The 57,671-nt window shown below is 72.2% G+C and carries 42 protein-coding genes and 1 pseudogene (1 of these 43 running past the window's edge); 17 read left to right on the top strand and 26 right to left on the bottom strand.

Annotation, left to right across the window (positions count from 1 at the left end; all coding sequences use genetic code 11):
* Nucleotides 1–103: the start of a YitT family protein gene (locus tag ACIBBH_RS20545; RefSeq protein WP_399406541.1), read on the bottom strand. It extends 611 nt beyond the left edge of the window; 103 of the gene's 714 nt are visible here — the first part of the coding sequence; the start codon lies at nucleotides 101–103; its stop codon lies off the left edge, out of view.
* Nucleotides 104–167: 64 nt separating this feature from the next.
* Between ACIBBH_RS20545 and ACIBBH_RS20540 the strand changes: the two genes are divergently transcribed.
* Complete coding sequence (locus ACIBBH_RS20540) at nucleotides 168–1,676, top strand: PLP-dependent aminotransferase family protein (protein WP_399406539.1); 1,509 nt, start codon at nucleotides 168–170, stop codon at nucleotides 1,674–1,676.
* 251 nt (nucleotides 1,677–1,927) lie between these two features.
* Here the strand turns inward: ACIBBH_RS20540 and ACIBBH_RS20535 are convergent, their stop codons facing one another.
* Nucleotides 1,928–3,514 carry a hypothetical protein gene (locus tag ACIBBH_RS20535; RefSeq protein ID WP_399406537.1) on the bottom strand — a complete coding sequence of 529 codons (1,587 nt, stop codon included), beginning with the start codon at nucleotides 3,512–3,514 and terminating at the stop codon, nucleotides 1,928–1,930.
* A gap of 49 nt (nucleotides 3,515–3,563) precedes the next feature.
* Entirely contained in the window at nucleotides 3,564–3,758 is a 195-nt protein-coding gene (locus tag ACIBBH_RS20530) for a hypothetical protein (RefSeq protein ID WP_399406535.1), read from the bottom strand.
* Nucleotides 3,759–4,033: 275 nt separating this feature from the next.
* Between ACIBBH_RS20530 and ACIBBH_RS20525 the strand changes: the two genes are divergently transcribed.
* Nucleotides 4,034–4,426 carry an ankyrin repeat domain-containing protein gene (locus tag ACIBBH_RS20525; protein ID WP_399406533.1) on the top strand — a complete coding sequence of 131 codons (393 nt, stop codon included), beginning with the start codon at nucleotides 4,034–4,036 and terminating at the stop codon, nucleotides 4,424–4,426.
* Nucleotides 4,427–4,727: 301 nt separating this feature from the next.
* A complete protein-coding gene (locus ACIBBH_RS20520) occupies nucleotides 4,728–6,146 on the top strand; it encodes a HEAT repeat domain-containing protein (protein WP_399406531.1) in 1,419 nt (472 codons plus the stop codon).
* A 154-nt stretch (nucleotides 6,147–6,300) separates the two neighbouring features.
* Here ACIBBH_RS20520 and ACIBBH_RS20515 read toward each other — a convergent pair whose 3' ends face one another.
* From ACIBBH_RS20515 to ACIBBH_RS20495, 5 genes are read right to left on the bottom strand one after another with little or no spacing between them, the layout of a single operon-like run.
* The gene (locus tag ACIBBH_RS20515) at nucleotides 6,301–7,170 is read right to left on the bottom strand and encodes a biotin-dependent carboxyltransferase family protein (RefSeq protein WP_399406529.1); all 870 of its coding nucleotides are present in this window, start codon (nucleotides 7,168–7,170) and stop codon (nucleotides 6,301–6,303) included.
* Entirely contained in the window at nucleotides 7,167–7,793 is a 627-nt protein-coding gene (locus ACIBBH_RS20510; protein WP_399406527.1) for an allophanate hydrolase subunit 1, read from the bottom strand. The genes ACIBBH_RS20515 and ACIBBH_RS20510 overlap by 4 nt, the downstream gene beginning before the upstream one ends.
* Nucleotides 7,790–8,548, bottom strand: coding sequence for a LamB/YcsF family protein (locus ACIBBH_RS20505; RefSeq protein ID WP_399406525.1), 759 nt, complete (start codon nucleotides 8,546–8,548; stop codon nucleotides 7,790–7,792). Before ACIBBH_RS20505 ends, ACIBBH_RS20510 begins: the two co-directional genes overlap by 4 nt.
* A 34-nt stretch (nucleotides 8,549–8,582) precedes the next feature.
* Complete coding sequence (locus tag ACIBBH_RS20500) at nucleotides 8,583–9,413, bottom strand: putative hydro-lyase (RefSeq protein WP_399406523.1); 831 nt, start codon at nucleotides 9,411–9,413, stop codon at nucleotides 8,583–8,585.
* Complete coding sequence (locus tag ACIBBH_RS20495) at nucleotides 9,410–10,729, bottom strand: MFS transporter (protein ID WP_399406521.1); 1,320 nt, start codon at nucleotides 10,727–10,729, stop codon at nucleotides 9,410–9,412. Before ACIBBH_RS20495 ends, ACIBBH_RS20500 begins: the two co-directional genes overlap by 4 nt.
* 127 nt (nucleotides 10,730–10,856) lie before the next feature.
* Here ACIBBH_RS20495 and ACIBBH_RS20490 point away from each other — a divergent pair, with 127 nt between their 5' ends.
* The 4 genes from ACIBBH_RS20490 (at nucleotide 10,857) to ACIBBH_RS20475 (ending at nucleotide 18,777) form a co-directional block, all read left to right on the top strand.
* Nucleotides 10,857–11,564 (top strand): GntR family transcriptional regulator, encoded by a 708-nt coding sequence (locus tag ACIBBH_RS20490; RefSeq protein ID WP_399406520.1) that lies wholly within the window; start codon nucleotides 10,857–10,859, stop codon nucleotides 11,562–11,564.
* Between the two features lie 80 nt (nucleotides 11,565–11,644).
* Nucleotides 11,645–13,171, top strand: a complete 1,527-nt coding sequence (locus tag ACIBBH_RS20485; RefSeq protein WP_399406518.1) for a hypothetical protein — start codon at nucleotides 11,645–11,647, stop codon at nucleotides 13,169–13,171.
* A gap of 52 nt (nucleotides 13,172–13,223) precedes the next feature.
* Nucleotides 13,224–14,102, top strand: coding sequence for a hypothetical protein (locus ACIBBH_RS20480; RefSeq protein ID WP_399406516.1), 879 nt, complete (start codon nucleotides 13,224–13,226; stop codon nucleotides 14,100–14,102).
* A 37-nt stretch (nucleotides 14,103–14,139) separates the two neighbouring features.
* On the top strand, nucleotides 14,140–18,777 hold the full coding sequence (locus ACIBBH_RS20475) for a hypothetical protein (RefSeq protein WP_399406514.1): 4,638 nt from the start codon (nucleotides 14,140–14,142) through the stop codon (nucleotides 18,775–18,777).
* 3 nt (nucleotides 18,778–18,780) lie between these two features.
* Here the strand turns inward: ACIBBH_RS20475 and ACIBBH_RS20470 are convergent, their stop codons facing one another.
* From ACIBBH_RS20470 to ACIBBH_RS20430, 9 genes are all read right to left on the bottom strand, one after another.
* Complete coding sequence (locus ACIBBH_RS20470; protein WP_399406512.1) at nucleotides 18,781–20,331, bottom strand: GMC family oxidoreductase; 1,551 nt, start codon at nucleotides 20,329–20,331, stop codon at nucleotides 18,781–18,783.
* 15 nt (nucleotides 20,332–20,346) lie between these two features.
* Nucleotides 20,347–21,921, bottom strand: a complete 1,575-nt coding sequence (locus tag ACIBBH_RS20465; RefSeq protein ID WP_399406510.1) for an APC family permease — start codon at nucleotides 21,919–21,921, stop codon at nucleotides 20,347–20,349.
* A gap of 81 nt (nucleotides 21,922–22,002) precedes the next feature.
* The gene (locus tag ACIBBH_RS20460) at nucleotides 22,003–23,469 is read right to left on the bottom strand and encodes an aldehyde dehydrogenase family protein (RefSeq protein WP_399406508.1); all 1,467 of its coding nucleotides are present in this window, start codon (nucleotides 23,467–23,469) and stop codon (nucleotides 22,003–22,005) included.
* The gene (locus ACIBBH_RS20455; protein WP_399406506.1) at nucleotides 23,450–24,592 is read right to left on the bottom strand and encodes an aromatic ring-hydroxylating dioxygenase subunit alpha; all 1,143 of its coding nucleotides are present in this window, start codon (nucleotides 24,590–24,592) and stop codon (nucleotides 23,450–23,452) included. Before ACIBBH_RS20455 ends, ACIBBH_RS20460 begins: the two co-directional genes overlap by 20 nt.
* 11 nt (nucleotides 24,593–24,603) lie before the next feature.
* On the bottom strand, nucleotides 24,604–25,758 hold the full coding sequence (solA, locus tag ACIBBH_RS20450) for an N-methyl-L-tryptophan oxidase (RefSeq protein ID WP_399406504.1): 1,155 nt from the start codon (nucleotides 25,756–25,758) through the stop codon (nucleotides 24,604–24,606).
* A gap of 9 nt (nucleotides 25,759–25,767) precedes the next feature.
* A complete protein-coding gene (locus ACIBBH_RS20445; protein WP_399406502.1) occupies nucleotides 25,768–28,230 on the bottom strand; it encodes an FAD-dependent oxidoreductase in 2,463 nt (820 codons plus the stop codon).
* 41 nt (nucleotides 28,231–28,271) lie between these two features.
* A complete protein-coding gene (locus ACIBBH_RS20440) occupies nucleotides 28,272–28,898 on the bottom strand; it encodes an MBL fold metallo-hydrolase (protein ID WP_399406500.1) in 627 nt (208 codons plus the stop codon).
* Nucleotides 28,895–29,980: an S-(hydroxymethyl)mycothiol dehydrogenase gene (locus ACIBBH_RS20435; RefSeq protein ID WP_399406498.1), complete on the bottom strand. Its 1,086-nt coding sequence runs from the start codon at nucleotides 29,978–29,980 to the stop codon at nucleotides 28,895–28,897. Before ACIBBH_RS20435 ends, ACIBBH_RS20440 begins: the two co-directional genes overlap by 4 nt.
* A gap of 238 nt (nucleotides 29,981–30,218) precedes the next feature.
* The gene (locus ACIBBH_RS20430) at nucleotides 30,219–31,049 is read right to left on the bottom strand and encodes an IclR family transcriptional regulator (protein ID WP_399406496.1); all 831 of its coding nucleotides are present in this window, start codon (nucleotides 31,047–31,049) and stop codon (nucleotides 30,219–30,221) included.
* A gap of 453 nt (nucleotides 31,050–31,502) precedes the next feature.
* On the opposite strand from ACIBBH_RS20430, the gene ACIBBH_RS20425 reads away from it, so the two are divergent.
* Together ACIBBH_RS20425 and ACIBBH_RS20420 are read left to right on the top strand one after the other, a co-directional pair.
* Nucleotides 31,503–31,826 carry a bifunctional 3-phenylpropionate/cinnamic acid dioxygenase ferredoxin subunit gene (locus tag ACIBBH_RS20425; RefSeq protein ID WP_399406494.1) on the top strand — a complete coding sequence of 108 codons (324 nt, stop codon included), beginning with the start codon at nucleotides 31,503–31,505 and terminating at the stop codon, nucleotides 31,824–31,826.
* A gap of 100 nt (nucleotides 31,827–31,926) precedes the next feature.
* Complete coding sequence (locus ACIBBH_RS20420; RefSeq protein ID WP_399406492.1) at nucleotides 31,927–33,120, top strand: NAD(P)/FAD-dependent oxidoreductase; 1,194 nt, start codon at nucleotides 31,927–31,929, stop codon at nucleotides 33,118–33,120.
* A gap of 207 nt (nucleotides 33,121–33,327) precedes the next feature.
* Here the strand turns inward: ACIBBH_RS20420 and ACIBBH_RS20415 are convergent, their stop codons facing one another.
* Nucleotides 33,328–33,861 carry a hypothetical protein gene (locus ACIBBH_RS20415; RefSeq protein ID WP_399406840.1) on the bottom strand — a complete coding sequence of 178 codons (534 nt, stop codon included), beginning with the start codon at nucleotides 33,859–33,861 and terminating at the stop codon, nucleotides 33,328–33,330.
* Nucleotides 33,862–34,282: 421 nt separating this feature from the next.
* On the opposite strand from ACIBBH_RS20415, the gene ACIBBH_RS20410 reads away from it, so the two are divergent.
* The 5 genes and pseudogenes from ACIBBH_RS20410 (at nucleotide 34,283) to ACIBBH_RS20390 (ending at nucleotide 42,202) form a co-directional block, all read left to right on the top strand.
* Nucleotides 34,283–37,117, top strand: coding sequence for a nitrate- and nitrite sensing domain-containing protein (locus ACIBBH_RS20410; protein ID WP_399406490.1), 2,835 nt, complete (start codon nucleotides 34,283–34,285; stop codon nucleotides 37,115–37,117).
* Nucleotides 37,114–37,548, top strand: a complete 435-nt coding sequence (locus tag ACIBBH_RS20405; protein ID WP_399406488.1) for a roadblock/LC7 domain-containing protein — start codon at nucleotides 37,114–37,116, stop codon at nucleotides 37,546–37,548. Before ACIBBH_RS20410 ends, ACIBBH_RS20405 begins: the two co-directional genes overlap by 4 nt.
* A gap of 9 nt (nucleotides 37,549–37,557) precedes the next feature.
* Entirely contained in the window at nucleotides 37,558–37,953 is a 396-nt protein-coding gene (locus ACIBBH_RS20400) for a DUF742 domain-containing protein (protein ID WP_399406486.1), read from the top strand.
* Nucleotides 37,954–37,976: 23 nt separating this feature from the next.
* Nucleotides 37,977–41,616 (top strand): annotated as a pseudogene (locus tag ACIBBH_RS20395) (hydantoinase B/oxoprolinase family protein).
* Entirely contained in the window at nucleotides 41,597–42,202 is a 606-nt protein-coding gene (locus ACIBBH_RS20390; RefSeq protein WP_399406484.1) for a GTP-binding protein, read from the top strand. Before ACIBBH_RS20395 ends, ACIBBH_RS20390 begins: the two are co-directional and overlap by 20 nt.
* A 156-nt stretch (nucleotides 42,203–42,358) precedes the next feature.
* Here the strand turns inward: ACIBBH_RS20390 and glpK are convergent, their stop codons facing one another.
* The 5 genes from glpK to ACIBBH_RS20365 all read right to left on the bottom strand — a co-directional run bounded on the left by glpK (nucleotide 42,359) and on the right by ACIBBH_RS20365 (nucleotide 48,679).
* Nucleotides 42,359–43,879: a glycerol kinase GlpK gene (gene glpK, locus ACIBBH_RS20385; RefSeq protein WP_399406482.1), complete on the bottom strand. Its 1,521-nt coding sequence runs from the start codon at nucleotides 43,877–43,879 to the stop codon at nucleotides 42,359–42,361.
* A gap of 21 nt (nucleotides 43,880–43,900) precedes the next feature.
* On the bottom strand, nucleotides 43,901–44,650 hold the full coding sequence (locus ACIBBH_RS20380; RefSeq protein WP_399406480.1) for an MIP/aquaporin family protein: 750 nt from the start codon (nucleotides 44,648–44,650) through the stop codon (nucleotides 43,901–43,903).
* Between the two features lie 598 nt (nucleotides 44,651–45,248).
* Complete coding sequence (locus ACIBBH_RS20375) at nucleotides 45,249–46,898, bottom strand: GGDEF domain-containing protein (RefSeq protein WP_399406478.1); 1,650 nt, start codon at nucleotides 46,896–46,898, stop codon at nucleotides 45,249–45,251.
* Between the two features lie 147 nt (nucleotides 46,899–47,045).
* Nucleotides 47,046–48,236: a lipid-transfer protein gene (locus tag ACIBBH_RS20370; protein WP_399406476.1), complete on the bottom strand. Its 1,191-nt coding sequence runs from the start codon at nucleotides 48,234–48,236 to the stop codon at nucleotides 47,046–47,048.
* Nucleotides 48,233–48,679: a Zn-ribbon domain-containing OB-fold protein gene (locus ACIBBH_RS20365; protein ID WP_399406475.1), complete on the bottom strand. Its 447-nt coding sequence runs from the start codon at nucleotides 48,677–48,679 to the stop codon at nucleotides 48,233–48,235. Before ACIBBH_RS20365 ends, ACIBBH_RS20370 begins: the two co-directional genes overlap by 4 nt.
* 225 nt (nucleotides 48,680–48,904) lie before the next feature.
* On the opposite strand from ACIBBH_RS20365, the gene ACIBBH_RS20360 reads away from it, so the two are divergent.
* Nucleotides 48,905–49,441: an NUDIX domain-containing protein gene (locus tag ACIBBH_RS20360; protein ID WP_399406473.1), complete on the top strand. Its 537-nt coding sequence runs from the start codon at nucleotides 48,905–48,907 to the stop codon at nucleotides 49,439–49,441.
* Nucleotides 49,442–49,448: 7 nt separating this feature from the next.
* On the opposite strand, the gene ACIBBH_RS20355 is transcribed toward ACIBBH_RS20360, so the two are convergent.
* Nucleotides 49,449–51,809 (bottom strand): TIM-barrel domain-containing protein, encoded by a 2,361-nt coding sequence (locus ACIBBH_RS20355; protein WP_399406471.1) that lies wholly within the window; start codon nucleotides 51,807–51,809, stop codon nucleotides 49,449–49,451.
* A 211-nt stretch (nucleotides 51,810–52,020) separates the two neighbouring features.
* On the opposite strand from ACIBBH_RS20355, the gene ACIBBH_RS20350 reads away from it, so the two are divergent.
* Both ACIBBH_RS20350 and ACIBBH_RS20345 read left to right on the top strand, forming a co-directional pair.
* Entirely contained in the window at nucleotides 52,021–53,988 is a 1,968-nt protein-coding gene (locus ACIBBH_RS20350; RefSeq protein ID WP_399406469.1) for an acetoacetate--CoA ligase, read from the top strand.
* Nucleotides 53,989–54,096: 108 nt separating this feature from the next.
* Nucleotides 54,097–54,990, top strand: a complete 894-nt coding sequence (locus ACIBBH_RS20345; RefSeq protein WP_399406467.1) for a hypothetical protein — start codon at nucleotides 54,097–54,099, stop codon at nucleotides 54,988–54,990.
* 69 nt (nucleotides 54,991–55,059) lie between these two features.
* Here ACIBBH_RS20345 and ptsP read toward each other — a convergent pair whose 3' ends face one another.
* Together ptsP and ACIBBH_RS20335 are read right to left on the bottom strand one after the other, a co-directional pair.
* A complete protein-coding gene (ptsP, locus tag ACIBBH_RS20340) occupies nucleotides 55,060–56,730 on the bottom strand; it encodes a phosphoenolpyruvate--protein phosphotransferase (protein WP_399406465.1) in 1,671 nt (556 codons plus the stop codon).
* A 79-nt stretch (nucleotides 56,731–56,809) separates the two neighbouring features.
* A complete protein-coding gene (locus tag ACIBBH_RS20335; protein ID WP_399406463.1) occupies nucleotides 56,810–57,259 on the bottom strand; it encodes a PTS glucose transporter subunit IIA in 450 nt (149 codons plus the stop codon).
* Nucleotides 57,260–57,671 lie beyond the last annotated feature (412 nt).

Below are 57,671 nucleotides of genomic sequence, written 5' to 3'. Positions count from 1 at the left end.
ACAACTGGATCAACCGCCTCGCCACGTGCTGCTTCGCGGACGACTTCACGGACGACTTCACGGACAAAGGGTCCCCCCCGGTGGTGGTAGTGGCCTGGCGCATGCCACTCTGTGGCTTGGAAAGAGAAGCCATCCATGGCCAATTCGGAGAAGGTGGACTGATCGTCATGGCGCAGTGGACCTCATCGGTGGGCGCCGCGCAGCTCGCCCGCCTGCTCAACTCCCAGCAGGACCGCCCCGCCGGTCCCGGCACGCGCCGTCCGCCCGCCTACCGGGCGCTCGCCGACGGCATCCGGCTGCTGGTCCTCGAGGGCCGGGTGCCGGTGGCCGCCAGGCTGCCCGCCGAGCGCGAACTGGCGCTCGCCCTCTCCGTCAGCCGCACCACGGTCGCGGCCGCCTACGAGGCGCTGCGCACCGAGGGCTTCCTGGAGTCCCGGCGCGGTGCGGGCAGCTGGACGGCGGTCCCGGCGGGCAACCCCCTGCCCGCACGAGGTCTGGAGCCCCTGCCCCCCGAGGCGCTGGGCTCGATCATCGACCTGGGCTGCGCGGCCCTGCCCGCCCCCGAACCGTGGCTCACGCGCGCGGTGCAGGGCGCCCTGGAGGAACTGCCGCCGTACGCCCACACGCACGGCGACTACCCCGCCGGCCTCCCGGCGCTGCGCTCCATGATCGCCGAGCGGTACAGCGCGCGCGGGATACCGACCATGCCCGAGCAGATCATGGTCACCACGGGGGCCATGGGCGCCATCGACGCCATCTGCCACCTCTTCGCGGGCCGCGGCGAGCGCATCGCCGTCGAGTCGCCGTCGTACGCCAACATCCTCCAGTTGATGCGGGAGGCGGGCGCCCGGCTCGTGCCGGTCGCGATGGGCGAGGGGCTCAGCGGGTGGGACATGGACCGCTGGCGCCAGGTGCTGCGGGACGCCGCCCCCCGGCTCGCGTACGTCGTCGCCGACTTCCACAACCCCACCGGCGCCCTCGCCGACGAGGACCAGCGGCGCCGGCTGGTGGACGCGGCGCGATCGGCGGGCACGGTGCTCGTCGCCGACGAGACGATGAGCGATCTGTGGCTGGACGAGGACCTCGACGGCGCCGCGATGCCGCGCCCGGTGTGCGGCTTCGACCCGGCCGGCTCCACGGTGATCACGGTCGGCTCGGCGAGCAAGGCCTTCTGGGCCGGAATGCGCATCGGCTGGGTACGCGCGGCCCCGGACGTGATCCGCAGCCTGGTCGCCGCGCGCGCCTACGCCGACCTGGGCACCCCCGTCCTGGAGCAGCTCGCCGTCAACTGGCTCTTCAGCACCGGCGGCTGGGAACAGGCGGTGGAACTCCGCCGCACCCAGGCCCGCGAGAACCGCGACGCCCTGGTCACCGCCGTCCGCCGCGAGCTGCCCACCTGGGAATTCCAGGTCCCCAAGGGCGGCCTCACCCTGTGGGTCCGCGCGGGAGGCCTCTCCGGCTCACGCCTCGCGGAAGCGGGCGAGCGCGTCGGCGTACGCGTCCCGTCCGGCCCCCGCTTCGGCGTCGACGGCGCCTTCGAGGGCTACGTGCGGCTGCCCTTCACCGTCGGCGGAGCCCTGGCGGAAGAGGCGGCGGCCCGGCTGGCCGCCGCCGCACAGCTGGTGGAGACGGGCGCGAGCGGAGGGACGGAGTCCCCGCGGACGTTCGTGGCGTAGGGGCTGAGCACAGGAGCGGCCCCTGCGGTTCCGCGTCGCCGCGGGGCCAGCTCAGCAGCGGACGCGTGGCTGCGTGCTGTCGTGGCGCTGGGGCCGGATCGCCTCGATGGCGACCGGCGGGAGCCCACCCGCAGCGGTTGGCCGACAGGCCATGTAGCTGCGGGTGGTCGTGCCGCTTGGGGCGGCACGGGTGGGCGCGGCGGCCTCTTCGCCGGCGCGGGCGAGTTCCCCTGCCGCAGCTCACGGCAAGCTCACGAACTCTCCGCCACCACAGCCTCCGCGGGCACCGTCTCCGCCGTCTCCGCCGGCACCGCCTCCCCGTCCGCCGGCGTCGTCCGCGGCGGCAGCAACGCCATCACGGCCTGCCGCTCGGCATCGCTGGTCGCGTCGTCGTAGGGATCGGGAGTCGAGGGCACCTGCAGCCGATGGACCGGCCCATGGCCCAGCCGCGCGTACCCCCGCCCCGGCGGGACCTCGGCCGGCGGCGTCGTGTGCGGCGGCACGCCCAGCACATCGACCAGTTGCTCCACCGCCGCGGCCCCGAGCACGACACGCGCGCGCGTGTGCTGCCGTACCGCCTCGCTCAACGCCTCCGCGCTGTCGAACTGCTCGGCCACGGCCACGGTCACATTGGCCGCCCGGCCGTGCCGCAGCGGCACCTGGAGCAGCGCCTGCGGATCCTTGCGCCCGTCCGCCGCGGCCACGTGGGCGAGGGCGCTCGGCCGGTCCAGCAGGATCCACAGTGGCCGCTTGGTGTCGTCCGGCGGCGGTTGCCCCGCCTGCCGCGCCCGGTTGACCGCGATGATGCGCCGTTCCGTCTCGTGCGCCGCCCACTCGAGGCTGGCCAGCGCCCCGGCCAGCCCGCACTCCACCGCGAGCACCCCGTCCCGCCCCGTCAGGCAGGCGTAGTCGCCGGTGCCACCGCCGTCGACGATGAGCACGTCACCGCATTGGAGGGCCTGGAGCGCGATGGACCGCAGCAGGGTCGAGGTGCCGCTGCCCGGCCGGCCCATGACCAGCAGGTGCGGCTCGGTCGAGCGCAGGCCGGTGCGCCACACGACCGGAGGCACGTCCCGCTGTTCCTCGCCGTAGGAGAGGGGCAGCGTGCGCTGGACCTCGGTCGGGTCGGTGAAGCCGAGGACCGTCTCGCCGGGCGCGGTGACGAACCGCTGGGCGGCGATGTCGGTGGGCAGCGGCGGGAGGACGGTGACCGTGAGTTCGTTGGCCTCCTCGTGCCACGTGAAGTGGTACTCGCGGCCCCGCCCGGCCTTCGCGGCGAGCAACTGCTCGATCCGCGCGCGGGCCTCGGGCTCGCCGTCCGGGAAGTACGCCGGGTACCGGATCACCAGGTGTCCGACCCGCCCCGCGTCGTCGAACTCGTGGGCGACGAAAGCCTTCTCCCAGTCCCCGGCGTGCGCGTACAGCGGAGCAGGGTCCTCGGCCGTCGAGAAGTACGGCACGAGGGCCTCGTACAGCGACTGAAGGCGCTGCGTCCGGGACTCCTCGGATCTGTCGGGCCCGGGCGGTGTGCGGTCCCGGCCGTGCCACGCCGCCGCCGCCATCAGGGTGATGGCGGCGAGCAGCGGTCCGTACGGCACCAGAGCCACCACCATGACCGCCGAGGCGGCCAGGAACAGCAGCGGTCCGCGCCGGTCCTTGGGCGTCTCCGCCCACCTGCGCAGGCCGGCCGAGACCAGCCGGCGCAGCCCGCGCGTGATGGTGATCAGCGGGTGGAGGACGTCGGTGGCGCTGTCGGCCGCCGTCCGGGCCAGCTCCCGGCTCCTGGCGATCTGTGCGCTGCCGTTGCTCAGAATGCGGGGGAGAGGGCGCCGGGCCACTGCTGTCTCCTCAGGGTGGATGCGGACGGGACGGGCGGCGTCAGGGCGTTCAGAACTTGATGCCGCCCAGGAGGCTCGCCAGGCTCTCGCCCCCGGCCTTGATGCTCGGGGCGATGGCCGTGCTCGCCAGGTAGAAGCCGAACAGGGCCGAGATGCATGCGTGCGATCCCTTGAGTCCGTCCTTCCGGAAGAAGAGGAAGACGACGATGCCGAGCAGGACGACGCCTGAGATGGAGAGGATCATTTGAGGTCTCCTGGTGTCGAGGGGGACAGTCACCCTGAGTCCTTCCAGGATCACAGCATGTATCCATACGATAAAAGGTGCAACTGGGTGAATTGCTGCCGATTTCCTCCGGTCGGTGGCGGGGTGTTGGCCCGGTTGAGCGGGACTCCTGTGCCGGACGGGGCCTGGGGTGATCTCCTGGCGATCCTTACCTCGGGCAGATCGGGTCATGTGCGGCCGGAGCCAGTACCCTTGCGATTCACCTGAACGGTTGCAACGAGAGGCGGTGCCGGCCGATGAGTGAAGCCCCCGACCCCGAGGTCGTGGAGCTGGCGACCAAGATCTTCGATCTGGCCCGGCAGGGGCGCACCGAGGCGCTCGCGGCGTACGTCGACGCGGGAGTTCCGGCCGGCCTCACCAACGACCGCGGTGACTCGCTGGTCATGCTCGCCGCGTACCACGGCCACGCCGACGCGGTGCGCGAGCTGCTCGCCCGGGGCGCCGCGGCCGACCAGGTGAACGACCGGGGCCAGACCCCGCTCGCGGGGGCCGTCTTCAAGGGCGAGACGGACGTGATCAAAGCTCTTCTGGAAGGTGGCGCCGATCCCGGAGCGGGGACACCGTCGGCCGTCGACACCGCCCGGATGTTCGGCAAGACGGAACTCCTGGAATTGTTCGCCGCACACTGATACGAACGTCCTGACCAGGTACGACACGGAAAACGGGGGAGGCGGTAAAGGGCCGCCGGAAATACGGTCGCGGCAGGAGAAACCCGCGGGTCATCATGACGTCGTGATTCACGGACGCGATGGCTGGGCAGGTGTTGCCGCACCACGCGGGCCGTGATGCGGTCCGCATGGGCCACAGACGAGAGGCAGAGAGAGATGGTCTACAGCAAGCAAGAGACGGCGGGCGCCCCGACGTTGTGTCACGCGGCCAGGTAATGCGTGTTCCCCGGTTGCATCGACGCTTGATGTGAGGCTGTTTCCCATGTTCGATCCGGTCATAGCGCCCAGCGGTACGCTGCTCGGTCTGCTCCAGCGGGGCCGCGGCGACGGCACGCTGCACGCGCTCACCGCCCCGCGCGCCGAAGCGCTCGCGGCCCTGAACCACTGCGTGCTGCGCGACCCCCGCCACGACTGGCAGGTGGAGAACCGCTCCCTCTACTACGCCCGCCTGTACCTCGACCTGAACGGCGAACTCGACGCCATCGAGGCACACCTCTTCGACCCCGAGGACGTCCTCGACACCGAGGAGTCCCGCACGGGTCTCGCGCTCGCCGTCCTCGGCCACCTCGCCTCGTACGGCAGGCGGGACGCGCTCGAACTGCTGCGCAGGTACGCCGCCCACGGCTCCAACTGGGCCTGGGCCCTCGACGAACTGGCTCTCAGGGACGACGACGCGGGCCTGCGGGCCCTCGCCGCGCCCGTCCTGGCGCGCTTCCCCGCCGATCCCGAGGGCGAGGCCGAGCTGGCCGCCACCGTGCGCGACGCCTTCGAGCCCCGGCCGTGGCGGCTGTGGGCCGAGGATCCGCGCGAATCGATCGCCACACGCGTGCGTGCCGCCCAGGAGACGGGCTGTTTCGACCGCTGGCAGCGGCAGCTGCGGCCCGGCGGGCCCCGCCCGGACTGGAGCGTGCGGGCCGTCTTCGAGTGGGCCCAGCAGGGCGTCGAACGCGGGGCCGCCCTGCACGTCCCGGCCGCCCGCTGTCTGGTCGCCGTCGCGGGACCCGAGGACCGGCCGGAGATCGTACGGGCCGCCAAGGACGGCACCGAGGGAGCCCGGTGCACCGCCTTGCGCTACCTCGCCGACAGCAACGACCCGGCCGCCCTCGACCTGATCGAGGCCGCACTGGCCGACGGAACGACGCCCGTCGTGGAGGCCGCCCTCGACGCCTTCGAACGGATGCGCAGCATCGCCGCCGTCGACCGCGCGCGCGGATGGGCCCACCGGCCCGACGCCCTCGGCGCCGCCGCCGGACGCATGCTCGCCTGCCGCGGCGGCGCACAGGACAGCGACCTCGTCCTCGGCGCCCTCCGCGAGGCCGTACGGGGCGAGGGCCCCGACGCGCCGACCCTGTGGACCCTCGTCGACGGCACCGGACGCCTCGGCATCGCCTGCGCCGCCCCCGTCCTGCGCCATGTCTACCGCGAGACGGCCTCCTCGCACCTCCGTGGCCGTGCCGCCCGCGCGCTGGCCGCCACCGACCCGTCCTTCGCCACCGGATTCGCCGTCGAATGCCTCTGGGACTGCGAGGAGACCACCCGCGAACTCGCCGCCCGGCACGCCGAGACCGCTGACGCCCGCGTGGTCGAGCAACTGCGCCGGCTCGCCGCCGATCCGGCCGAGGAAGCCGAGGTCCAGACGGCGGTACGCAGCCGGATCGCACCGGACGGGCCTGCCGTGTGAACACCGGGTGACAGCCGGTGCGGCCGGCCGCCGACGAGCTGTGGCACCGCGCACATGGCACCGGCGCCCGCCTCGGCCTCAGCACCGCCCACGCGGTGTCCGCCGCGCTCGCCGTCCCTGTCGGTCGCCCAGCGGCCGGACGCCGCCTGACGGCTCAACGGCGGCGTACGGCCACGAAGCGGACCGGGGTGCCCGGCAGCGCCTGCCCGGCTGCCGGGAGGTCGGCCGCGCGGACCACCGCGATCACCGGGTAGCCACCGGTGGTCGGGTGGTCGGCCAGGAAGACCACGGGCCGGCCGTCCGGCGGGACCTGGACCGCGCCGAGGACCATGCCCTCGCTGGGCAGTTCGCCGGAACGGGCCCGCTCCAGGGCGGGTCCCTCCGTGCGCAGGCCGATGCGGTTGCTCGCCGACGACACGCGGAACGTGCGCGAGGTGAGGTCGCGGACGGCCCCGGGCGTGAACCAGTCGTCGCGCGGGCCGAGTGTCACCCGCAGGACCAACTCGGCCGGCGGGCACGGCTGCGGGGCGACGTCCACGCGCGCGTGCGGAGCTGAAGGACTCCCGAGGGGCAGCACGGCCCCGTCCGCGAGCGGTGCCGGTCCGAGGCCGGACAGCAGGTCCGTGGCACGGCTGCCGAGCACCGGCTCGACGGCGATGCCGCCGGAGACGCCCACGTAGGCGCGTACTCCCCGCTCGGCCGTCCCCACCTCGAGCACCTCGCCGGCGGGCACCACGACCGGCGCGCCCCAGGCGGCCGGACGCCCGCCCACCGTCACCGGGCACGGCGCACCCGCGACCGCCACGGTGACCGCCGAACGCGGCCGCAGGGCACAGCCGGTGAGCGTCGTCTCCAGGACGGCTGCGTCGGGCGCGTTGCCCACCAGCCGGTTGACGAGCGCCGCAGCGGGCGGGTCGAGCGCCCCGGAGCGGGGCACGCCGAGGTGGGCGTACCCGGGCCGCCCCCGGTCCTGCACGGTGGTCAGCGCCCCGGCCCGTACGACGACGAGCGCCCGGTCGGTCATGCGGTCCCCACCGGCCCCACCGGTACGAAGCGGACGCGCGCGCCCGGTGACAGGAGCGCGGCCGGCACGCGCGCGTGGTCCCACAGGACCGCGTCCGTCGTACCGATCAGCTGCCAGCCGCCCGGCGACGACCGCGGGTACACGCCCGTGTAGGGGCCCGCCAGCGCCACGGCACCGACCGGGACGGACGTGCGCGGAGTGGCCCGGCGCGGCACGTCGTAGCGCGGCGGCAGGCCGGTGAGGTAGCCGAAGCCGGGGGCGAACCCGCAGAAGGCGACGGTGAACTCGGTGGCCGCGTGGATGCGGGCCACCTCCCGCTCCGGCACGTTCCAGTGGGCGGCGACGTCGGCGAGGTCCGCGCCGTCGTAGCGGACCGGGAGTTCGACGACCTCACGCGCGCGTGGGGGAGCGGGCGGCATCTCGGAGGCGGTCAGTTCGGATGCCAGGCGTTCCGGGTCGTCGAGGCCGTCGAGGAGGACCGTGCGGGCCGCGGGCACGATCTCACGGACGGACAGCATGCCTTCCGTACGGCGCCGCAGGAGTTCCGCGTGCAGCGCCTGGGCCTCCTCCTCCGAGGCGACCTCGACCAGCAGCCCGCGGTCGCCGACCGGCAGCGCCCTCATGCGAAGGCCTCCACCGTCACGCCCGAAGCCTCCAGCCGCTCACGCACCCGGCGGGCCAGTTCGACCGCGCCCGGCGTGTCCCCGTGCAGGCACAGAGAGCGGGCGCGCACCTCGATGCGCGTGCCGGAGTGCGCGGTGACCGTGCCGGAGCGCGCCAGCTCCACCGAGCGCTCCACGACCGTCTCCGGGTCGCTGACCACCGCGCCGTCCTGGCCGCGCGGCACGAGCGTGCCGTTCTCGGTGTACGCCCGGTCCGCGAACGCCTCCGTGACGGAGGGCAGTCCCGCCTTGCGGGCGAGGTCCAGCAGCCGGGAGCCGGGCAGGCCCAGTACGGGGAGCGAGGCGTCCGCCAGGAGCACGCCGTCGACCACCGCCTGAGCCTGCTCCTCGTCGTGCACCACGCGGTTGTACAGGGCACCGTGCGGCTTCACGTACGCGACACCCGCGCCCGCCGCGCGTGCGAAGACCTCCAGGGCGCCGATCTGGTAGGCGACCTCCGCCGCCAGTTCGGCGGGGGGCACGTCCATCGCGCGCCGCCCGAACCCCGCCAGGTCCCGGTAGGAGACCTGCGCGCCGACCGTCACGCCGCGCTCGGCCGCCAGCTCGCACACCCGGCGCATGGTGGCCGCGTCCCCGGCGTGGAAGCCGCATGCCACGTTGGCGCTGGTGACGACGGACAGCAGGCGTTCGTCGTCGGTGAGCCGCCAGCGGCCGAAGCCCTCGCCGAGGTCGGCGTTGAGATCGATCGAGGTCATGGATCTTCTTCCGTGTCTTTCGTGTCCGGTGCGGTCAGGCCACGCGGTACTGCTCGTCGCGGGCGTCGGTGAGGAACATCTGGCCCGGCGCGTGCGTGATGGCGAACGGCGGGCGCGAGGCCATCACGGCGGCCTGCGGGGTGACTCCGCAGGCCCAGAAGACCGGAATGTCGTCGGGCTCGGGGGCCACCGGGTCGCCGAAGTCGGGCCGGCCGAGGTCGCCGATGCCGAGCGCCGTCGGATCGCCGCAGTGCACGGGGCTGCCGTGCACCGCCGGGAGCAGACTGCTCTCCCGGATCGCGGCCGTCAGGTGCTCCGGCGGCACCGGGCGCATGGACACCACCATCGGACCCCGCAGCCGCCCCGCCGGACGGCACTGGCGGCTGGTGACGTACATCGGCACGTTGCGGCCCTGCTCGACGTGGCGGATCGGCACCCCGGCCCCGGCGAGCGCCCACTCGAAGGTGAAGCTGCACCCGATCAGGAACGAAACCAGGTCGTCCCGCCAGTGGGCGCGCACGTCGGTCGGCTCGTCCACCAGCTCGCCGTCCCGCCACACCCGGTAGCGCGGCAGGTCGGTGCGCAGGTCCGCGCCCTCGGCGAGGACGGTGGTGACGGAACCGGCGTCCGTGACGTCGAGCACCGGACAGGGCCTGGGGTTGCGCTGGCAGAACAGCAGCATGTCGTAGGCCCAGTCGGCGGGCACCGAGATCAGGTTGGCCTGCGTGTGGCCCGCGGCGACCCCGGCGGTGGGGCCCGCCAGGCCCTCCCGCATGCGGGCGCGCGCGGTTGCCGGGCTCCACGCGTGCGCGTGCTCCTCGACGAGGGTCAGGGGACGGTCTTCGGTTCGGTTCACTGCGGTCACCCCAGCTCCGTTCCGCGCGTCTCCGGCAGCCCCAGCAGAGCCAGCGCCGCGATGCCGTACCCGACCGCGCCGAAGACCAGCGCGCCGCCGACGCCCCAGCTGTCGGCCAGGAAGCCCACCAAGGTCGGGAAGACCGCGCCCACCGCGCGGCCGGTGTTGTACGTGAAGCCCTGCCCCGTGCCGCGCACCGCGGTGGGGTACAGCTCGCTCAGGTAGGAGCCGAAGCCGCTGAAGATGGCCGACATGCAGAAGCCGAGCGGGAACCCGAGCACCAGCAGAAGGGTGTTGGCGCCGCTGGGGATGTTCGCGTACGCCAGGATGCAGACCGCCGACAGCAGCGCGAAGAGCCAGACGTTGCGGCGGCGGCCCAGCCGGTCGGTGAGGTAACCGCCCGTCAGGTAGCCCAGGAAGGCGCCGGAGATCAGGAACGTCAGATAGCCGCCGGTACCGACGACCGACAGACCGCGCTCGCTCTTGAGGTACGTCGGCACCCAGGTCGCCAGCGTGTAGTAGCCGCCCTGCACGCCCGTGGACAGCAGGCCCGCGAAGACCGTCGTGCGCAGCAGCCCCGGCGCCTCGGCCGTGCCCGGCCGGAAGATTGCCGCGAACGATCCCCGCCGCGGGCCGTGTTCACGGGCCGCGACCGCCCGCGGGGCGTCGTGCACCCGGCGGCGCAGCCACACCACCAGCAGGGCGGGCAGCGCCCCGGTCCAGAACATCACGCGCCAGGCCAGGGTGTCGCCGACGAAGGAGAAGACCAGCGTGTAGACGATCGCCGCCAGCGCCCAGCCGACGGCCCACGAGCTCTGGATCGCGCCGAGGGTGCGCCCCCGGTGCTTCGCGCTCGCGTACTCGGCGACCAGGATCGCGCCGACCGCCCACTCGCCGCCGAAGCCGAGGCCCTGGAGGGCCCGGAAGACCAGCAGGGTCTCGTAGGTGGGTGCGAAGCCGCAGGCCACTGTGAACACCGCGTACGTGATCACCGTGATCATCAGGGCCCTGACCCGGCCGACCCGGTCCGCCACCACGCCCGCCACGGCACCGCCGATCGCGGAGACCACCAGCGTGACGGTGGTGAACAGGCCGGTCTGGCCGCTGTCCAGGCCGAAGTAGGCCGCCAGCGCGACCATGCCCAGCGGCAGCGTGAAGTAGTCGTATGAATCCAGGGCATATCCGCCGAAAGCGCCGGCGAAGGCCTGGCGGCCGCTCGGTCCGAGGGCGTGCAGCCAGCCCAACGTGCCGTCTTCGGCGGTGCGTTCATCCTTTGCCGGCCGTACGCCGGAGTCCACGGGTTGTGGCGGAGGGGTCGTGCTCATGGGCACCTCGCAGAGGGAGGACGGAGGGTGCTGAGAAGTGAGCCGTGTCGAGCACCGTAGAGGATCGTTCAACGATCCTTCAATACCTCTGTTGTTTCGTCCTTGTATCTGCGGTTGAATTCCGGGCATGGCAGAGCAGCTGACGGGACTGGCCGACGACCGCGCGCTCCTGGGGCGGACCAGCACCGCGGAACGGGTCTCCGACATCCTCAGGAGCCGTATCGCCGAGGGCTACTTCCCACCGGGCACCCGCCTCTCGGAGGACAGCATCGGCGGGGCGCTCGGAGTCTCCCGCAACACCCTCCGAGAGGCGTTCCGGCTGCTCACCCACGAGCGGCTGCTCGTCCACGAGCTCAACCGGGGCGTCTTCGTCCGGGTCCTGGCCGTCGAGGACGTCGAGGACATCTACCGCACCCGAGCCCTCGTCGAGTGCGCCGTCGTACGCGGGCTGGGCGAGCCGCCGTACGCGCTGGACGGGCTCGCGGCGGCGGTCACGGAAGGACAGGTGGCGGCCGTCGACCATGACTGGAAACGGCTGGGTACGGCCAACATCCACTTCCACCGGGAACTGGTCGCCCTGGCCGGCAGCGAGCGCACCGACGAGCTGATGCGCAGCGTCTTCGCCGAACTGCGCCTCGCCTTCCACGTCGTCGACGACCCACGGGCGCTGCACGAGCCGTACCTCGCCCGCAACCGCCAGATCCTCCAGGCCCTGCAGGCCGGGGACCGGGAGGAGGCGGAGAAGCTGCTCCACACCTACTTCGCCGACGCGCTGGAGCGGATCGTGGAGGTCTACCGGCGCCGGGTCGGGGAGGACGGGCAGAGCCTCGGCTGACACCACCTCGTGTCCGTGTGACGGCCGTCGCTTCTGCGTCGTTTGGGTCGTTGTCAGACCGAGGACCTAGTCTGTGCACCGTGACTTCGCCTGCATTGACGCACAGCGTTCCGCCCCAGCTCAGCGCGGGGCCGCGCCCCGCACCGGGCCCGGCCGCCGACGAGGGGCTGGCGCGGCGGCTGCGCGCGCTCGCCTGCACCGCGCCGCTGCACGACCTCGACGCGCGCAAGGCCAACCTCGCCGGCGAGTACTCGGTCTACGGCATGGCGGAGGTGGCCCTCGCGGCCATCGACCTGGTCACGCTGAACATGGACTTCGACACCGGCGCCGACCACGAGCAGATCGTGGCCCGCCTCATCCCGCGCATCGCCGCCCAGGCCCCGCGGCGGCCCGTCGCCGAGCACGACCGCGTGGCCCGCTGGGTCCTGGAGAACCTGATCAACGTCGGCAGCGTCGACCGCGGCTTCCGCGCGGTGTACGGCACGTTCGCGCCGGACGGTACCTATGTTCGCCGAGACTACGACTTCAAGCTGATCGAGGAGGTCCCCGGTCCCGGCGGCACGGTCTACCTCCGGACCACCGACGAGGCGGTCAACGTCCTGGTCGGCGCACTCGACACCGATGTCACCAGCGCCCAGATCGCCGCCGAGGTCAAGCTGGAGGTCCTGATCAACCGGGGCCGCCTGGCCGACGCCCAGCTGGCCGCCGAGCAGGCCCGGTACCGCACCGTGCAGTACTCGGAGACCCTGCGCCGGGCCCTGGAGGCGACCCGGCGCAACGTCCGCGCGGTGGACTGGCTCAACAGCGTGCCCGACATGATCGCCGAGGCCCTGGACCACGTGGCCGACCGGTACCGCCACGAGAACGCGATCCTCACCAACATCCGCAAGGCGCGCGACGAGACCGAGGACCCCGAGCACAAGCGCCGGGCCGCCGAGCTGGTCGACATCGTCAAGGACTGCATCCGGCGGCACACGCAGCTCCAGTCGCGCCTGCTGGAGGCCGGACCCCTCTTCCGCGCCGAGCAGGACCGGCAGGCCTTCGCCACGCCCCTGACCACCTCGGGCATAGACCTGTACGGCCACCTCGTCGCGCCCGTCCTCCCGCTGCCCGTGGAGCGGGCGATCCGGGTCACGGACGCCTTCTTCGCACGCGGGACGGGGTTGCGTACGCCGGTGTCGGTGCGGGTCGCCGATCTCGTCGACATCCTGCTGACCCCGCCGATGGAACGGGAGCACCTGGGGGCCGAGATGCCCGAGCCCGACCTGATCGCCACGCCGGACGACAGCAGGTTCAGCGAGGAGCAGCTGGCCGCGGCCATGGAGTTGCTGGACCTTCCGGCGGACGCGCCCAGGCGGCTGTCCGGGCTGCTGGCGGAAGCGCGGCGCCGGGATCCCGATCTGCCGTACCTGGTCGCGCTGTTGGCGGTGCACGCGGCCAGCCCGCCGGTGGGGACGGCCTACCGGCAGGGCGAGGAGAAGCTGCTGTTCGCCGTGGACGACGGGACCGAGCTGGACGATCCGGAGTTCGGCGGGGCCGATCTCATCGTGGGGACGGCCCTGTTGGACGCGGCGGGAATGGCGGCCGACCGGACGGAGGCGGCGTGAACCGGGCCGACCACCGTACGTACGTATGCAAGGGGAGCAAGGAGTCCCGACCGTGACCGAGCACGTCGACCGGAGTGAGCCTGAGGCCGCCGCCGCGCCGGCGAGCAGCGCTGTCACCCCCGCCGACGCCGCCGACGCGGCGCGGCTCGTCGCGTTCGGGCTGCAGCCCAGACTGCAGCCCGCGCGCGACCAGGAGTACACCGAACTGCTGCGCCGCTACCGCGAGGATCCGCCGTTCGCGCGGCTGGCCGACGCGGTCGCGGCCGGACTCGGTCTCGTGGTGCTGGAGGTCTCCCCACGCGCGGGGATGGCCGTGACCGCCGCCGAGGACTCGGTGTTCGCCGTCCGCATGGGCGACTACGCGCGTCGCACGTCCGCCGACTCGGCGGACCGCTTCCTGCACGGGCTGGCCCATCTGGCCGTCGCCGCGGTGGCGTTCCCGCGTCCCGAGGACCTGGCTGACGACGGCTACATCGGGCGGGTCACCGTCAACGGCGTCGACGCCTTCGTCCGGCAGGCCTGCCGGAGGCTGGAGGAGAGGGCCGAGGAGCAGGGCGAGAACACCGACCCGGCCACCGACGCGCCCGGCCTGGAGGCCGCCTGGCGGATCTGGGCCAGACGCAGCGCGACCGGCGCCACCAAGGACGCGCGCCGGCCCGCCGCTTCCACCACGGGCATCGTGGCGAAGGCCATGGCGTTCCTCACCGACTCCGGGTTCCTGCAGCGTACGGGCGACGAGGGCGGCGGCACGTACCGCACGACCGCCCGCTACCAGCTCCAGGTGCGCGACCTGGCGGGCAGCGCCGCCATGGCCGAGCTGCTCGAACTGGGCGTCGTCCCGGTCACCGACGGCACGGCCAGTCTGCTGCCCGCCGAGGACACCGACGACCTGGACCTGGTGGCCGACGCCGGGCTGCCCTTCCACTCCTGAACCTTCCCGACCTGCCGAAGACTTACGAGAGTCCGCCATGTACGAGTTGTCCCGGGTCCGCCTCTACTCCATCGGGCCCGCCGGCGCGCGCTACGCCGACACCGTGCTTGACCTGCGGGGTGTGGGCGAGCCGGTGCCCGAACCCGCGCCCACGCAGGCGGAGTTCTTCGAGGAGGAGCCCGTCGGTCCGCCGCGCCGGCCCGCGCCCGCCGGGGTGCTCTTCCTGGAGAACGGCGGCGGCAAGTCCGTCCTGCTCAAGCTGATCTTCTCGGTGATGCTGCCCGGCCACCGCAACACCCTCGGCGGCGCCAGCTCCGGGGTGCTGCGCAAGTTCCTGCTCGCCGACGACTGCGGGCACGTGGCCCTGGAATGGCAGCACGTGCTGACCGGCGAGTGCGTGGTGGTCGGCAAGGTCAGCGAGTGGCGCGGGCGGCAGGTGTCCAACGACCCGCGCAAGTTCGCCGAGGCCTGGTATTCCTTCCGGCCCGGCCCGGGACTCAGCCTCGACAACCTCCCCGTCGCCGAGTCCACCGCCGTACGGCCGCCCGTCGAAGGTGCCTCCGGTGCCCAGGGCCGCCGCCGCACCATGAAGGGCTTCCGGGACGCCCTCACCGAGGCCGGCAAGGCGTACCCCCACCTGGAGGTGCACTGGGAGGAGATCCACGAGCGCTGGACCGAGCACCTGGGCGAGCTGGGCCTCGACCCCGAACTCTTCCGATACCAGCGGGAGATGAACGCCGACGAGGGTGAAGCGGCCGGCCTCTTCGCGGTGAAGAAGGACTCCGACTTCACCGACCTGCTGCTGCGGGCGGTCACCGACACGCGCGACACAGACGGACTCGCCGACCTGGTCAGCGGCTTCGGCAACAAGCTCGGCCGGCGCGCCGAACTGATCGCCGAACGGGACTTCACCGCCGGGTCCGTCGACCTGCTCGGCCGCATCGTGGAGGCCGCCGAGGCGCGCTCACGCGCGCGTGACATCCACGCCGGCGCCGAGCGCCGTACCCGCACGCTGGCCCGGCGGCTGTCCGCGCGGGGCGTGCAGGAGCGGGTGCGGGCCGCCGACCTCGCCCAGCGGGTCACGGCCGCCGCGTACGCCGTCACGCACTCCGAGGGCGCCCGGGAGCGCAGCGCGCTGATCGCCGCCGAACTCGCCTACCGGCACGCCTCTTTGGCGCTCGCCGCCGCCGAGAAGTCCGCCGCCGCGCAGAAGCGCGAGCTCGCCGACGCGCGCACCCTGCACGCCGCCTGGCAGGCCGCCGAGGCCGTGCTGCGCCACCGTGCCGCCGCCGACCGCGTCGCGCGCGTGGCCGCCGCGATCCAGGAGGCCGAACGCGACGCGGCCCCCGCGCTCGCCGCCCGCGCCAAGGCCGCCGTCGATCTCGTACGGGCCCTGCACGCGGCCGCCGAGAGCGCCGAGAACCTCGCCGACGAGGAGGAGGAGCGCTCGGCCGCGCTCCAGGAGGCCGGCGACTCCGCGCACCGGGACTCGACCGCCGCCGCCACCGAGGCGCAGCGTGCCCGCAGCGAGGCCGGGCATCTGCGCCAGCGCCTGAACGAGGTCGAGCAGGAGACCGCCGAGGCGGTGCGAGCGGGCTGGCTGGACGACAGCGCGCCGGACGCCGACCCCGCGCGCGCGGCCCTCGCGGCCAGCGACGCCGAGAAGACCGCCGTCGCCGCCTGGGACGCGGCCCGCGAGGCCTCCCGCAGGGCCACTGAACACGCGCGTGAGGCGGCCTCCGCCGAGTCCCGCGCGGAGCTGACCGCGGCCCGCGCGGCAGACGCGGCGACGGCGGCGGAGCGGTCGTACGAGGCCGAGCGGCGGCTCGCCGAGGCGCTGGCCGCGGAGGAGCGGCTGGTGGAGCTGCTGGGCCTCACCGGCGACGACGCCCGTCCCGGGATTCCCCAGCCCCGGCACGACAGCGACAGTCACGCGGCCCCCTCGACCAGGTCCGCCGACAGCCCTCTCACCCCCGAGGAACTCGACCGCTTCGCCGACGACCTGCGCGAGCTCCTCGACGCCGCCGTCTCCACCGCCGAACGCCACCTCTTCGAGCTGCGCACCGCCGCCGCCGACGACTCGCGGATCCTCGGCGCGCTGGGCGACGGCGGGCTGCTGCCGCCCGGCCCCGACGTCCTGGCCACCGTCGAGTACCTGGGCGAGCACGGCATCCCCGCGCTGCCCGGCTGGCGCTACCTCGCGCAGGCCGTCGACCCCGCCGACCACGCGCGCGTGCTCGCCGCCCGCCCCGAGCTCGTCGACGGCGTGATCATCACCGACCCGGACACGCACGCGCGTGCCCGTGAGGTGCTCGGCGACGCGGCCCTGTTGCCCCGGTCCGCCGTGGCCGTCGGCACGGCCGCCGCGCTGCTCGCCCCCACCCCGGCCGAGGACGCGACCCCCGGCGGCTCTGCCCAGGTCTTCCTCGTCCCGCCGAACCCGGCCATGCACGACGAGCACGCCGCCGACGAGGAGCGGCAGGCGCTGCGCGCGCGGGCGACGGAGCGGGACGAGGAGATCCGGGCGCTCGCCGCCCGGCTCGGCAAGGACCGGGAGCTGGCCGCGCGGCTCGCCTCCTGGCGCACCGGCTGCCCGGCCGGGCGGCTCACCGAGCTGGCGCAGGCCGCCCAGGAGGCGCGCGCGTTCGCCGAGGAGTCCGAGGCCGAGCTGGCCGAGGCGCGGACCGTACGCGCGGAGGCCGACGAGGCCGCCGCCGAGGCCGCGCAGGTGAGGGACGAGCGGCAGGAGGCCGCGCAGAAGGCCCGCCGCGCCGCCGACGCCCTCGCCGGACTGGCCTTCCGGCTGCGTGAGCGCGCCGGCTGGCAGGTCAAGCTGCGCGAACTCGCCGACGAGGCCGCCGAGTCGGAGGCCCGCGCCCAGGCCTGCCTGGAGCGCGCCCGCGCCGCCGACGAGGACCGCCGCGCCGCCCAGCGCGCCGCCGACGACGCCCGCCGCACCGCCCGCGCGCTGCGCGCCGAGCGCTCCGAGATCGCGGGCGCCCCCGACGACGTACCCGAGGACGACGCGGACGCGCCGAAGGCGTCCCTGCCCGCCCTGCGCGAGGCCTACCGGGCCGCCTCCCAGGTGTACGAGAAGGTCGGCGTCGGCGCCGACCTGCGTGCCGAGCAGGCCCGCGCGGAGAGCGACGAGAGCGCGGCCCGCGCCGAACTGGACCGGCTCAGCAACAAGGTCCGCACCCGCGCGGAGCAGCTGCTCCAGTCGCCCGACGGCTCCGACGGACCCTCCCGGCAGGCCGCCGCCGCGCGCGCGGAGGAGCTGGTGCAGCTCCTGGAGACCCGCATGTCCAGCGCCAGCGAGCAGCTCGGCCGGCTGCGCGGCGAGGCCGAGCGGCACGCGCCCGAGGAGGGCGAGGCGCACACCGAGCTGCCGGAGGAGCTCCAGCCGCGCGACGCCGAGCACGCCCAGGCCCTGCTGCGCACCGCGACGGCCGAACTCGCCTCCCGTACCGAGGCGTTGAGTCAGGCCCGCGAGGCACACGCCGAACTCGTCGAGGCCCACCGCGCCGCCGAGGACGCGGCCGGCGGCTTCGACGAGATCGCCGCGATGCTCCGCGATCTGCTGCGCGAGCACGCCCCCGAGGAGGAGCAGGAGGAGCCCGAGCCCTACCCGGGCAGCCTGGACGAGGCCCGCCAGGCCGCCGCCGAGGCCCGACGGTCCCTGCGCGGCTGTGCCGCCGACCTGTCCGCCGCCGAGGCCGCCGTGCGCGAGGCCGGCGACGTGCTCGTCCGGCACGCCAACTCCACCCGTTACGAGCAGGTCCGCACCCCGGCCCGGCAGCAGATCCGTGAGCTGCCCGCCGCCGCGCTGCCCGAGCACGCCCAGAAGTGGGCGGACGCCTTCGCGCCCCGGCTCCGGGTACTCACCGACGAGCTGGAACAGCTGGAGCGCAACCGGGACTCGATCGTGGACCGGCTGCGCGGGCTCGTGGAGTCGGCCCTCGCCACGCTCCGGTCCGCCCAGCGGCTGTCCCGTCTGCCCGAGGGGCTCGGCGAGTGGTCCGGGCAGGAGTTCCTGCGCATCCGCTTCGAGGAACCCGACCAGGCGACGCTCACCGAACGCCTTGGCGAGGTCATCGACGAGGCGACCCGGGCCGCCGTGAAGAAGAACTCCGACCTGCGGCGCGACGGCATGTCCCTGTTGCTGCGTGGGGTCGCGGCTGCGTTGCAGCCCAAGGGTGTGGCCGTGGAGATCCTCAAGCCCGACGCCGTACTGCGCGCCGAGCGCGTGCCGGTCGGGCAGATGGGCGACGTCTTCTCCGGCGGCCAGCTGCTCACCGCGGCCATCGCCCTGTACTGCACGATGGCGGCGCTGCGGTCGAACGACCGGGGCCGCGACAAGCACCGGCACGCGGGCACACTGTTCCTGGACAACCCGATCGGCCGCGCCAACGCCACGTACCTGCTGGAACTGCAGCGGGCCGTGTCGGACGCGCTCGGCGTGCAGCTGCTCTACACCACCGGCCTGTTCGACACGACCGCTCTGGCCGAGTTCCCGCTGGTCATCCGGCTGCGCAACGACGCCGACCTCAGAGCCGGGCTGAAGTACATCAGTGTCGAGGAACACCTCCGCCCGGGACTGCCCCAGCAGCCCCGGGCGGAGGAGACGGTGCACAGCGAGATCACGGCGACACGGATGTTCAAGCGGCCGGCATAGCCGTCAGGCGTCCTCCTTCAGCAGATCCGCGCACTTCTCGCCGATCATCATCGTCGTGATGCACGGGTTGACGGCGATGAGGTCCGGCATGACCGACCCGTCGGCGACCCTCAGGCCCTCGACGCCCTTGACCCGCAGCCGCGCGTCGAGCGGGGCCGAGGGGTCGCCGTCCGCGCCCATCTGCACGGTGCAGGACGGGTGGTAGACGGTGTTGTGGGTCTTGTGGATGTAGTCGAGCAGTTCGTCGTCCGTGCGCACGTCCGGCCCGGGGGCCAGCTCGGCGCCGGCCCAGCCGCTCAGTGCGGGCTGCGAGGCTATGCGCCGGGCCAGTTTCAGCCCGTACTTCATCACCCGCACGTCGTGCTCGTGCGTGAAGTACCGCGGATCCACCTTCGGCTTGTCCCGGTAGTCCCGGGTCCGCAGCCGTACCGTGCCCCGGGACTTGGCCTTCGTCACGTTGGGCGTGAGGCAGAAGGCGTTCTCGGACGTCGGGTAGCCCCAGCGGGCGGTGTTCATGTCGAACGGCACCGAGCCGTAGTGGAACATCAGGTCGGGCCGGTCCAGGCCCGGCTCGGTGTCGTAGAAGATGCCCGCCTCCCACCACTGTGTGGAGGTGGCGGTCATCGGCTGCTCGGCCTCCCACATGATCACGCCCTCGGGGTGGTCCTGGAGGTTCTCGCCGACGCCCGGCGAGTCGACCACGACCTCGACGCCGACCTCGCGCAGGTGCTCGGCCGGTCCGATCCCGGACAGCATCAGCAGCTTGGGCGAGTCGATCGACCCGCACGAGACGATCACCTCGCGCCGGGCCCGTACCGTCCGCGTGTGCACGAGATCGGGGTCGAGGTACTCGGCGCCCACGCACCGCCGGTCCTCCAGCACCAGTTTCCTGGCCCGCACCCCGGTCCGTACCTCCAGGTTCGGCCGCTTGCCCAGCACCGGGTGCAGATAGGCGACGGACGACGACTGGCGGATGTTGTTCTCGTCGGAGTTGATCTGGAACCAGTTGGCGCCCCGGACCACGGTCCTGCCCGTGTTGAACGGCACCGTGGGGATGCCCGCCTGCGCGCACGCCTCCAGCAGGGCCGTCCCGCACGGGTCCGCGCCCTTGAGCGTGCGCAACTTCACCGGGCCGGTACGGCCGTGGTGGTCGCCGGGGGCGTCGTTGTTCTCCAGGCGCCGGTAGAGCGGGAAGAGGTCAGCCGCGCTCCAGCCCGTACAGCCCGCCGCAGCCCAGTCGTCGAGGTCCTCGGCCGGGGCCCAGAAGGCGATACAGGAGTTGTGCGAGGAGCAGCCGCCCAGGACCTTCGCGCGCGCGCGCCGCATGAAGCTGTTGCCGCTGGCCTGCGGCTCGACGGGGTAGTCCCAGTCGTAGCCGGACTCCAGCAGGCCCATCCAGCGTTCCAGCCGCAGGACGTCGTCGTCGCCGACGTCGCTGGGGCCGGCCTCCAGCACGCACACCGTGACCGAACGGTCCTCGGAGAGGCGGGCCGCGACCACGTTGCCCGCGGTGCCGCCGCCGACCACGACATAGTCGAACTCATCGGTGCTCATGAGCGGGTGACCTCCTTAGTCGGCCGCGGGGGCGGCGAGGGGACCGGTCGGGGCGGGGGAGGCGGAGGCGTCGAGGCGGTGTTCGGCGAGGACGCCGGTGCGGTGCCGCTGGACGAACCAGTAGTAGGCGTACCCGCCGCCCGCGATGACCGCGACGAACAGCACCGCGCCCCACTGCAGGTACCAGTGGTGCGGGGCGGTGGCGTTGTAGACCGCGTCCCGCGGCCAGATCAGGTTGACCGTCATCGCCACGCCCCACACCACCGCGACGATGTTGACCAGCAGGCCCCAGCGGCCGAGGGAGAACCTGCCGTCGCTCGCCGGCTGCCACTTGCCGCGCAGCCGGGCCACCAGCATGGGCGCGGTCACGCCCAGGTAGGCGAGGTAGATCATGATGATGCCGATGCTGGTGACGACCGTGAATATCTGCGGCTGGCGGATGTTGACGACGAGGATCGCCAGCGCCAGCACGCCGATGATCACGGCCGGGAGCACCGGGGTCTGAAAGCGCGGGCTGACCCTGGCAAGCAGGGAGGATGCGGGAAGGTTGTTGTCCCGGGCCATCGCGAACGCCAGCCGGATCGCCGCCGTGTGCACGGCCAGGGCGCAGACCGTGACCGCGATCAGCACGCACCACAGCATCGCCTTGCCGGCCGTCGGGCCGAGCACGTCGAGCACGATGTACTGCAGGCCGTCGGTGGACAGCTTGTCGCCCTTCAGGCTGGAGACGCTCATCAGCGCCAGCAGCAGCACCAGGCCGCCCAGGACGAAGGAGGCGACGATCGCGCGGATGATGGCGCGCGGCGCGTTCCGGGACGGGTCCAGGCACTCCTCACCGAGCGAGGAGGCGGTGTCGAAGCCGTACATGACGTACGCGGACGCCAGCGACGCCACCAGGAACGCGCCCAGGTAGCCGGTCGAGTAGCCCGTCCCCGTGCCGTTGGTCTGCATGACCACCTGCGGACCGCGCGTGATGTGGACGGCGAACAGGATGATCAACACGACCGTGGCGATCAACTCGATGAAGACGCCCGCCGTGTTGATCGTGGCCATCAACTTGACACCGAACGCGTTGACGAGAGTGGTGAAGAGAATCAACACCGTTGCCAGGACGACGGCGTTGGTCGCCACGTCGTACTTGCCGGTGCCGTCCCCGACGAACTGGAAGAACGACGAGATCTGCGGCAGCGTCAGCTGGTAGGCCAGTGCCACGGCCGAGATGGACACGATCGAGGCGATCAACATCATCCATCCGGCCAGCCAGCCCAGATGGGGATTGCCGACCTTCTTGGACCAGTTGTAGACGGAGCCCGCGATCGGGTAGCGGGCGGCCAGTTCCGCGAAGCACAGGGCGACCATGAACTGGCCGACGAACACCATGGGCCACGACCACCAGTAGGCGGGGCCGCCGCTGCCGTAGCCGAAGTAGAACAGCTGGAAGGTGCCGGTCAGGATCGAGATGTAGCTGATCCCGGCGGCGAAGGTGTGGAAGTTGCCGAGGGTTCTCTTGAGCTCGGGTTTGTAGCCGAACTCGGCGAGTTCGCTGTCGTCGTGGTGGTGCGGGCCTGGTGACTGCTCGGTGGTGGTCATGAGCGGACTCCTCGTGGGCCGGGGGGAGGGAGGGGGAGGCAGCGCCTCGTGCGGGTGCCGGGATCCGGGGACACGGCAGGATCAGTCGAACCAACCCTGGGGTGCGGGTGCGGCGTTGCGCCAGATGTGCTTCGTCTCGCGGTACTCGGCGAGCCCCGAGGGTCCGAGTTCGCGTCCGAAGCCGGACTGCTTGAAACCACCCCATTCGGCCTGCGGGACGTAGGGGTGGTAGTCGTTGATCCAGACGGTGCCGAGCCGCAGCCGCGCCGCCACCCGGGCGGCCTTGCCCTCGTCGGTCGTCCAGACGGCGCCGGCGAGGCCGTAGACGGTGTCGTTGGCCAGCCGGACGGCCTCCTCCTCGCTGGAGAAGCGCTCGACGGTCAGCACCGGCCCGAAGGACTCCTCCCGGACCACCGACATGCCGCTCGCGCACTCGTCCAGCACGGTGGGCAGATAGTAGAAGCCCTCGTCGTAGCCGGGCCCGGCCGGACGCGCGCCGCCGCAGCGCAGCACCGCGCCCTCCGCCAGTCCCTGGGCGACGTAGGCCTCCACCTTCGCCCGGTGCGCGGCCGAGATCAGCGGCCCGGTCCGGGCCCGCTCGTCGAACGGCCCGCCCAGCCGGATGAACTGTGCCCGCCGCACCACCTCGTCGACGAACCGGTCGTGCAGCGAGTCCTCGACCAGCAGCCGCGCCCCGGCCGAGCAGACCTGCCCGGAGTGCAGGAACACGGCGGTCAGCGCCATGTCGACGGCCGTGTCGAAGTGGGCGTCGGCGAAGACGATGTTGGGGTTCTTGCCGCCGAGTTCGAGCGCGACCTTCTTCACCGTGCCGGCCGCCGCCGCCATCAGCCGGCGGCCGGTCTGCAGGCCGCCGGTGAAGGAGACCAGATCGACGTCGGGGTGGTCGCCGAGCGGAGCACCCGCCTCCGGGCCGGTGCCGAGGACCAGGTTGGCCACGCCCGGCGGCAGCCCGGCCTCCGCCAGCAGCCGCATCAGGTGGATCGCCGTGTGCGGGGTCAGTTCGCTGGGCTTCAGCACGAAGGTATTGCCGGCGGCCAGGGCGGGGGCGACCTTCCAGGCCGTCTGCAGGAGGGGGTAGTTCCAGGGGGTGATCAGCGCGCAGACGCCGACGGGTTCGTACACCACCCGGCTGTCCACGCCCTCGGTGCCCGTGTCGACGACCCGGCCGGTCTCGGCCGCGACCAGCCGCCCGAAGTAGCGGAAGCAGTTCACGATGTCGTCGATGTCGTACGCGCTCTCCACCAGCCGCTTGCCCGTGTCCAGGGACTCGGCGCGGGCCAGTGCGTCCTTGTCGCGTACGAGCAGGCCGGCGACCCGGAGCAGCAGGTCGCCGCGCTCGTTCGGAGGCGTGTGCGGCCAGGGGCCGGTGTCGAAGGCACGCCGGGCGGCGGCGATCGCCTCTACCGTGTCCTTGCCGCCCGCCTCGTCCACCACTCCGACCAGGGACCCGTCGGCGGGGCAGCGGATCTCGCGGGTGCGCTCGTCGAGAGCGCCGCGCCACTCACCGTCAATGAACAGGTCCGGCATGGCCGCCTCCCAGCTTCTCCACGAGCCACTCGTGGAAGATCCCGATGTGGTGCTCGTTGGGGACCAGCACTCCACCCCGGCGGTACGCGCGGGACGACATGGCCGGCTGGGTCCGCTCGCAGGCCTCGAAGTCCTGGACGTTGACCCGGTGGAACAGCTCCACCGACTTCGACACGTCCGCGCCCGACGCCACCACCTCCGGCGCGTACAGCCAGTCGCACTCCACGACCGTGCGGTCCTCGGCGAGCGGGAACATGCGGTGCAGGATCACATGGTCCGGTACGAGGTTGACGAACACCGTCGGCTTCACGGTGATGGCGTAGTAGCGGCGGTCCTGGTCGGCGCTGACGGCGGGCAGTTTGCCGAAGCCCGCGCTGCCGTCGACCGTGAAGCCCTTGATCTCCTCGCCGAACTCCGCGCCGTGGCCCACGTAGTACTGGGCCGCGTAGCCGTCCGCGAACTCCGGGAGGACCTCGGTCAGTTCGGGGTGGATCGTGGCGCAGTGGTAGCACTCCATGAAGTTCTCGACGATCAGCTTCCAGTTGGCCTTCACGTCGTAGGTGATCCGCTTGCCGAGCGTGAGGTTCTCGATGCCGTAGTGCTCGATCGCGGCCGCGTCGCCGAGCCGTTCCACGGCCGCGTGCAGCACGGTGTCCTCGAAGGAGGGCGGTTCGTCGGCGAGGCACACCCAGGCGTAACCGAGCCACTCGCGCAGCGCGACCTTGATCAATCCGTACTCGACTCGATCAACATCAGGCATCTTGATCAAGTTGGGCGCGGCGATCAACTTGCCGTCAAGGTCGTACGTCCATGCGTGATACGGGCACTGGAGGGAGCGCCGGACCTCGCCGGACTCCTCCGTGCACAGCCGCGCCCCGCGGTGGCGGCAGACGTTGAGGAAGGCGCGCAGCTCACCCGTGCGCGTGCGGGTGATGATGACGTTCTCGCGGCCGACCTGGACGGTGCGGAAGGCGCCGGGTCCGGCCAGGTCGGCGCTGCGGACGGCACAGAACCACATGGACTCGAAGACGAGTTCCTGTTCCCGCCGGAAGAGCTCCGGGTCCGTGTAGTAGTGGCCCGGAAGCGTTGCGATGAGGCTCGGGGAGAGGGGGATCGTCGTCACGTGCGTGCTCCTCAGGCGGGCGCGGCGGCGAGGCGGGCGGGGTCGAACAGGCCGATGGGGTGGGCGGTGGAGCCGGTGATGGCCAGGTCGGCGAGGATCTCGCCGACGACGGGCACGAACTTGAAGCCGTGCCCGGAGAACCCGCAGGCCACGGTGACCGACTCCGGGTGCGCGGGATGCCGGGCGATCACGAAGTGCTCGTCCGGGGTGTTGGAGTACATGCAGGTCGCGGCCTTGAGGAAGGTGCCGGGCAGATCCGGGACACAGCGGGACATGTGCTCCGCCATGGCCCTGACCTCGTGCTCGTGCACGGTCCGGTCGATGGTTTCCGGGGTGCACTCGACGCCCTTGCGGAAGAAGGCGACCTTCGCGCCGAGTTCGGGGCCGTCGATGGCCGGGAAGCCGTAGACCTGGACGCCTGCCGCGTCCTCCCAGATGTAGATCGGGTGGTTTGCGGGGAGGAACGGCTCGGTGCCGCCCCTCGGCTGGAACCAGTACATGATCTGCCGCTCGACGGTGAACGGCACCCCGAGACCGGTGAGCAGCCGCGGCGCCCACGCGCCCGGGCAGATCACCAGCTGACCGGCGGTGTAGGTGTTCTCGGCCGTGTGTACGCGGACGCCGTCCCGGTACGGCTCCCAGCGCGTCATCGGCTCGTCGAAGTGCAGCTCCGCGCCCTGCCGGGTGGCCAGCTGGAGGTGGGCGGCGACGGTGTTCTCGGGACGCAGGAGACCGGCCTTCTTCTCGTACAGCGCCACCTCGTCGTCAGAGGGGTCCAGGGTCGGGAAGCGGCGGCGGATCTCCTTGGCGTCCAGCATCTCGTGGGGCAGGTCCCACTCGACCGCCGAGCGCAGGGAGCCGGAGACCGTGCGTGAGTCGGGCGGGCCGACCATCACGCCGCCGGGGAGGACGGCGATCTCCCGGCCGGTGGCCCGCTCCAGGTCCTCGTACAGCTCGTAGGCGCGCAGCAGCAGCGGGACGTACGCCGGGTCCTCGAAGTACGACTGCCGGGTGATGCGCGAACCGCCGTGGCTGGAGCCCCGGTTGTGCACCGGGCCGAACTTCTCCAGGCCGAGTACGCGGGCGCCGCGGGCGGACAGATGGTGGGCGGCGGCGCTGCCCATGCCGCCGAGACCGATGACGATCACGTCGTAAGCGGGGGACATGCCTGTCTCCTATCGGCGGATGCGGGTCATCTTCGGGTCGAAGAGCGGCTCTTCGGCGACGGTGGCCGGGACCCTCTCGCCGAAGTAATCGATGTGCACGCCGGCGCCCGTGGTGAGGTGCGCGGGAAGCCAGGCGTACGCGATGCAGCGGCCCACCGTGTAGCCGTAGGACGCGCTGGTCACGTAGCCGGCGGGGGCACCGTCGACGTAGACGGGCTCCTTGCCGAGGACCACGGCGGCCGGGTCGTCCAGGAGGAGGGGTGTGAGGCGGCGGGGCGGGGCGCCGGCGGCCTCCAGGGCGGGCTTGCCGACGAAGTCCTCCTTGTCCATCCGCACCGCGAAGCCGAGGCCCGCCGCGAACGGGTCGTGCTCGTCGGTCATGTCCACGCCCCAGGCGCGGTAGCCCTTCTCCAGCCGCAGCGAGTTGAAGGCGGACCGCCCGGCCGCGATCACCCCGAGGTCGCGGCCCGCCTCCCACAGCGTGTCCCAGAGCCGGAGGCCCAGGTCGGCGGTGGTGTACAGCTCCCAGCCGAGCTCACCGACGTAGCTGAGCCGCATCGCCGTGACCGGGACATGGCCGATGTACGTCTCCTCGGCCCGGAAGTAGCCGAAGCCCTCGTGGGAGAAGTCGTCGGGGGTGAGCGGCTGGACGAGGTCGCGGGCGAGGGGGCCCCAGACGCCGACGCAGCAGGTGCCGGAGGTGATGTCCCTGATGCGGACGCCTTCCGGGGCGTGCCGGACGAGCCAGTCGAGGTCGGCCGGGGAGTTGGCACCGACCTGGAATCGGTCGGGGGCGAGGCGGGCCACGGTGAGGTCGGAGCGGACGCCTCCGGTGGCGTCGAGCAGGAGGGTGTAGGTGACCGCGCCCGGCTTCTTGCGGAGGTTGTTGCTGGTCATGCGGTCGAGGAAGGCGAGGGCGCCGGGGCCGGTGACCTCCAGACGGCGCAGCGGGGTCATGTCGTAGAGGGCGACCCTCTCACGGGTCGCCCTCGCCTCCGCCGCGGCGACGGGGGACCAGTAGCGGGCGGACCAGGCGTCGCGTTCGGGCAGGTCACCGAGCCCGTCCACGAGCGGGGCGTTCGCCTCGTACCAGTGCGGGCGCTCCCAGCCGGTGCCCTCAAGGAAGAACGCGCCGAGCTCCTGCTGGCGTGCGTAGAAGGGGCTGACCCGGAGCGGACGCGGGTGCTCCATCGGCTGGAGGGGATGGAGGACGTCGTACACCTCCACGAACTGCTGTGAGCCCCGCTCACGGACGTACGACGGTGACCGCTGCGCGTCCTCGAAACGCGTGAGGTCGCACTCGTGGACATCGGTGGAAGGCCGCCCGTCGACCATCCACTCGGCGACGGCCTTGGCGACCCCGGCGGAGTGGGTGACCCAGACCGCCTCGGCCAGCCAGAACCCCCTGAGCCGCCGCGACTCGCCGAGGACCGGCATGCCGTCCGGCGTGAAGGAGAAGACCCCGTTGAAGCCGGTGTCGATCTCGGTCTCCCGCAGGGCGGGGATCAGCCGGCGGCAGTCCTCCCAGCTCGGCGCCCAGTCCTCGGGCGTGAAGGGGTACGAGGAGGGCATCTCCAGGTCGCGCGCGCGAGCCTCGTCGTAGGCCGGGACCGCGAACGGGTCCACGGGCAGCGGCCGGTGCGCGTACGAGCCGATACCGATGCGGTCGGTGTGCTCACGGAAGTACAGGTCGCGGTCCTGGAAGCGGAGGATGGGCTTCGAGGCTTCCTCGACGGCCCCGCTCAGCTCGGGCAGCGGCTGCGTCTTCGCGTACTGGTGGGCGAGCGGTTGCAGCGGTACGTCGATCCCGGCCATGCGGCCGATGACCGGGCCCCAGAAACCGGCCGCGGACACGACGTGGTCGGCGGGGAAGGTGCCCCGGTCGGTGACGACTCCCGTGACCCGGCCGTCTTCCTTCTCGATGCCGGTGACGGTGTGGCGCTCCAGGAAACGGGCACCTCTCCCGGCGGCCCGCTCCATCTGGGCCCGGCAGGCGAGGAGAGCGCGGGCCAGACCGTCGTCGGGGGTGTGGAAGCCGCCGAGGACGACCGACTCGTCGAGGAGCGGCCAGAGTTCCTTGCAGCGGGCGGTGCTCACCACCTCGCCGCGGACACCCCAGGCGGCGGCGTAACCGGCCCGGCGGCGCAGCTCGGCGAGGCGCTCGGGGGTGGTGGCGAGCTCCAGGCCACCGACCTGGTTGAAGCAGGAGACGCCGTCGGCCTGGAGCGAGCCGAACTTCTCGACCGTGTACTTGGCGAACTCCGCGAGGGTCTTCGAAGGACTGGTCTGGAAGACGAGGCCCGGCGCGTGCGAGGTGGAGCCGCCGGGGGCGGGCAGCGGGCCCTGTTCGAGGACGGTGACGTCGGTCCAGCCGCGGGCGGTGAGCTCGTCGGCCAGCGAGCAGCCGACGATGCCGGCGCCGATGACGACGACGCGGGGACCCTGGTGCCGGGTTTCGGGGGTGCTGGACATGCCCCTCCTTGTGGCGGGGATGGCAGGTGCGGGGGAGTCGCTCAGGCGGCGGGCACGTTCGGCCGCTCGGCGGCGATCGTCGTGTCCTGGCCGTGGCCGGTGTGGACGACGGTGTCGCCCGGCAGGGTGAGCAGCCGTGCGCGGATGGACGCCTCGATGGCGGGGCGGTCGGAGTACGAGCGGCCGGTGGCGCCGGGGCCGCCGTGGAAGAGGGTGTCGCCGGTGAACACGGCGGCCAGGAAGGGGACGTAGAGGGAGCAGCTGCCCCAGGTGTGGCCGGGGGTGTGGACGACCTGCAGTTCGATGCCGGCGACGGCGAGGACGCGGCCGTCGGCCAGCTCGCCGTCCGGCTTGCGGCCGGGGAGGGTGCGGGACCACAGCTCGTGGTCGTCCGGGTGGAGCAGGACGGGCGCGCCGGTGCGTGTGGAGAGTTCGGCCGCCGCGTCCATGTGGTCGTCGTGGGCGTGGGTGCAGACGATGGCGGTGACGTGTCGTCCCCCGACCGCTTTCCCGATCGCGCGGGCGTCGTGCGCGGCGTCGACGACGAGCACCTCCTCGTCGTCGCCGATCAGCCAGACGTTGTTGTCCACGTCGAAGGTCTCGCCGTCGAGGCTGAAGGTGCCGGAGGTGACGACGCGCTCGACGCGTACGGTCCCGCGGACGCTCACAGGACCACCACCGACCGCAGCACCTCGCCGCGGTGCATCTTCCCGAACGCCTCCTCCACCTGGTCCAGGGCGATGGTCTCGGAGACGAAGGCGTTGAGGTCGAGCAGGCCGTACAGGTACTGGTCGATGAGGAACGGGAAGTCCCTGCTGGGCAGGCAGTCGCCGTACCAGGACGACTTGACGGCTCCGCCGCGCGAGAACACGTCGATGAGGGGCAGCTCCACCTTCATCTCGGGGGAGGGAACGCCGACCTGCACCAGCAGGCCCGCGTGGTCGCGCATGTAGAAGGCCTGGGTGAAGGTTTCCGGGCGGCCCACCGCGTCGATCGCGATGTCGACGCCGAAACCGTCGGTGAGTGCCCGGACCGCCTCGACGGGATCTGTGCCGCGGGAGTTGACCGTGTGCGTGGCCCCGAACCTCTCCGCCTGGTCCAGCTTCCTGTCGTCGATGTCGACGGCGATGACCTTCATCGCGCCGTTCAGGCAGGCGCCCGCGATGGCCGCGTTGCCGACGCCACCGCAGCCGATGACGGCGACCGAGTCACCGCGGCCCACCTTGCCGGTGTTGACGGCGGCGCCGTACCCGGCCATCACGCCACAGCCGATGAGGCCGGCGGCCTCGGGCCGGGCAGCCGGGTCGATCTTCACGGCCTGACCGGCCGCGACCAGCGTCTTCTCGGCGAAGGCGCCGATGCCGAGGGCATTGCTGAGCGGGGTGCCGTCCAGCAGGGTCATCGGCTGGGCGGCGTTGCGGGAGTCGAAGCAGTACCAGGGGCGGCCGCGGCGACAGGAGCGACAGCTTCCGCAGGGCGCGCGCCAGGCGAGCACCACGTAGTCGCCGGGTACGAGGCCGGTCACTCCGGGTCCGACCGCCTCGATCGTGCCGGCCGCCTCATGGCCCAGCAGGAACGGGAAGTCGTCGTTGATCGCGCCCTCGCGGTAGTGCAGATCCGTGTGGCAGACCCCGCAGGCCTGCACGGTGACGAGGACCTCTCCGGGCCCGGGGTCGGGGACGACGATCGTCTGCACCTCGACGGGTGCGCCCTTCTTCACAGCAACTACGGCACGGACCTCGTGTGGCACGACCACGCTCCTCTGCTGTTGCGCAATGCACTATGGGTTGCGCGATGAGGAACATATTGAGAACGCGCTCGCGGAGCCGTCAAGAGGTGGGCGTTAACCCTTGGCAAAAGGCGCCCGGGGGGCGAAACCCGCCGGACACACAGCAGCGCGGGACCAGGAAGTTCCCGGTCCCGCGCCGTGGCCGCGGGGCGATTCGGGCGCCGGGCCCCGGCGGGGCCGGGCGTCCACCCGGCCTCGGTCAGAAGCCGTAGCCCATACGGCGCGACAGCTCGGCCCCGGCCGTCACCGTCCGCTTCGCCAGCTCCGGCAGCCGGTCCGCGTTCAGCCGGTACACCGGCCCCGAGACGCTGATTGCCGCGATCACCTTGCCGTCGTGCGCCCGGACCGGCGCGGCCACGGCGGCGAGCCCCAGCTCCAGCTCCTCGATGGTGACCCCGTAGCCCTGTCCGACCACGGCTTCCAGCTCGCCGCGCAGCGCCGAGGCGCCGGTGATCGTCCGCTCGGTGAAGCGGTGCAGGGGGCGCGCCAGCAGACCTTCCCGCAGCGTGGGCGGCATGTGCGCGAGCAGCACCTTGCCACTGGAGGTGGCGTGCAGCGGCGTGCGTCTGCCCAGCCAGTTCTGCGCCGTGACGGACGCGGTGCCCCGGGCCTGCATGATATTGACCGCGGCGTCGTCGTCGAGCACGGCGATGTTCACCGTCTCGCCGAGCTCGTCGGCGAGTTCCCGGCAGACCGGCACGCCCTCCTGCGAGATGTCCAGCCGCACTGCCGCCGCCCCCGCCAGGCGTAGCACGCCGGCCCCCAGGTAGTACTTGCCGCGGTCCTTCGCCTGAGCCACCAGGCCGCGGTTCTCCAGGACGCCGAGCAGCCGGAACGCGGTGGACTTGTGCACGTCCAGCTCCTCGGCGATCTCGGTGACGCCCGCCTCGCCGTGCCGGGCGAGGATCTCCAGAACGCTCACCGCGCGGTCCACCGACTGCACCGCGCTCGCCGCTCCTCTGCCGTTCTGCTTCTCGGGGCCTTGGGTGTTCTCCTCGCTGCGGTCAGACTGCTTCTGCGTGCGGGTCATGGCTCAACTCTCACCACCTGCCGGCCCGGTTTGGGCCGCATCTGCGGGAAACCCTTGACGCGACGGTCGTCCCGCCCGGATTCTGTTGCGCATAGCGCTTGCTCGTGCGCCATGCGAAACATCATGTTACCGAAGCGTCCGGATCCCGGAAGGGTGCCGGACGGCTTGGACCCACGACGGTCCGTGGACCCACGACGGTCCGTGGACCGACGAGGGTCCGTGGACCGACGACGGTCCGTGGACCGACGAGGGTCCGTGGACCAAGGACGGGCCGTGGATCAATGACCGGCCGCGGACCGACGACGGGCCGTGGACCGACGACGGTCCGTCACCCCATGCCGCTTCACCTTCATCGCCCGGACCGAAGAAGGTCCGGACTCCCTGACTGCCTGCAACCGAGCAGGTCTGGACCGAGGGTCCCGGACCGAGCGTCCCGGACCGAGAGGGGGGCCCGTGATTCCCGTCTGCCGCCTCGAAGACCTCCCCGAGGGCGAGTCCGTCCGCGTCGGGACCACTCCGCCCGTCGCCGTGTTCCGCACCGACGACGGCGAGCTCTACGCCATCGACGACACCTGCACCCACCAGGACGCCTCCCTCTCCGAGGGCTGGCTGGAGGGCTGCCTGGTCGAATGCCCGCTGCACGCCGCGTCATTCGACCTCCGTACCGGTGAGCCGACCTGCCTTCCGGCCCGCCGCCCCGTCCGTACCCACCGCGTCACGGTGGACGAGGGTGTCATCCACGTCCACCTGGCGGCGGAGGAGGGAACGGCCGCATGAGGGCCGTGACCGCCCGGTGCACGCAGGCCTCCTGCCGTGCGACCGCTTCGCGCCGCACGTCGGCCTCCCGCCCCGCACCGGCCGAGAGGAGCCGTGCCGCATGAGAACCGTGACCGTTGTCGGCGCCTCGCTCTCCGGCCTTTACACGGCCCGCGAACTGCGTGCCCAGGGCTTCGACGGCCGACTGGTGATCGTCGGCGACGAACCCCACCGGCCCTACGACCGGCCTCCCCTCTCCAAGGACTTCCTCACCGGCCGCGCCGACGAGGACGACCTCGCCCTCACGGACCCCGAGGAGACCGGCCGGCTCGACGCCGAATGGCTCCTCGGCGTCCGCGCCCGCGGCCTCGACCCCCGCAGCCGGACGGTACTGCTCGACGACGGCCGCACCGTCTCCACCGACGGCGTCGTCATCGCCACCGGCGCCGCGGCCCGCCGCCTTCCCGGCGACGGCCTCGCCGGGGTGCACACCCTGCGCACCCTCGACGACGCCCGCGCTCTGCGCGCGGAACTCACCCGGGGCCCGCGCCAGGTCGTCGTCATCGGCGGCGGCTTCATCGGCGCCGAGACCGCCTCCTCCTGCGCCGCCCTCGGGCACCACGTCACCGTCGTCGAGGCCGCCCCGCTGCCTCTCGTGCCCCAACTGGGCGCCGAGATGGCCGCGGTGTGCGCCGCGCTGCACCGCCGCGGCGGGGTGGACCTCGTCACCGGCACGGGCGTCGCCGGACTGCACGGCACCGTCGCCGTCACCGGCGTGGAACTCGCCGACGGCCGTGTCCTCGCGGCCGACGTGGTGATCGTCGGCATCGGCGCCACGCCCAGCACCGCCTGGCTGGCGGGCTCGACGCTCGCCCTGCACGACGGGGTGCTGTGCGACGACGGCTGCGTGACCGCGCTGCCCCAGGTGGTCGCCGTCGGCGACGTGGCGCGCGTGGGCGGCAACCGGGCCGAGCACTGGACCTCCGCCACCGAGCAGCCCCGCGTGGCCGTGGCCAACCTGCTCGCCGGACGCACCCTGGAGGCCGTCAGGTCGGTGCCGTACTTCTGGTCCGACCAGTACGGTGCGCGCATCCAGTTCGCCGGCCGGCGCCGGGACGGCGACACCGTCCGCGTCACCGAGGGCGAGCTCGCCGACGGTGCCCCGGGCGAGAGCGGCTTCCTCGCGCGGTACGAACGGGACGGGCACACGGTCGCGGTGCTCTCCGTGGACCACCCGCGACCCTTCACGCGGGCCCGACGCGAACTCGAGCGCGCGCAGAGCGAGGGCAAACGGGCGCAGCCGGCCGCGTCGTGACGCGCGGGGGGCCGGGTGGGATGCGGGGCGGCCGGGTGTGACGCGGACGGCCGCGTTGCGCCCCGAGGGCGGCCGCGCGGTGGCGTGGGGCCGTCGTGCCGCTGTCGAAGGGCGGGCGCCCGCCCGGTCGCCGGGCGAGGCCGTCCCTCAGCCGGGGCGACACCGGGCCCTCAGGAGCGAGCTCCGATCGGGGGCGGCCCTTGCGCCTCAGGAGTGCGACAGTTGCCCGGTGCCGCCCCGCCGACGTATGCGCTCCCGCTCGCGCTCGGCGGCTCGCGCCCCCCGGCGGGCGGCGCGCCGCTCACGCCGCAGTGAGCGGGCCGTACTGCTCGGCACCGACACCACGCCGTTGCGCTGGTTCCACACCTGGCGGGTCACCCACACGTCGACCGCGCCCCAGGTCGCCACGACCGTGCTCACCACACTGCTGATCACCATCGGGAACGCCAGCCACGACCCGGCCATGGTGCACAGGAAGGCGACCATGGCCTGAATGAGCGTCACAGCGATGATGAGCACCGCCCGCACGGCCGCCGTCCGCACCGGATCGGGCAGCCGTCGACGCCGCGCCGGCTCCTCGACCCACAACGGCCGGTAATACTGCTGCTGTTGCACCCCGGCCGACTTCCCGTCACGCCCTCGCGACGGAATGTCGCGATCCGGCGCCTGTGGTCCTCTCAGCTCCTTCGAGCGCACCGCCGCGCCGTCCTCGGACGCCATGCGCCGCTCCGCCGTGCCCATCACCGTGTCACTCCCCACCGCCGGCTGACCGCTCGCTCCGGTGTCCGAAGACACCAACTCCCCAGTCGCTGCCCGGCTTGCGCTGTTTTATGCCGCCCGGATGCGGGATGCGGCTCCTGTGGCCGATTCCGCACTCATCTCCCATGGAGAAAGACGAACAACAGACCACGAAGATTCCCAACCACCGTAAAGTTCTGGCCAACCGGCCCGCCGAACCGATCCCGTCCCTCTCCGCCCCACCTGGCTCAATCGCGGTGGCAATCTCCCGCAATGCCCGGACAACTCGCCATGTCTCGCCGTCAGTTCGGAACGTCAGCCTCCGGACACGTCTTCGAGTTGGAGGCGTGGCGGTAGTAGGCTCGCGCCGTTTGTTGACGCACATGTGTACCCCCGGCCGTCGGGGGTCGAGCTGGGGGAGGCCATGCGCTTTCGCGGGAAGTCCGTCCGCCGGAAGATCGTGGCGCTGCTTCTCGTGCCGCTGGTGTCGCTGACCGCGATCTGGGGCTTCGCCACGGTGCTCACCGGGCGTGACGTGGCCCAGCTCCTCCATGTGACGGACATCGTGGAGGACATCGGCTATCCCACTGAGGACACCGCCCGCGTGCTGCAGCAGGAACGGCGCCAGACTCTCGTCTACCTCGCCGACCCCCGCGCCTCCGACGCGCTCACCGCGCTGCGACGCACCCGGGCCGCCACCGACGAGGCCATCCGCAAGGTGCGCAAGAACGCCAAGGACTCCGACATCCTCGACGGCATGGACGCGGACGACAACGAGCGTCTCACCGCGGTCCTGGACGCCTTCGGTGACATCGACTCGCTGCGCCGCAGCGTCGAGGAGGGCACCGTCGACCGCGCCCAGGCCCTGGACCTCTACAACCGCCTCGTCGACCCCTGCTACAACCTGCTGGCCTCCCTCGACGGCATCGACGACGTCGAGATGGACAAGCAGGCCCGCGCCCTCGTCAACATCACCCGCGCCCGCGAACTGCTCTCCCGCGAGGACGCCCTGGTCGGCTCCGCACTGGTGGTCGGCAAGCTCTCCGCCGACGAGACCCGGGACGTCTCCGACCTCGTCGCCCAGCGCAGCCTCCTGTACGACATCAGCCTGCCGCTGCTTCCGACGTCGGAACGCGAACGCTACGAACGCTTCTGGAAGAACGCCACCAGCGCCCCGCTGCGCGCGGCCGAACAGGACGTCATCGCCGCCCGCTCCGGCACGCCCCACGACGTCAGCGCCAAGATCTGGGACGCCGCCGCGGGCAACGTGCTCGACGAGCTCCGCACCCTCGACGACCAGGTCGGCGACCGCTATCAGGACCGCGTCCGCCCCGTGGCCGTGGGCGTGATCGTCCAGGCCGCCGTCGCCGGCGTCCTCGGACTGGTCGTCCTGCTGCTCTCCGTCGTGCTGTCCGTACGCGTCGGCCGCGGCCTCATCCGCGATCTGCGGCAACTCCGCCTGGAGGCGCACGAGGCGTCCGGCGTCCGGCTGCCCAGCGTGATGCGCCGGCTGTCGGTGGGCGAGCAGGTCGACGTGGAGACCGAGGTCCCGCGCCTGGAGTACGACAAGAACGAGATCGGCGAGGTCGGCCAGGCGCTCAACACCCTGCAGCGCGCCGCCGTCGAGGCCGCCGTCAAGCAGGCCGAGCTGCGCGCCGGGGTCTCCGAGGTCTTCGTGAACCTCGCCCGCCGCAGCCAGGTGCTCCTGCACAAGCAGCTCACCCTGCTCGACACCATGGAGCGCAGGACCGAGAACACCGACGAGCTCGCCGACCTCTTCCGTCTCGACCACCTCACCACCCGTATGCGCCGGCACGCCGAAGGCCTGGTGATCCTCTCCGGTGCCGCTCCCTCGCGGCAGTGGCGCAAGCCCGTGCAGCTCATGGACGTCGTCCGGGCCGCCGTTGCCGAAGTCGAGGACTACGAGCGCATCGAGGTCCGCCGGCTGCCGCGTGTCGCGGTCACCGGCCCGGCCGTCGCCGACCTCACCCACCTGGTGGCCGAACTGCTGGAGAACGCCACCGTCTTCTCGCCGCCGCACACCGCCGTCCAGGTGCTCGGCGAGCGGGTCGCCAACGGCTTCACCCTGGAGATCCACGACCGGGGCCTGGGCATGGCGGCCGAAGCGTTGCTGGACGCCAACCTCCGGCTCGCCGAGACACCCGAGTTCGAGCTCTCCGACACCGACCGGCTCGGCCTGTTCGTGGTCAGCCGGCTCGCCCAGCGCCAGAACGTCCGCGTCTCGCTGCAGCCGTCGCCCTACGGCGGCACCACCGCCGTCGTCTTCATCCCCGACGTACTGCTCACGGACGACGTCCCGGACACCAACGGCGTCGGCTTCCGTCTCGACCGGGAGCGGACCGCGAAGACGGCCGCCCGGGGGGAGAGCCGCACGTCGTCCCTGTCTCCGGCGCCCGCGCAGCGGCCCGGCCTGTCGGCCTCGCTCCTGGACGGGCCGGTCGAGCTGGAGGCACCCGCCGACCTGGACGCCCTCGACGACTTCCCGGGCGCCCTCAGCGAGGAGGACGGCGAACGCGGCAGCCTGTTCCGGCCTCACCGCTCCCTCACCGGCGTGTACGACGAGACGCCGGCCCGGCTCGGCGAGCACCATCAGCAGGCCTCCGGGGCCGCGGACCGGCCGGATGCCGACGACCGCCCGAACGCACCCGTCCCGCTGCCCCGGCGCCGTACTCCCAAGCTGGTCAGCTCGCACGGGCGGCCCGTCGCCGAGCAGCGGTCCCGGCGCGACGAGGCCGACGAGAAGCCCCTCGTCGGTTCCGGCCCGCGCCGGCCGGAGGCGGACCCGGGCCCGGCTCCACTGCCGACCCGCCGCCGCGGCGAGGAGGCGGCCCGCCGGGGAACCGGACCGGTCGAGCGCGTCGACGAACGAGCCCAGTCCCCGGCCACCGGGCGGGACGAGCCGGCCGGGGCCCCCGAGCTGCCCCGGCGGACCCGCCGCCCCGCGATCGCTTCCGGCGAGGCCGTCCCAGCCGCCGACGGCGCGTCCCGGGACACCGCATCCGGCGCCGGACCGCTGCCCAGGCGTGTCCGGCAGGCCAGCCTTGCCCCACAGCTGAGGCAGGATCCCGAACGGGGGGCCGAGCGCGAGGCGGACCCCGTCGAGCGCGATGCCGACGAGGTACGCAGCCGAATGGCCTCGCTCCAGCGCGGCTGGCAGCGTGGCCGTGAGGAGAACGCCGAGGGCGACGGGGCCCGGAACAGCACAGCAAGAGGAACGACTAAGGGGGACGGTCGATGACCGCACCGAAGACGACCGGCCACAGCGCTACGAACAACGGGGGGCTGAACTGGCTCCTCGACGACCTCGTCGACCGGGTAGCCAGCATCCGCAAGGCCGTCGTGCTCTCCGGCGACGGCCTGCCCACGGGGGTGTCCAAGGACCTCAGCAGGGAGGACAGTGAGCACCTGGCCGCCGTCGCCTCCGGCTTCCACAGCCTCGCCAAGGGCGTCGGCCGCCATTTCGAGGCGGGCAACGTGCGGCAGACGGTCGTCGAGCTCGACGACGCCTTTCTGTTCGTGACGGCCGCGGGCGACGGCAGCTGCCTCGCCGTCCTCTCGGACGCCGACTCCGACGTCGGCCAGGTCGCGTACGAGATGACACTCCTGGTCAAGCGGGTCGGTGTGCATCTGGGCACCGCACCGCGCACCGATCTGCCCGCCGGCGGGTAGTGGGATGACATGAGTGGAGACGGTCAGGGAAGAAGCCACTGGTTCGACGACGAGGCCGGACCGGTCGTCCGCCCCTACGCCATGACGCGCGGCCGCACCACGAGTGCGGCCCAGCACCGCCTCGACCTGATCGCGGTGGTCGTGACGGAACCCCAGGCGGACGACCCGGAAGCGGACCAGACGCTGTCCCCGGAACACGTGGACATCGTCGAACTGTGCCGCCAGGCCCCGCAGTCGGTCGCCGAACTCGCAGCCGAACTCGATCTCCCGATCGGAGTGGTACGGGTCCTCATCGGCGATCTGGTGAACGAGGAACTCGTCCACGTCAACCGTCCGGTACCCCCGGCGGAGCTGCCGGACGAGAGTATTCTGCGCGACGTGATCAACGGCCTCCGGGCGCTGTGAGCGGCGCGGAGCGGGGTAGTGACGTGACTGGCTGGCAGTTCTGGGTCGACCGAGGCGGCACCTTCACCGACATCGTCGCGCGACGCCCGGACGGCCGGCTGCTCACGCACAAACTGCTGTCCGACAACCCGGCCCGATACGCCGACGCGGCGGTCGCCGGCGTGCGCACGCTCCTCGACGGCTCCCAGGAACCCGTGGAGGCCGTCCGCATGGGCACGACGGTCGCCACCAACGCACTCCTGGAACGCGAGGGCGCGCGCACGCTCCTGGTCGTCACCCGAGGATTCCGCGACGCCCTGCGCATCGCCTACCAGAACCGCCCCCACATCTTCGCCCGCCGCATCGAACTGCCGGAGCTGCTGTACGAACGGGTCGTCGAGGTCGACGAACGCATCGCGGCCGACGGCACCGTCCTGCGCGCACCCGACCTGGACGCGCTGGCGGGCCCGCTCCAGGAGGCGTACGACGACGGAATCCGCGCCGTCGCCGTCGTCTGCATGCACAGCCACCTCCACCCCGCCCACGAACGGGCCGTCGGTGAGCTGGCCGCCCGCACCGGCTTCCCGCAGATTTCGCTGTCCAGCGAGGTCAGCCCGCTGATGAAACTCGTCCCGCGCGGGGACACCGCCGTCGTCGACGCCTATCTCTCGCCCGTGCTGCGCCGCTACGTCCAGCACGTCGCCGGTGAGCTCGAAGGCGTACGGCTGATGTTCATGCAGTCCAACGGAGGGCTCGCCGAGGCTGGGCAGTTCCGCGGCAAGGACGCCATCCTCTCCGGACCCGCCGGTGGCATCGTCGGCATGGCCCGCATGTCCCAGCTCGCCGGCTTCGACCGCGTCATCGGCTTCGACATGGGCGGCACCTCCACCGACGTCTCCCACTTCACCGGCGAGTACGAACGCGTCTTCACCACACAGCTCGCGGGCGTCCGGCTGCGCGCCCCCATGCTGGACATCCACACCGTCGCCGCCGGCGGCGGCTCGGTCCTGCACTTCGACGGCTCCCGCTACCGGGTGGGACCGGACTCGGCCGGCGCGGACCCGGGACCCGCCTGCTACCGCGGCGGCGGCCCGCTCGCCGTCACCGACGCCAACGTCATGCTGGGCCGCATCCAGCCCGCGCACTTCCCCAAGGTCTTCGGCCCCGGCGGAGACCAGCCCCTCGACGCGGAACTCGTCCGCGACCGCTTCACCGCCCTCGCGCGCGAGATCCGCGAGCGGACCGGCGACGACCGCACGCCCGAGCAGGTCGCCGAGGGCTACCTCCGGATCGCCGTCGCCAACATCGCCAACGCCGTGAAGCGGATCTCCGTGCAGAAGGGGCACGACGTCACCCGCTACGCCCTCACCACCTTCGGCGGCGCGGGTGGCCAGCACGCGTGCAGGGTCGCCGACTCGCTCGGCATCCGCACCGTCCTCGTGCCGCCCATGGCCGGCGTCCTCTCCGCGCTCGGCATCGGCCTGGCGGACACCACCGCGATGCGCGAGCAGTCCGTGGAGGCACCCCTGGAGACCGCCTCGACGGCGCGTGTGCGCAAGACGGCCGACGAGCTGGAGGCCGGGGCCCGCGCCGAGCTCCTCGCCGAGGACGTCCCGCAGCACCGCATCAGAGTCACCCGCCGTGCCCAGCTCCGCTACGACGGCACGGACACCACCCTCACGGTCGAGCTGAACGAGCCCGGCATCATGAGGCACGCCTTCGAAGAACGTCATCGCGCCACGTACTCCTTCACCCTCGACCGCCCGATCGTCGTCGAAGCCCTCTCCGTGGAAGCCACCGGCATCACCGAACCCCCCGATCTCTCCGCACTCGCCCCCTATGAGGGCCACGCCGCCGCCCCCGAGACCGTCCGGCTGCACACCGGCGGCGCCTGGCGCGACGTACCCCTCCACCGCCGCGAGGACCTGCCTCCCGGCGAGACCGTCACCGGCCCCGCGATCATCACCGAGGCCGGCGCGACGACCGTCGTCGACGAGGGCTGGCGGGCCGCCTCGACCGATGACGGGCATCTGGTCATGGAACGCGCGGCGATCACGCAGAGTTCCGATCTCGACACGAAAGCCGATCCCGTTCTCCTCGAGGTCTTCAACAACCTCTTCATGTCGATCGCCGAACAGATGGGCGCCCGGCTGGAGTCCACGGCCCAGTCCGTCAACATCAAGGAACGCCTGGACTTCTCCTGCGCCCTGTTCGACCCGGACGGAAACCTGGTGGCCAACGCCCCTCACATCCCCGTCCACCTGGGCTCCATGGGCACCAGCGTCAAGGAGGTCGTCCGCCGCCGCGGCGACGGGATGCGGCCGGGCGACACGTACGCGGTCAACGACCCGTACCACGGCGGCACCCACCTGCCCGACGTCACCGTGATCACCCCCGTCTTCGGCACGCCCGGCGCGACGGACACGGACGGTGACCGCAGGATCCTCTTCCACGTCGCCTCACGCGGCCACCACGCCGAGATCGGCGGTATCGCACCGGGCTCCATGCCCGCAGGCAGCCGCACCATCGAGGAGGAGGGCGTCCTCCTCGACAACTGGCTGCTCGCCGAGAACGGCCGGCTCCGCGAGGAGGAGACCCTCCGCCTGCTCACCGAGGCGCCCCACCCCTCCCGCAACCCCCGGACCAACCTCGCCGACCTGCGCGCCCAGATCGCCGCCAACCAGAAGGGCGTCGACGAGGTCGGCCGCGTGATCGAGGACTTCGGCCTCGACGTCGTCGAGGCCTACATGCGGCACGTTCAGGACAACGCCGAGGAGGCCGTCCGCCGCGTCATCGACGCCCTGGACGACGGCGAGTACGCCTACGAGACCGACTCCGGCGCCGTCATCCGCGTCCGCGTCCGCGTCGACCGCGCGAGTCGCCGCGCCACCATCGACTTCACCGGTACGTCCGCGCAGCTCGCCACCAACTTCAACGCCCCCTTTTCTGTCGTCAACGCGGCCGTGCTCTACGTCTTCCGCACCCTGGTGGCCGACGACATCCCGCTCAACGACGGCTGTCTGCGCCCCCTGGACATCATCGTGCCGCCCGGCTCCATGCTCGCCCCCGAGCCACCGGCCGCCGTCGTCGCGGGCAACGTCGAGACCTCCCAGGCCATCACCGGAGCCCTCTACGCGGCACTCGGCGTCCAGGCCGAGGGGTCCGGGACCATGAACAACGTCACCTTCGGCAACGACCGCCACCAGTACTACGAGACCGTCGCCTCCGGATCCGGCGCCGGCGACGGCTTCCCCGGCGCGAGTGTCGTGCAGACCCACATGACCAACTCGCGCCTGACCGACCCGGAAGTCCTGGAGTGGCGACTGCCCGTGCGGCTCGAGGAGTTCGCGGTCCGGCGGGGGAGCGGCGGCGCCGGCCGCTGGCGCGGCGGGGACGGCGCGGTGCGCCGCATCCGGTTCGGCGAGGCCATGACCGTCTCCACGCTGTCCCAGCACCGCCGGGTCCCGCCGTACGGCATGGCGGGCGGCTTCCCGGGCGCCCTGGGCGCCAACCGTGTGGAACGGGCCGACGGCACGGTCACCGCACTTGGCGGAAGCGACTCGGCGGACGTCGGCCCCGGCGACGTACTCGTCATCGAAACCCCTGGTGGCGGTGGCTACGGGCAACCGTCACCCGACCCCCATCAAGCAGGAGAAGAGATCAGATGATCTTCGGGCGTTCTGAGCGCGGCAAGCCCCCGGTCGAGCCCGTCACGCTCAAGATCCTCGTGGCCGGCGGCTTCGGCGTGGGCAAGACGACCCTCGTCGGCGCGGTCAGCGAGATCAGGCCGCTGCGCACCGAGGAACTGCTCACCGAGGCCGGGCGCCCGGTCGACGACGTCAGCGGTGTGGAGGGCAAGCGCACCACCACCGTGGCCATGGACTTCGGCCGCATCACGCTGCGCGAGGACCTGGTGCTGTACCTGTTCGGGACGCCCGGGCAGGAGCGGTTCTGGTTCATGTGGGACGAGCTCTCCGAAGGCGCGCTCGGCGCCGTGGTCCTGGCGGACACCCGTCGCCTGGAGGACTGCTTCGCCGCCGTCGACTACTTCGAACGGCGTTCCATACCTTTCCTCGTCGGCGTCAACTGCTTCGAGGGAGCCGCCCGTTACCCGGCCGAGGACGTCCGTCAGGCCCTCGACCTCGACGACAACGTACCGCTCGTGCTGTGCGACGCCCGTGACCGGGAGTCCGTCAAGGAGGTGCTCATCGGAGTCGTCCGGCACGCGATGGCGTACGCGGCCGACCGCCGTGCGCCCGTGACCACCTGACGCACCGCCAGGGACGGGCACGGCCCGTACCCCCGCCGACCGGGGTACGGGCCGTGGTCCGTGAGGCTTCCCACGCGCGTGTGTCCCGCGCATCCGGCACGCCTGTGTGGAGCCCGTCTACCCCCGATCGCCGAATTCAGCCGTCCTTCGACGCGGTTATTCCGTGCCGTCTTCCAGCCAGCCGAAGCTCTTCTCCACGGCCTTGCGCCAGTTGCGGTACTCCCGGTCACGCACCGACGCGTCCATGGCGGGCATCCACTCCGCGTCCTTCTGCCAGTGCGATTTCAGCTCGTCGAGGTCGTTCCACACGCCCGTGACGAGACCGGCCGCGTACGCGGCGCCCAGGCAGGTCGTCTCGGAGACCCCGGGCCGGATCACCGGCACCCCGAGGACATCCGCCTGGTGCTGCATGAGCAGGTTGTTCTTGGTCATCCCGCCGTCCACCTTCAGGGTGGTGATCCGCACCCCGGAGTCCTGGAACATGGCGTCCACGACCTCCCGTGTCTGCCAGCTGGTCGCCTCCAGTACCGCGCGCGCGAGGTGTGCCTTCGTCACGTACCGGGTCAGGCCCGTGATCACCCCGCGCGCGTCGGAGCGCCAGTAGGGGGCGAACAGGCCCGAGAACGCGGGCACGATGTAGGCGCCGCCGTTGTCCTCCACGCTCGCTGCCAGCGTCTCGATCTCGTCGGCGGTGCGGATGATGCCGAGCTGGTCGCGGAACCACTGCACCAGCGCGCCCGTTATCGCGATCGAACCCTCCAGGCAGTAAACCGGTGCCTCACCGCCGATCTTGTAGCCCATGGTCGTCAGCAGCCCGCTCTTGGAGGCAACCGGCCGGTTGCCCGTGTTGAGGAGCAGGAAGCTGCCCGTGCCGTAGGTGTTCTTCGCCGATCCCACGTCGTAGCACGCCTGTCCGAACACGGCCGCCTGCTGGTCGCCGAGCGCGGATGCGACCGGCACGCCGGCGAGTTGGCCGACGGCCGTTCCGTAGACCTCCGCGGAGGACCTGATCTCGGGGAGGACCGCTTCGGGCACGCTCATCGCGGAGAGGATGGACGTGTCCCACTGGAGCGTCTCAAGGTTCATCAGCATGGTGCGCCCGGCGTTGGTGACGTCGGTGACGTGCCGCCCGCCGTCCGTGCCTCCGGTGAGGTTCCAGATCAGCCAGGAGTCGATGGTCCCGAAGGCGATCTCACCACGCTCGGCGCGGTCCCTGAGCCCCGGCACGGTGTCCAGCAGCCAGGCCGCCTTGGGACCGGAGAAGTAACTTGCCAGCGGTAACCCGGTCTGCTCGCGGAAGCGGTCCTGCCCGTCCCTGCCACCCAGTTCGTGGCACAGGGCCGCGGTACGGGTGTCCTGCCAGACGATCGCGTTGTGCACCGGCTTGCCGGTGGCGCGGTCCCACAGGACCGTCGTCTCGCGTTGGTTGGTGATACCGAGCGCGCTGAGCTGGTCGGCCCGCAGCCCGGCCTTGGCGACGGCCCCGGCGACCACCGCCTGGACCTTGGACCAGATCTCGGTGGCGTCGTGCTCCACCCAGCCCGGCTTCGGGAAGATCTGGCGGTGTTCACGCTGGTCGACCGCGACTATCGCGCCGCGGTGGTCGAAGATGATGCAGCGGCTCGAGGTGGTGCCCTGGTCGATCGCGGCGACGTACTTCTCGGCGTTGTCCGTCATGGCTGCCCTTTGGTCGCTGGGTCAGAAGGCTGCTTTGTAGATGAGGCCCGCGAGCGCCCCTCCGATCAGCGGGCCGACGACAGGGATCCAGGCGTAACCCCAGTCGGAGGTGCCCTTGTTCGGGATCGGCAGGAAGGTGTGCACGATGCGCGGGCCCAGGTCGCGCGCGGGGTTGATGGCATAGCCGGTGGGCCCGCCCAGGGAGAGGCCGATGCCGACGACGAGCAGCGAGACGATCAGCACGGTGGTGCCGGACTCGCCGAGCCCCCTGGTCAGCCCGAAAGCGAGAATCGGCAGGACGAGGGCGATCGTCGCGATGATCTCCGTGATCAGGTTGGCGACCGGATGAGGGATCTCCGGGATGGTCGAGAAGATGCCGAGGGTGGGCACCGGTTCGTCGGCGGTCCCCTCGGTGGTGCCTTCCGTACGGACGTTGGCCTGGAACTGGGCGAGATAGACCAGGTAGGCCAGGAGAGCGCCGAGCATCGCGCCGACGATCTGGCCCAGCAGGTAGAGCCAGACCTTGCCCCACTTGCCGGTGTCGACGGCGATGCCGATGGTGACCGCGGGATTGAGTTGACCGCCGGAGAGCGGGGCGGCGGTGTACGCGCCCGCCAGCACACCGAATCCCCAGCCGAACGCGATCACCACCCAACCCGAGGCCCGTGCCTTGGAGTACCTGAGGGTGACGGCGGCGCACACCCCGGCACCGAAGAGGATCAGGATCGCGGTGCCGATGACCTCGCCGACGAATATGTCTCCGTTGCTCATGGCGGCTCCTAGGCGCTGGTCCGGGGAGGGAAAGGCCCGGTGGCCCCGCCCCCGACTGCAGGGACGTTTCCCTTGGCGACTTCAGCCGAAGGCAGGGAATGACCCGCGCCCCGCCCGGCGTCGGTGACGAGCGTGCCGTGACAGCCGAATCGCTTGTGGGGGAACGGGGCGTGACTCAGGAGGAGCCCGCGCGGCGCAGTGCCTGAATACGCCGAGAATGCACGGCGATGTCGACCGATACGGGAAGTGTTCACCGGTGCTCTGGGAGCGTCAAGGTTGCTGACACCAACGGTGACAAGGCCTTCCGGGGGATCAACGGCCGTGTCCTGGCGGGCACTCGGTTCTGCGGGCAGCTCAACCGGTGTGCCAGGGCGTGCAGGAGGCCCGGAGCTCGCCGCCTGTTGTGCCCGCCCGGCGCGGTGGCCGGGAGCCGGCAGCTGCGTGCCGGGGCTGCGAATCGGGGCGCGGCGGCCGGAATACCGAGGGCACCGCGGGCGGGAGCGGGGAGCCGGGGAACCGCTCGGCTTGTGACTCGGCAGCCCCCGGCCTCCCCGGAGCCCGCTCAACCGGTGCGTCGCGGCGGGCAGGGAACGGCCCCTCAGCCCAGTGGTTCCGCGGCCGCGTACCCCGCCTGGGCGGGCGTCGCTCCCGAGCCGCGCCGGACCTCCAGGCCGGGAAGCCCCGCACGCCCCAGTACCCAGCTCGCCCCGCTCAGCGACTTCGCCGCCTTCTTCAGCGGCGCCAGACACGCGGCCGCCTGCCGGTGGTCGCTCACGCTGCCCGGCGGGCACACGACCGTGGCCAGGGACAGGGTGACCGGTCGGCCGCCAGCCGACCAGGGCGCTTCGAGTACGGCGGCGACCAGCGGCTGAAGCCCCTCCTCGTCCGCCAGCACCAGGAAGTCGTCCCCGCCGATGTGCCCCACGCGCGCGTGCCCGGTCACCGCCTGCTGCAGCGCCCGCCCCACCGACCGGATCAGCTCGTCGCCCGCGGCGAATCCGGCACTGTCGTTGACCTGTTTGAAGTGGTCGATGTCCAGCCAGCTCAGCGCGAACCCCCGCCCGTCCGCGATCCGCCGGTCCACCTCCCCGGTGATCGCGTCCGAACCGGGCAGCCGGGTCAGCGGATTGAGTCCGGCGGCCTCCTCGACCCTGGTCTCGGCCAGCGCCCGTACGAGGTCCGCGAGCCGTACGACGCCCACGCACCGCCCGTAGTGGTCCACGACCGCCACGTCGTCCGAGGTACGGTCCCGCCCGCCGACCGCCACCACGTCCAGGACCTCCCAGGCCGTGGCGTCGACACCGACCGTGCGCGGTGGGTCGCCCAGCTTGACGGCGGGCCGGTCGGCGTACAGGGCGTGCCCGTAGCGGCCCGACATCGTGAGCAGGAAGCGGGAGCGGTGCACCGACCGGACCGGTACTCCGGCCTGGTCGACGAGCAGCACCCCGGACACGTCCGGCGAGCAGGTCAGCAGCGCCCGCACCTGGCCGGCGGACGCCGTGACCGGGAGCAGAGCGGCGGGTCGCACGAACTCCCGCACCGACGGGTCCGACCGGGGCACGGCTCCGTGAGCCGGGGAGCGGGGCGGAACGTATACGTCCGCCATGGGGATCCGGGCCGGCGGCGCGAACAGCTCGCCCTGCGCGAGCTGTGCCCCGGCGGACATCGCGGCCGCGCACTGCAGTTCGGTCTCCACGCCCTCGACCGACAGCAGGGCCCCGAGCTGCTCGCACAGCGTGCGCATCGCCCGCACCGCGGCCGGCCGCGCCAGCAGCGAGGCGTCGAGCTTCAGCAGGTCGGGAGCGAGGTCGGTCAGCAGCCGCAGGGGCACATCACCGTCCCCGATGCCGTCCGCGCTGATCCGGAAGCCCTGTCCGCGCAGTGCCGCCACCGCCTCCAGCAGCGCCTGCTGCGGCACGTGTGCGAAGGGCGGAACGACGTCGAGCGTCACCTCCCACGGCATCCTGCCCGCCTCGCGCACGGCGTCGCGCAGGGGGGTGAGGCCGCCCAGGTCGGCGAGGGTGGCCGCGAACACGTTGATGTGCAGCGGCAGCATCGTCTCCTTGCGAACCGCCGCCCTGAGGGCCGACACGACCAGCCTGCCGTCGAGCTCCGGGTCGCGGCGGGCCTCGGCCAGGATGTCGCCGCTCTCCGGGCGGGCGAGTATCTCCAGTGCGGCCACCCCACCGGTCCTCAGGTTGACCACCGGCTGGAAGGCGAAGCGGAGAGTATCCGTCCAGGAGTGCACGGTTGTATGGTGGCGCCGCCCGCGCCCGCCCAGGCGCAGTTCATGAGACGTTCACGCAGCATTCCGGGACGATCACAGAGCGTAAGGCGAACCCTGTGACACGCCTGTCACGCCGCCCCGGTCACCACGGCTCCTGCGCGCCGCACCTCAGCGCACCGCGATCACCGAGGAGCCGTGCCCGAACAGTCCCTGGTTGGCCGTGATGCCCACGCGTGCTCCCGCGATCTGCCGATCACCGGCGGTGCCCCGCAACTGCCAGACCAGCTCGCACACCTGGGCGATCGCTTGAGCCGGAACGGCCTCCCCGAAGGAGGCGAGCCCGCCACTGGCGTTCACCGGTATCCGGCCGCCCAAAGCCGTCGCGCCCTCCCGCAGCAGCTTCGCGCCCTCTCCCTCGCCGCACAGCCCCAGATCCTCGTACCACTGCAGCTCCAAAGCGGTGGACAGGTCGTACACCTCGGCCAGGGACAGGTCCTCCGGGCCCACGCCCGCCTCCTCGTAGGCGGCTCGGGCGATCGACGCCCGGAACGTCTCCTCCGGTGGCTCCACCGCCGCCGCCGAGTCCGTGGCGATGTCCGGCAGGTCCAGCACGGTACTCGGGTAGCGCGGCGTCACCGTGGACACCGCCCGGATCCGCACCGGGGCCGCCACGCCGCGCCGGTGCGCGAAGTCCGTGCCGGACAGCACCAGCGCTGCGCCGCCGTCGGAGGTCGCGCAGATGTCGAGCAGCCGCAGCGGATCGGCGACCACCGCGGAGGCGGCGACCTCCTCGGCGGTGACCCGCTTGCGGTAACGCGCGTACGGGTTCAGGGCCCCCAGGGCCGCGTTCTTTACCTTGACCAGCGCGAAGTCCTGCGGGGTGTCCCCGTGCACCGCCATCCGGCGCCGTGCGTACAGCCCGAAGTACGCCGGGTTCGTCGCCCCGAGCAGCCGGAACCGCAGCCAGTCCGGATCGTCGGGCCGGTCCCCGCCTCCGGGCCGGAAGAAGCCCTTGGGGGCCGCGTCCGCTCCGACCACGAGCACCGTGTCCGCGAGCCCGGCGAGGATCTGAGCCCGCGCCGCGGCGACCGCCTGTGCCCCGGACGCGCACGCCGCGTACACGCTGGTGACCCGGGCGCCCTGCCAGCCCAGGGCCTTGGCGAACGTCGCGCCCGCGACATACCCCGGATAGCCGCCGCGCACCGTGTCCGCGCCCACCACCGAATCGATGTCGCGCCACTCCAGTTCCGCGTCCGCGAGGGCCGCGCGGGCCGCCGCCGCCCCGTACTCGGCGAAGCCGCGCCCCCACTTGCCCCACGGGTGCATGCCCACGCCGAGCACCGCCACGTCCGCCGTCACGCCGTCACCCCCGTCGGCCGCCAGTGCCAGATCGTCCAGGTCGTGTCCGCGTCCGCACACAGCACTCCCGGGACGACCTCCGCCTCCATGCCCACCGACAGATCGGCGACGGTGATCCCGGGCACCGCCTGTCCCAGCACCACGATCCGCTCGGACTCCAGCTCTGTAGCGATCAACGCGCAGGGTTCCCACGGAAGTTCCGGATCGCTCACATAGGGTGACGGCGGCCGGTACCGGCTGTCGGTGTACGACCAGATCCGCCCCCGCCGCGACAGCGGGACCTCCTCCAGGTCGCCGCCCCGACACCCCGGATTACGGCAGTGGACGTCCTCGCGGGGGAAGTAGACCGACGCGCAGGCCGAACAGCGCGTGCCGAGAAGCCGGAAGCCGTCCCCTTCACCGGTGAACCAGCCGGCGACCGCAGGCGTGCGAGTGCGCGACAAAGCCCCTCCCCACTATGGATCTGACGGGACGTCAGAAGTGTGCCACGGGCAACCGGAGATGGGCAGGCCGTACCGCAGAACCGGACAGCCCTGTCCGGCGTCGTGGTATCGGGAGTGGTGGCCGGGGCCGACGGGGGTGGCACCGGCCACCACTCCGTCCTCCTGCGATGCGGAGTCCGCCCACTTTCGGAAGACGCCCCTCCTGTGATCGGATACAGTCCGCGCGTGTCCGAAATTCAGCACCTGACCGCCAACTCCGTACCGAACTCTCACTGTTCGAGCTGCGGAGCGCCCTACGGAGAGGGAGTCTCCGGCTGGCCCCGCACCTGTCCGTCCTGCGGGACCGTCGGCTACCGCAATCCGCTGCCGGTCGCGGTCGCCCTCCAGCCCGTGTACGACACCAAGGGCACCGCCCTGGTCGTCATCACCCGAACCGTATCCCCCGCGCGCGGGGGCACGGCCCTGCCGGGCGGCTACATCGACGACCGCGAGGACTGGAAGCAAGCCGTCGTCCGCGAACTCAAGGAGGAGACGGGCATCGACGCGGCTGCCCGCGACGTGCGTCTCGTCGACGCCATGAGCTCGCCCGACGGACACCTGCTGCTCTTCGGGCTCCTTCCGGAACGCCCCGCCGACGGACTGCCGCAGTCCGCCCCGACGGACGAGACGGAGGGCTGGCACCTGCTGCGCAGACCGGAAGAGCTGGCCTTCCCGCTGCACACGCTGGCCGCGCGGGCGTGGTTCGAGGGCCGCTACGTCTGAGACCGCCTCACGCCAGTCCCCGTATGCGCACCGGGTAGGGCGGCTCGCTCGCGCCATCCTCCCGCTCCCGGACAACGACCAGCCGCCGGCCCTGCCAGCGGGCGACGTAGTGCTCGATCTCCGGTTCGTCCCACCCGTCGCCCGCGTCCGGCACGACCAGCCCGGCACCGGTGCGTCCCCGGACGGGCGCCCACACCTCCAGCTCCAGCCCGCCGTCGCCGCCCCGCACGGGTAGGACGGCCCCCGCGCGCGCGAGCACCGGGATCCGCGACAGGGGCGCGTCGACGAGCACCTGCCCCGGTCCCTCGTACACCTTCTCCGTCACCGTGTCGTACCAGCGTCCCCGTGGCAGTTGCACCACACGCCGGTCCGCGCCCGGATCGAGCACGGGCGCCACCAGGAGGCAGTCGCCCAGCAGGAACGCGTCCTCGCAGTCCCGCAACGCGCGGTCCTCCGGCGCACCCCACCACAAGGGCCGGACATAGGGCGCGCCGGAACGCCGGGCCAGGTGCGCCAGCGTCATGAAGTACGGCAGCAGACGCCGGCGCTCCACGAGCGCCACGCGCGCGTGCTCCAGCACCTCCGCGCCGAACTCCCACGGCTCCCTCCGCCCCGCCCGCAGGCTCGCGTGCGTACGGAACAGCGGCAGATACGCACCGAGTTGGAACCACCGCAGATACAGCTCCGGCGAGGGGTTCCCGTCGAACCCGCCCACATCCGGCCCCGAAAACGGCACCCCGCACAATCCGAGCCCCATCACCAGCGAAAGGGAGGCACGCAAGCCCGGCCAGCCGGTGGCGACATCCCCGGACCACGTGCCCCCGTAGCGCTGCATCCCGGCCCATCCCGAGCGCGAGAAGAGGAACGGCCGATTCTGCGGCGCCAGTTCGCGCAGCCCCTCGTAGCCCGCCCTGGCCATGCACAGGGCATACACGTTGTGCGCCTCCTGGTGATCGCCGCCGCGACCCTCCAAGCAGTGCCGGGCCGAGCGCGGCAGGGTGGACTCGCCGAAGGCGTTGAACGACGTCGGCTCGTTCATGTCGTGCCAGAACCCGGCGAAGCCCTGCGCCAGGCGCTCCTCGTAGAGCCCGCCCCACCACTTGCGCACGCGTGCGTGCGTGAAGTCCGGATAGACCGACTCACCGGCCCACACCACGCCCCGCACCGTCCGCCCAGAAGCATCCCGCACGAAGGCGTCCAGGGCCGCCCCGCTGTCGTACACGGCATTGCCCGTGGCCGCCTTCACCGCCGGATCGACGATCGACACCAGCCGGATCCCGTCCCGGCGCAGCTCCTCCGCGAGCACCGGCAGCTTCGGGAAGCGCTCCTGGTCGACCGTGAACACCTGATGCGCGTCGTAGTGGTCGATGTCCAGGTGGACGGCGTCCAGAGGCAGACCACGCTCCTGGTAGCCCGCGACGATCCGCCGCACCTCCTGCTCGCTGCCGAAACCCCAGCGGGCGTGATGGTGCCCCAGCGCCCACGCCGGCGGCAGCGCGGGCGCGCCGCTGAGCGAGGCCCAGGCGTGCAGCACTCGCGTGGGGGTGCCCACCATGACCCAGCAGCGCAACGGGCCGCCATCCACCCTCAGCTCGGACCTCCCGGCACGGTCGTGACCGGAACCGGCCCCCTCCTCGCCCTCCCGCAGGGTCACCGTCCCGTCCCACGACGTGTCGTGGAACACCAGATGCGTGGCCGCGTCCGACACCACCAACTGGACGGGCATGGTGACGTACAGCGGATCGTCGCCCGGAGTGAAGGCGCGGCCGGGATCGGTGTTCCACAGCCGGTACGTCCCGTCACGCAGCCGCGGGCCCGACGCCCGGCCCCCCAGCCCGAAGAAGCGCGCGTCGGCCGCCACCTCCGACCGCTGCATCCAGCGCGCCGTGCCCCCGCCCACCGGCTCCCACCACCGCGGCGGCAGGTCCCGGCGCAGCATCACCCCTCCGGGCGTGTACACCTCGACCGCACCGTGCCGGGAGACGCCGACCGTCACCCGCTCCGCCACGACCCGCCAGCCGCCGTCCTTGTCCGGCTCCAGGACCGCCCGCGGATCGGGCTCCGGACACCGTCCCGCCAGCGCGTACGACGGCTCCGGGCCGGCCCCGTCCCAGCCCCAGAAGACAGCCCCGTTCACCGCCACCGTGATCCGCAGCTCGGACCGGCAGAAGCGGACGACACCACCCCCCGGCCCGGGCTCCGCACCCCGCACCGGACCGGGCACCCGCGCGCGCTCGGCACCCCGTGGCGGCAGCCCGACGGCGTCGGTACGCCTCCTGCGCCACGCCGCCCGTATGGTGCGCAGCCCCTGTACCGCCCCCGTCGAGCTCACCACCTTCACCGAACGCACCAGGTCACGACCGTCCATGCTGCTCACCCTGCCATTGACCGCCCCGCGCGCGCGTGTCGTTCAACTGCCGTTCACCCGTGCCGGGGCCACATCTTCACGACACGGACTATGTGGGGCGCGCCCTGGTGTAGAAGTCGATCACATGGCATCGTCCGTGTCAGCCGCGTACGCGCACACCCAGCCCGTGCGCGACCGACGCCCACGAAGCGCACAGTCCGGGAGCCGCCCCATGTCGACCGTGAACCCCCAGCCGCTCTGGCAGCCGGATCCGGACCGAATCGCCCGAGCCCGGATCACCCAGTTCCAGGCCTGGGCGGCCGACCACCACGGCGCCCCGTCCGAGGGCGGCTATCCCGCACTGCACCGCTGGTCCGTCGACCACCTGGAAACGTTCTGGAAAGCCGTCACGGAGTGGTTCGACGTACGGTTCTCCACGCCCTGCGCGCGCGTGCTGGGCGACCGCTCGATGCCCGGCGCCGAATGGTTCCCCGGGGCGAGGCTGAACTACGCCGAGCAGGCCCTGCGCGCCGCGGCGGACCGCCCGGACCAGCCCGCCCTCCTGTGCGTCGACGAAACCCACGAGCCCCGCGCGGTGACCTGGTCCGAGCTGCGCCGCCAGGTCGGCTCCCTGGCCGCCGAACTGCGCGACCTCGGCGTACGTCCGGGGGACCGGGTGAGCGGCTACCTCCCGAACATCCCGCAGGCTGTCGTCGCCCTCCTTGCCACGGCCGCGGTGGGCGCGGTGTGGACCTCATGCGCGCCCGACTTCGGCGCCCGCAGCGTCCTCGACCGTTTCCAGCAGGTCGAGCCCGTCGTCCTGTTCGCCGTCGACGGCTACCGCTACGGCGGCAAGGAGCACGACCGCCGCGAGATCGTCGCCGAGCTGCGCCGCGACCTGCCCACCCTGCGCGCCGTCGTCCACATCCCCCTGCTCGGCACCGAGGCACCCGAAGGCGCCCTGGACTGGTCGGCTCTGACCTCGGCCGACGCGGAGCCGGTCTTCGAGCAGGTCCCCTTCGACCACCCCCTGTGGGTGCTCTACTCCTCCGGCACCACCGGCCTGCCCAAGGCCATCGTCCAGTCCCAGGGCGGCATCCTGGTCGAACATCTCAAGCAGCTCGGCCTGCACTGCGACCTGGGCCCCGAGGACCGTTTCTTCTGGTACACCTCGACCGGCTGGATGATGTGGAACTTCCTCGTCTCCGGCCTCCTCACCGGCACGACGGTCGTCCTGTACGACGGCAGCCCCGGATACCCGGACACGGGCGCCCAGTGGCGGGTCGCCGAACGCACCGGAGCCACCCTGTACGGCACCTCGGCCGCGTACGTCATGGCCTGCCGGAAGGCGGGCGTGCACCCCTCCCGCGACTTCGACCTCTCCCGGGTGCAGTGCGTGGCCACCACCGGCTCGCCCCTGCCCCCCGACGGCTTCCGCTGGCTGCACGACGAGGTCCGCGAGGACCTGTGGATCGCGTCGGTCAGCGGCGGCACGGACGTGTGTTCCTGCTTCGCGGGCGCCGTACCGACACTCCCGGTGTACACCGGAGAACTCCAGGCGCCCTGCCTGGGCACCGACCTGCAGTCCTGGGACCCGGCCGGGAAGTCCCTCGTCGACGAGGTGGGCGAGCTCGTGGTCACCAACCCCATGCCGTCCATGCCGATCCACTTCTGGAACGACCCCGACGGCAGCCGCTACCACGACAGCTACTTCGACACCTACCCCGGCGTCTGGCGCCACGGCGACTGGATCACCGTCACCTCACGGGGCTCCGTCGTCATCCACGGCCGCTCCGACTCCACGCTCAACCGGCAGGGCGTCCGCATGGGCTCGGCCGACATCTACGAGGTCGTCGAACGCCTCCCGGAGATCAAGGAATCCCTCGTCATCGGCATCGAGCAGCCCGACGGCGGCTACTGGATGCCCCTGTTCGTGCACCTGGCACCGGGAGCCGTACTCGACGAGGCCCTCCGGAACCGCGTCAAGCAGGCCATCCGCGAGCAGCTCTCGCCGCGGCACGTCCCCGACGAGATCATCGAGGTACCCGGAGTCCCGCACACCCTCACCGGAAAGCGCATCGAGGTCCCGGTCAAACGACTCCTGCAGGGCACCCCCCTGGAGCAGGCCGTCAACCCGGGCTCCATCGACAACCTCGGCCTCCTCGGCTTCTACGAGGAACTGGCCCGCAAGCGAGCCTGACCAGGCCCGATCCCCCCACTGGTGCCGTACTGGTCCCGTGCGCAGCCCGATTGTCAGTGCCGCCGGTTACTGTGAGTGAGCATTGATCGACTGCGCACAGGGGGAAACATGGCGCACACCGACCACCAGACCACGCGACGCGTCCTGCGCCGCGAAATCGCCGGCACCATCGGCTTGCTGACCGACGAGCACGACTTCCGCGCCATGCGGCGCTACCGCAGCTTCACCTTCGACGACCACACCACCTACCTCCAGCAGGTCGAGGCCTTCCTCAGGACCCGCGCCTCCCAGGGCAGCCACACCACAGTCGCCCTCTTCGACCCGGAGGAGTACGCCGAATTCTGCGCGGAGAGCGGTCTCGACCCGGACCGCCCGTCGAGCCGCAGCCGCTTCACGGCCGAAATCGCGGCCACCGGCCCGACGATTCCCTACGACGGCCAGGCCCTCACCGACCTGGTACCCGCCCTCATCGACGAAGCCGTCCGACAGGCCACCTGGGAATACGCGACCACCTTGCTGGCCCGCCTCGGCCCCTGCCCCACCTGCGGCGAGGACATCGGTCGCGCGGCCTTCGCCCGCGCCTCCGCCCTCCTCGTCCGCATCCTCGACACCGCACCACCCGGCGACCGACATCTCGTCTGCAGCGTCTCGGGCACAGCCGAAGCACTCGTCTCCGTCCTCCACGCCGACGAGGACACCGACGGCACCCTCCATCTCGACGAGGCCGAGGTCCTCGAATTCACCACGGTCCTCGCCGTCGGCCTCGCCACCCGCAGCCCCGGCGGACTCGTCATGCGCACCAGCGCACAGGGCAAGACCGACCGCATCTACGGCTGGCGCCTGCGCGGGGACGGCCTGCAGCCCCTCACCGCGGGAGAAGTCTTCGACGCCTACTGCACCGACATCGAAACGGGCGACCTCATCTCCCCGGAATCAGGCGTCGACTACTGCGTGGCCCCCGACCTCGGAGAGGAGGGCACGGCCTCGGAACACCGCCACTGAACGCACCAGGGGCGCCCCACCCGCAGGCGGAGCGCCCCTGACAACAGCCGACGACGTGCCCGGCCCCGCCTACTCGCCGGACAGCACCGCCCGGGCGGCGCTGCGCGCCTCCTCGGCGCTGTCCGTCGCCCGCGCGGCCGCCGCCGCACGCTCGCACTGCGCCAGCGTGTACTTGGCCAGCGTCGCCCGGACATAAGGAATCGACGCCGCACCCATGGACAGGGAGGTGACACCCAGACCCGTCAGCACACAGGCCAGCAGCGGGTCGGACGCGGCCTCGCCGCACACGCCGCAGCTCTTGCCCTCGGCCTTGGCCGCCTCCGCGGACAGCGCGACCAGGTCGAGCAGAGCGGGCTGCCACGGATCCTGCAGGCGCGAGACCGCACCCACCTGGCGGTCCGCGGCGAAGGTGTACTGCGCGAGGTCATTGGTCCCCAGCGACAGGAACTCGACCTCCTGCAGAATCGAGCGCGCCCGCAGTGCGGCCGACGGGATCTCCACCATCGCACCGAACTTCGCCCGGAGTCCGGCCTCACGGCAGGCGTCGGCGAACGCCTTGGCATCGGCACGGTCGGCCACCATCGGGGCCATGACCTCGAGGTAGACGGGCAGCCCCTCCGCGGCCTTCGCGAGCGCGGTCAGCTGCGTGCGCAGGATCTCCGGGTGGTCGAGGAGCGTCCGCAGGCCCCGCACGCCCAGCGCCGGGTTCGGCTCGTCCGCAGGAGTCAGGAAGTCCAGTGGCTTGTCGGCACCCGCGTCCAGGACCCGCACCACGACACGGCCCTCGGGGAAGGCCTCGAGAACCCGGCGGTAGGCCTCGACCTGCTTCTCCTCGGACGGGGCGTTCTTGCTGTCATCGAGGAACAGGAACTCGGTACGGAACAGACCGACACCCTCCGCCCCGGCCTCGACGGCGGCCGGAACGTCCGACGGACCGCCCACATTGGCCAGCAGCGGAACCTTGTGCCCGTCGGCGGTGGCGCCCGGACCGGTCGAGGCGGCCAGCGCCGCCTTGCGCTCTGCGGCCGCGGCCTCGAGCTGCGCCTTCTTCTCCTCGGTCGGGTTCACGAAGATGTCGCCGGTGCTGCCGTCGACGGCGATCAGCGTCCCCTCTGCGAGCTCACCGGCACCCGGCAGCGCCACCACGGCCGGAACACCGAGCGCCCGCGCCAGGATCGCGCTGTGACTGGTCGGGCCGCCCTCCTCGGTGACGAAACCGAGGACCAGTGTGGGATCCAGCAGCGCGGTGTCGGCCGGCGCCAGGTCACGGGCGACCAGCACGTACGGCTCGTCGCTGTCCGGGACACCCGGCATGGGCACCCCCAGCAATCGGGCGACGATACGATTCCGCACGTCGTCGAGATCGGCCACGCGTCCGGCGAGGTACTCACCAGCGCCGGCCAGCAGCTCGCGGTACGCGGCGAACGCGTCGTAGACGGCACGCTCCGCCGTGCTGCCGACGGCGATGCGCCGTTCCACATCCGCCATCAGCTCGGGGTCCTGGGCCATCATGGCCTGCGCCTCGAGTACCGCCTGGGCCTCTCCGCCCGCCAGATTGCCACGCGCCATCAGATCGGCAGCCACAGCCTCCACGGCCTGGCGGGCACGCCCCTGTTCGCGCTCCGCCTCCTCCGTCGGGATCTGCTTGGCAGGCGGCTCCAGCACCGCAGTTCCCATGTGCCGAACCTCGCCGATCGCCACACCGTGGCTCACGCCGACGCCTCGCAGCGTTGTGTCCATCTCATCCGTCTCCGATAGTGCGGCGGGCCCCGCCGCCGCGATGGTTGTTCTGTTCACCGTCGGTACGACGGCACCGGCGTCATTTCCAGAGGAAGAGACTGTCGCCGGCCTTCACATCGCCGTCGTCACGGAGGTCGGAGAGGGACCCGGCCGTGGCCTCCAGCGCCACCACGGGGCACACCGCGGACTTGCCGGCGGCCTCCACAGCGGCCGGGTTCCAGCGCACGACGGCCTGCCCACGCGTCACCGTGTCGCCCTTGTTCACCAGCAACTCGAAGCCTTCACCGTTGAGCTGCACAGTGTCGATACCGAGGTGGGTGAGCACACCGTGCCCCTGCTCGTCGACGACGACGAAGGCATGCGGATGCAGCGAGACAATGACGCCGTCAACGGGCGAGACGGCCTCGGAAGGCTCCCGCACGGGGTCGATAGCGGTGCCCGGGCCGACCATGGCCCCGGAGAAGACCGGATCCGGCACGGCTGCCAGTCCGATGGCGCGTCCGGCAACAGGGGACGTCACGGTGGTCATGGGAAGCCTCCCAGGGGTGGAGATCAAGTGGGCCGTCACTGCCTGTCCCGGACGGCACACTGACAGCAGCGTATGTCATGGGAAGTGACGGTTCCGCATGGAAGTTACCGGGTAGAGGTCTAGACCACAAGCCCCAGCCATTTGCACCGTCTTCACGGCTCCGTGTACAGTCGTAACCCTGCTTGAGGCCGAGCGACGCGATCGAGCGTCCTTGCTCAGCAGCACCCAACTTGTCAGATCATCCTATCTCGGGATCACTTTCCGCATGCCTGCGGGAGGGTGGTCAGGGAGATGGAAAAACACTGATAGAGTTGGAGACACCGAAGGGAAGCCCGGAGGAAAGCCGCGAGAGAGTCTCTCGGGTGAGTACGAAGGAAGCGACCGTTCCTTGAGAACTCAACAGCGTGCCAAA

The sequence above is a fragment of the Streptomyces sp. NPDC051636 genome, assembly GCF_044453765.1.
Classification (GTDB): Bacteria; Actinomycetota; Actinomycetes; order Streptomycetales; family Streptomycetaceae; genus Streptomyces.
This window is presented reverse-complemented; position numbering and strand designations above follow the sequence as displayed.

Bases quoted from the DNA above. Each gene is read 5' to 3' on its own strand.
- ACIBBH_RS20540 (WP_399406539.1), top strand. From the start codon at position 168: ATGGCGCAGTGGACCTCATCGGTGGGCGCCGCGCAGCTCGCCCGCCTG.
- ACIBBH_RS20530 (WP_399406535.1), bottom strand. From the start codon at position 3,758: ATGATCCTCTCCATCTCAGGCGTCGTCCTGCTCGGCATCGTCGTCTTC.
- ACIBBH_RS20525 (WP_399406533.1), top strand. From the start codon at position 4,034: ATGAGTGAAGCCCCCGACCCCGAGGTCGTGGAGCTGGCGACCAAGATC.
- ACIBBH_RS20520 (WP_399406531.1), top strand. From the start codon at position 4,728: ATGTTCGATCCGGTCATAGCGCCCAGCGGTACGCTGCTCGGTCTGCTC.
- ACIBBH_RS20515 (WP_399406529.1), bottom strand. From the start codon at position 7,170: ATGACCGACCGGGCGCTCGTCGTCGTACGGGCCGGGGCGCTGACCACC.
- ACIBBH_RS20510 (WP_399406527.1), bottom strand. From the start codon at position 7,793: ATGAGGGCGCTGCCGGTCGGCGACCGCGGGCTGCTGGTCGAGGTCGCC.
- ACIBBH_RS20505 (WP_399406525.1), bottom strand. From the start codon at position 8,548: ATGACCTCGATCGATCTCAACGCCGACCTCGGCGAGGGCTTCGGCCGC.
- ACIBBH_RS20495 (WP_399406521.1), bottom strand. From the start codon at position 10,729: ATGAGCACGACCCCTCCGCCACAACCCGTGGACTCCGGCGTACGGCCG.
- ACIBBH_RS20490 (WP_399406520.1), top strand. From the start codon at position 10,857: ATGGCAGAGCAGCTGACGGGACTGGCCGACGACCGCGCGCTCCTGGGG.
- ACIBBH_RS20475 (WP_399406514.1), top strand. From the start codon at position 14,140: ATGTACGAGTTGTCCCGGGTCCGCCTCTACTCCATCGGGCCCGCCGGC.
- ACIBBH_RS20470 (WP_399406512.1), bottom strand. From the start codon at position 20,331: ATGAGCACCGATGAGTTCGACTATGTCGTGGTCGGCGGCGGCACCGCG.
- ACIBBH_RS20465 (WP_399406510.1), bottom strand. From the start codon at position 21,921: ATGACCACCACCGAGCAGTCACCAGGCCCGCACCACCACGACGACAGC.
- ACIBBH_RS20460 (WP_399406508.1), bottom strand. From the start codon at position 23,469: ATGCCGGACCTGTTCATTGACGGTGAGTGGCGCGGCGCTCTCGACGAG.
- solA (WP_399406504.1), bottom strand. From the start codon at position 25,758: ATGTCCCCCGCTTACGACGTGATCGTCATCGGTCTCGGCGGCATGGGC.
- ACIBBH_RS20445 (WP_399406502.1), bottom strand. From the start codon at position 28,230: ATGTCCAGCACCCCCGAAACCCGGCACCAGGGTCCCCGCGTCGTCGTC.
- ACIBBH_RS20430 (WP_399406496.1), bottom strand. From the start codon at position 31,049: ATGACCCGCACGCAGAAGCAGTCTGACCGCAGCGAGGAGAACACCCAA.
- ACIBBH_RS20420 (WP_399406492.1), top strand. From the start codon at position 31,927: ATGAGAACCGTGACCGTTGTCGGCGCCTCGCTCTCCGGCCTTTACACG.
- ACIBBH_RS20415 (WP_399406840.1), bottom strand. From the start codon at position 33,861: ATGGGCACGGCGGAGCGGCGCATGGCGTCCGAGGACGGCGCGGCGGTG.
- ACIBBH_RS20410 (WP_399406490.1), top strand. From the start codon at position 34,283: ATGCGCTTTCGCGGGAAGTCCGTCCGCCGGAAGATCGTGGCGCTGCTT.
- ACIBBH_RS20405 (WP_399406488.1), top strand. From the start codon at position 37,114: ATGACCGCACCGAAGACGACCGGCCACAGCGCTACGAACAACGGGGGG.
- ACIBBH_RS20400 (WP_399406486.1), top strand. From the start codon at position 37,558: ATGAGTGGAGACGGTCAGGGAAGAAGCCACTGGTTCGACGACGAGGCC.
- ACIBBH_RS20390 (WP_399406484.1), top strand. From the start codon at position 41,597: ATGATCTTCGGGCGTTCTGAGCGCGGCAAGCCCCCGGTCGAGCCCGTC.
- glpK (WP_399406482.1), bottom strand. From the start codon at position 43,879: ATGACGGACAACGCCGAGAAGTACGTCGCCGCGATCGACCAGGGCACC.
- ACIBBH_RS20380 (WP_399406480.1), bottom strand. From the start codon at position 44,650: ATGAGCAACGGAGACATATTCGTCGGCGAGGTCATCGGCACCGCGATC.
- ACIBBH_RS20355 (WP_399406471.1), bottom strand. From the start codon at position 51,809: ATGGACGGTCGTGACCTGGTGCGTTCGGTGAAGGTGGTGAGCTCGACG.
- ACIBBH_RS20350 (WP_399406469.1), top strand. From the start codon at position 52,021: ATGTCGACCGTGAACCCCCAGCCGCTCTGGCAGCCGGATCCGGACCGA.
- ACIBBH_RS20345 (WP_399406467.1), top strand. From the start codon at position 54,097: ATGGCGCACACCGACCACCAGACCACGCGACGCGTCCTGCGCCGCGAA.
- ptsP (WP_399406465.1), bottom strand. From the start codon at position 56,730: ATGGACACAACGCTGCGAGGCGTCGGCGTGAGCCACGGTGTGGCGATC.
- ACIBBH_RS20335 (WP_399406463.1), bottom strand. From the start codon at position 57,259: ATGACCACCGTGACGTCCCCTGTTGCCGGACGCGCCATCGGACTGGCA.